The organism is Polaribacter sp. IC073 (assembly GCF_007997075.1).
Lineage (GTDB): Bacteria > Bacteroidota > Bacteroidia > Flavobacteriales > Flavobacteriaceae > Polaribacter.
The window spans coordinates 115,344-173,014 of sequence record NZ_VORS01000003.1 but is presented as its reverse complement, the minus strand read 5'-3'; the positions used below and the strand labels follow the sequence as shown (position 1 = coordinate 173,014).

At 32.1% G+C, this 57,671-nt stretch carries 60 protein-coding genes (2 of these 60 cut by a window edge); 18 read left to right on the top strand and 42 right to left on the bottom strand.

The window, feature by feature from the left end:
* On the top strand, positions 1-207 hold the 3' portion of the coding sequence (locus tag ES045_RS06045; protein ID WP_147113965.1) for a DNA-binding protein. Its footprint begins 192 nt before the window's first position; the window shows 207 of its 399 coding nt (coding positions 193-399); the start codon falls outside the window, past its left edge; the stop codon is at positions 205-207.
* A 36-nt stretch (positions 208-243) separates the two neighbouring features.
* On the opposite strand, the gene ES045_RS06040 is transcribed toward ES045_RS06045, so the two are convergent.
* The 6 genes from ES045_RS06040 to ES045_RS06015 form a co-directional block, all read right to left on the bottom strand.
* Positions 244-2,460 (bottom strand): xanthine dehydrogenase family protein molybdopterin-binding subunit, encoded by a 2,217-nt coding sequence (locus ES045_RS06040; protein WP_147113962.1) that lies wholly within the window; start codon positions 2,458-2,460, stop codon positions 244-246.
* The gene (locus ES045_RS06035) at positions 2,457-2,921 is read right to left on the bottom strand and encodes a (2Fe-2S)-binding protein (RefSeq protein ID WP_223267192.1); all 465 of its coding nucleotides are present in this window, start codon (positions 2,919-2,921) and stop codon (positions 2,457-2,459) included. Before ES045_RS06035 ends, ES045_RS06040 begins: the two co-directional genes overlap by 4 nt.
* Positions 2,922-3,106: 185 nt before the next feature.
* Entirely contained in the window at positions 3,107-4,210 is a 1,104-nt protein-coding gene (locus tag ES045_RS06030) for a lactonase family protein (RefSeq protein ID WP_147113959.1), read from the bottom strand.
* Between the two features lie 3 nt (positions 4,211-4,213).
* Entirely contained in the window at positions 4,214-5,959 is a 1,746-nt protein-coding gene (locus tag ES045_RS06025) for a M14 family metallopeptidase (RefSeq protein ID WP_147113955.1), read from the bottom strand.
* 8 nt (positions 5,960-5,967) lie between these two features.
* Positions 5,968-6,423 (bottom strand): pantetheine-phosphate adenylyltransferase, encoded by a 456-nt coding sequence (coaD, locus tag ES045_RS06020; RefSeq protein WP_147113953.1) that lies wholly within the window; start codon positions 6,421-6,423, stop codon positions 5,968-5,970.
* 119 nt (positions 6,424-6,542) lie between these two features.
* The gene (locus ES045_RS06015) at positions 6,543-7,517 is read right to left on the bottom strand and encodes a D-alanine--D-alanine ligase (protein WP_147113950.1); all 975 of its coding nucleotides are present in this window, start codon (positions 7,515-7,517) and stop codon (positions 6,543-6,545) included.
* 91 nt (positions 7,518-7,608) lie between these two features.
* Here ES045_RS06015 and ES045_RS06010 point away from each other — a divergent pair, with 91 nt between their 5' ends.
* Together ES045_RS06010 and ES045_RS06005 are read left to right on the top strand one after the other, a co-directional pair.
* Positions 7,609-8,166, top strand: a complete 558-nt coding sequence (locus tag ES045_RS06010) for a PASTA domain-containing protein (protein WP_147113945.1) — start codon at positions 7,609-7,611, stop codon at positions 8,164-8,166.
* Between the two features lie 78 nt (positions 8,167-8,244).
* Positions 8,245-9,285, top strand: coding sequence for an RluA family pseudouridine synthase (locus ES045_RS06005; RefSeq protein ID WP_147113941.1), 1,041 nt, complete (start codon positions 8,245-8,247; stop codon positions 9,283-9,285).
* A 69-nt stretch (positions 9,286-9,354) separates the two neighbouring features.
* On the opposite strand, the gene ES045_RS06000 is transcribed toward ES045_RS06005, so the two are convergent.
* The 7 genes from ES045_RS06000 to htpG all read right to left on the bottom strand — a co-directional run bounded on the left by ES045_RS06000 (position 9,355) and on the right by htpG (position 15,223).
* Positions 9,355-9,651, bottom strand: a complete 297-nt coding sequence (locus ES045_RS06000; protein WP_147113938.1) for a chaperone modulator CbpM — start codon at positions 9,649-9,651, stop codon at positions 9,355-9,357.
* The gene (locus ES045_RS05995; RefSeq protein WP_147113933.1) at positions 9,648-10,547 is read right to left on the bottom strand and encodes a DnaJ C-terminal domain-containing protein; all 900 of its coding nucleotides are present in this window, start codon (positions 10,545-10,547) and stop codon (positions 9,648-9,650) included. The genes ES045_RS06000 and ES045_RS05995 overlap by 4 nt, the downstream gene beginning before the upstream one ends.
* A gap of 161 nt (positions 10,548-10,708) precedes the next feature.
* Positions 10,709-11,179: a DUF6428 family protein gene (locus tag ES045_RS05990; protein ID WP_147113929.1), complete on the bottom strand. Its 471-nt coding sequence runs from the start codon at positions 11,177-11,179 to the stop codon at positions 10,709-10,711.
* A 12-nt stretch (positions 11,180-11,191) separates the two neighbouring features.
* Positions 11,192-11,518 carry an ArsR/SmtB family transcription factor gene (locus ES045_RS05985; RefSeq protein ID WP_147113923.1) on the bottom strand — a complete coding sequence of 109 codons (327 nt, stop codon included), beginning with the start codon at positions 11,516-11,518 and terminating at the stop codon, positions 11,192-11,194.
* A 99-nt stretch (positions 11,519-11,617) separates the two neighbouring features.
* Positions 11,618-12,133 (bottom strand): GNAT family N-acetyltransferase, encoded by a 516-nt coding sequence (locus tag ES045_RS05980; protein WP_147113916.1) that lies wholly within the window; start codon positions 12,131-12,133, stop codon positions 11,618-11,620.
* An 18-nt stretch (positions 12,134-12,151) separates the two neighbouring features.
* Complete coding sequence (locus ES045_RS05975; protein WP_147113914.1) at positions 12,152-13,042, bottom strand: neutral zinc metallopeptidase; 891 nt, start codon at positions 13,040-13,042, stop codon at positions 12,152-12,154.
* A gap of 273 nt (positions 13,043-13,315) precedes the next feature.
* Positions 13,316-15,223, bottom strand: coding sequence for a molecular chaperone HtpG (htpG, locus tag ES045_RS05970; RefSeq protein ID WP_147113911.1), 1,908 nt, complete (start codon positions 15,221-15,223; stop codon positions 13,316-13,318).
* A gap of 170 nt (positions 15,224-15,393) precedes the next feature.
* Here htpG and ES045_RS05965 point away from each other — a divergent pair, with 170 nt between their 5' ends.
* Complete coding sequence (locus tag ES045_RS05965; protein ID WP_147113908.1) at positions 15,394-16,401, top strand: 3-oxoacyl-ACP synthase III family protein; 1,008 nt, start codon at positions 15,394-15,396, stop codon at positions 16,399-16,401.
* Between the two features lie 176 nt (positions 16,402-16,577).
* Here the strand turns inward: ES045_RS05965 and ES045_RS05960 are convergent, their stop codons facing one another.
* On the bottom strand, positions 16,578-18,992 hold the full coding sequence (locus ES045_RS05960; RefSeq protein ID WP_147113905.1) for an outer membrane beta-barrel family protein: 2,415 nt from the start codon (positions 18,990-18,992) through the stop codon (positions 16,578-16,580).
* A 209-nt stretch (positions 18,993-19,201) separates the two neighbouring features.
* On the opposite strand from ES045_RS05960, the gene ES045_RS05955 reads away from it, so the two are divergent.
* A complete protein-coding gene (locus ES045_RS05955) occupies positions 19,202-19,564 on the top strand; it encodes a CoA-binding protein (protein ID WP_147113901.1) in 363 nt (120 codons plus the stop codon).
* Between the two features lie 94 nt (positions 19,565-19,658).
* Here ES045_RS05955 and ES045_RS05950 read toward each other — a convergent pair whose 3' ends face one another.
* The 5 genes from ES045_RS05950 to pyrR form a co-directional block, all read right to left on the bottom strand.
* Positions 19,659-20,573 carry a ribonuclease Z gene (locus ES045_RS05950; RefSeq protein ID WP_147113898.1) on the bottom strand — a complete coding sequence of 305 codons (915 nt, stop codon included), beginning with the start codon at positions 20,571-20,573 and terminating at the stop codon, positions 19,659-19,661.
* Entirely contained in the window at positions 20,570-20,890 is a 321-nt protein-coding gene (locus ES045_RS05945; protein WP_147113893.1) for a T9SS type A sorting domain-containing protein, read from the bottom strand. Before ES045_RS05945 ends, ES045_RS05950 begins: the two co-directional genes overlap by 4 nt.
* A gap of 12 nt (positions 20,891-20,902) precedes the next feature.
* Positions 20,903-21,235, bottom strand: a complete 333-nt coding sequence (locus ES045_RS05940; protein WP_147113890.1) for a hypothetical protein — start codon at positions 21,233-21,235, stop codon at positions 20,903-20,905.
* Between the two features lies 1 nt (position 21,236).
* Positions 21,237-22,166, bottom strand: a complete 930-nt coding sequence (locus ES045_RS05935) for an aspartate carbamoyltransferase catalytic subunit (protein WP_147113888.1) — start codon at positions 22,164-22,166, stop codon at positions 21,237-21,239.
* A gap of 69 nt (positions 22,167-22,235) precedes the next feature.
* Positions 22,236-22,775, bottom strand: coding sequence for a bifunctional pyr operon transcriptional regulator/uracil phosphoribosyltransferase PyrR (gene pyrR, locus ES045_RS05930; protein ID WP_147113886.1), 540 nt, complete (start codon positions 22,773-22,775; stop codon positions 22,236-22,238).
* A gap of 192 nt (positions 22,776-22,967) precedes the next feature.
* On the opposite strand from pyrR, the gene ES045_RS05925 reads away from it, so the two are divergent.
* Positions 22,968-24,338, top strand: a complete 1,371-nt coding sequence (locus tag ES045_RS05925) for a tetratricopeptide repeat protein (protein WP_147113883.1) — start codon at positions 22,968-22,970, stop codon at positions 24,336-24,338.
* 322 nt (positions 24,339-24,660) lie between these two features.
* On the opposite strand, the gene ES045_RS05920 is transcribed toward ES045_RS05925, so the two are convergent.
* The 4 genes from ES045_RS05920 to ES045_RS05905 form a co-directional block, all read right to left on the bottom strand.
* Positions 24,661-25,386: a head GIN domain-containing protein gene (locus tag ES045_RS05920; RefSeq protein WP_147113880.1), complete on the bottom strand. Its 726-nt coding sequence runs from the start codon at positions 25,384-25,386 to the stop codon at positions 24,661-24,663.
* 94 nt (positions 25,387-25,480) lie between these two features.
* Complete coding sequence (locus ES045_RS05915; protein ID WP_147113877.1) at positions 25,481-27,157, bottom strand: PspC domain-containing protein; 1,677 nt, start codon at positions 27,155-27,157, stop codon at positions 25,481-25,483.
* Positions 27,150-27,494 (bottom strand): PadR family transcriptional regulator, encoded by a 345-nt coding sequence (locus ES045_RS05910; RefSeq protein ID WP_147113874.1) that lies wholly within the window; start codon positions 27,492-27,494, stop codon positions 27,150-27,152. Before ES045_RS05910 ends, ES045_RS05915 begins: the two co-directional genes overlap by 8 nt.
* A 10-nt stretch (positions 27,495-27,504) precedes the next feature.
* Positions 27,505-27,930: a DUF4870 domain-containing protein gene (locus ES045_RS05905; RefSeq protein ID WP_147113871.1), complete on the bottom strand. Its 426-nt coding sequence runs from the start codon at positions 27,928-27,930 to the stop codon at positions 27,505-27,507.
* A 153-nt stretch (positions 27,931-28,083) separates the two neighbouring features.
* Between ES045_RS05905 and ES045_RS05900 the strand changes: the two genes are divergently transcribed.
* Entirely contained in the window at positions 28,084-28,536 is a 453-nt protein-coding gene (locus ES045_RS05900; protein ID WP_147113868.1) for a DUF4442 domain-containing protein, read from the top strand.
* A gap of 54 nt (positions 28,537-28,590) precedes the next feature.
* Here ES045_RS05900 and ES045_RS05895 read toward each other — a convergent pair whose 3' ends face one another.
* From ES045_RS05895 to ES045_RS05855, 9 genes are all read right to left on the bottom strand, one after another.
* Positions 28,591-29,295, bottom strand: a complete 705-nt coding sequence (locus ES045_RS05895) for a DUF4369 domain-containing protein (RefSeq protein ID WP_147113865.1) — start codon at positions 29,293-29,295, stop codon at positions 28,591-28,593.
* Between the two features lie 37 nt (positions 29,296-29,332).
* The gene (locus ES045_RS05890) at positions 29,333-30,637 is read right to left on the bottom strand and encodes a DUF819 domain-containing protein (RefSeq protein WP_147113862.1); all 1,305 of its coding nucleotides are present in this window, start codon (positions 30,635-30,637) and stop codon (positions 29,333-29,335) included.
* Between the two features lie 2 nt (positions 30,638-30,639).
* A complete protein-coding gene (locus tag ES045_RS05885; protein WP_223267191.1) occupies positions 30,640-31,347 on the bottom strand; it encodes a DUF2490 domain-containing protein in 708 nt (235 codons plus the stop codon).
* Between the two features lie 193 nt (positions 31,348-31,540).
* Positions 31,541-31,708 carry an Arc family DNA-binding protein gene (locus tag ES045_RS05880; RefSeq protein ID WP_147113859.1) on the bottom strand — a complete coding sequence of 56 codons (168 nt, stop codon included), beginning with the start codon at positions 31,706-31,708 and terminating at the stop codon, positions 31,541-31,543.
* Positions 31,709-31,710: 2 nt separating this feature from the next.
* On the bottom strand, positions 31,711-32,634 hold the full coding sequence (locus tag ES045_RS05875; protein ID WP_147113856.1) for an alpha/beta hydrolase: 924 nt from the start codon (positions 32,632-32,634) through the stop codon (positions 31,711-31,713).
* 1 nt (position 32,635) lies between these two features.
* Positions 32,636-33,118, bottom strand: a complete 483-nt coding sequence (locus ES045_RS05870; RefSeq protein WP_147113853.1) for a DUF1648 domain-containing protein — start codon at positions 33,116-33,118, stop codon at positions 32,636-32,638.
* Positions 33,115-33,615 carry a hypothetical protein gene (locus tag ES045_RS16350; protein WP_189663039.1) on the bottom strand — a complete coding sequence of 167 codons (501 nt, stop codon included), beginning with the start codon at positions 33,613-33,615 and terminating at the stop codon, positions 33,115-33,117. Before ES045_RS16350 ends, ES045_RS05870 begins: the two co-directional genes overlap by 4 nt.
* Positions 33,616-33,617: 2 nt before the next feature.
* Positions 33,618-33,776 carry a DUF4177 domain-containing protein gene (locus ES045_RS05860; RefSeq protein ID WP_147113850.1) on the bottom strand — a complete coding sequence of 53 codons (159 nt, stop codon included), beginning with the start codon at positions 33,774-33,776 and terminating at the stop codon, positions 33,618-33,620.
* 49 nt (positions 33,777-33,825) lie between these two features.
* Positions 33,826-34,686, bottom strand: a complete 861-nt coding sequence (locus ES045_RS05855; protein WP_147113847.1) for an SPFH domain-containing protein — start codon at positions 34,684-34,686, stop codon at positions 33,826-33,828.
* Positions 34,687-34,810: 124 nt separating this feature from the next.
* Between ES045_RS05855 and ES045_RS05850 the strand changes: the two genes are divergently transcribed.
* Positions 34,811-35,593, top strand: coding sequence for a S1/P1 nuclease (locus ES045_RS05850; protein WP_147113844.1), 783 nt, complete (start codon positions 34,811-34,813; stop codon positions 35,591-35,593).
* Positions 35,594-35,705: 112 nt separating this feature from the next.
* A complete protein-coding gene (locus ES045_RS05845) occupies positions 35,706-36,227 on the top strand; it encodes a TlpA disulfide reductase family protein (protein ID WP_147113840.1) in 522 nt (173 codons plus the stop codon).
* Positions 36,228-37,047: 820 nt separating this feature from the next.
* Here the strand turns inward: ES045_RS05845 and ES045_RS05840 are convergent.
* A complete protein-coding gene (locus tag ES045_RS05840) occupies positions 37,048-37,569 on the bottom strand; it encodes a superoxide dismutase family protein (RefSeq protein ID WP_147113837.1) in 522 nt (173 codons plus the stop codon).
* Positions 37,570-37,734: 165 nt separating this feature from the next.
* On the opposite strand from ES045_RS05840, the gene ES045_RS05835 reads away from it, so the two are divergent.
* From ES045_RS05835 to ES045_RS05820, 4 genes are all read left to right on the top strand, one after another.
* Positions 37,735-38,589, top strand: coding sequence for a PPK2 family polyphosphate kinase (locus ES045_RS05835; protein ID WP_147113835.1), 855 nt, complete (start codon positions 37,735-37,737; stop codon positions 38,587-38,589).
* A gap of 106 nt (positions 38,590-38,695) precedes the next feature.
* Positions 38,696-39,523: a 3'-5' exonuclease gene (locus ES045_RS05830; RefSeq protein ID WP_147113832.1), complete on the top strand. Its 828-nt coding sequence runs from the start codon at positions 38,696-38,698 to the stop codon at positions 39,521-39,523.
* 78 nt (positions 39,524-39,601) lie between these two features.
* Positions 39,602-40,087 carry an ABC transporter ATPase gene (locus ES045_RS05825; RefSeq protein ID WP_147113829.1) on the top strand — a complete coding sequence of 162 codons (486 nt, stop codon included), beginning with the start codon at positions 39,602-39,604 and terminating at the stop codon, positions 40,085-40,087.
* A 228-nt stretch (positions 40,088-40,315) separates the two neighbouring features.
* Positions 40,316-43,234 carry a glycoside hydrolase family 3 N-terminal domain-containing protein gene (locus ES045_RS05820; RefSeq protein ID WP_147113826.1) on the top strand — a complete coding sequence of 973 codons (2,919 nt, stop codon included), beginning with the start codon at positions 40,316-40,318 and terminating at the stop codon, positions 43,232-43,234.
* 101 nt (positions 43,235-43,335) lie between these two features.
* On the opposite strand, the gene ES045_RS05815 is transcribed toward ES045_RS05820, so the two are convergent.
* From ES045_RS05815 to ES045_RS05790, 6 genes are all read right to left on the bottom strand, one after another.
* Entirely contained in the window at positions 43,336-44,418 is a 1,083-nt protein-coding gene (locus ES045_RS05815; protein WP_147113823.1) for a lysophospholipid acyltransferase family protein, read from the bottom strand.
* A gap of 3 nt (positions 44,419-44,421) precedes the next feature.
* Positions 44,422-45,351, bottom strand: a complete 930-nt coding sequence (locus ES045_RS05810) for a bile acid:sodium symporter family protein (RefSeq protein ID WP_147113820.1) — start codon at positions 45,349-45,351, stop codon at positions 44,422-44,424.
* Between the two features lie 71 nt (positions 45,352-45,422).
* Positions 45,423-46,064 carry a DUF4159 domain-containing protein gene (locus ES045_RS05805; protein ID WP_147113817.1) on the bottom strand — a complete coding sequence of 214 codons (642 nt, stop codon included), beginning with the start codon at positions 46,062-46,064 and terminating at the stop codon, positions 45,423-45,425.
* 84 nt (positions 46,065-46,148) lie between these two features.
* A complete protein-coding gene (locus tag ES045_RS05800) occupies positions 46,149-46,856 on the bottom strand; it encodes a 16S rRNA (uracil(1498)-N(3))-methyltransferase (protein WP_147113814.1) in 708 nt (235 codons plus the stop codon).
* Between the two features lie 57 nt (positions 46,857-46,913).
* The gene (locus tag ES045_RS05795; protein ID WP_147113811.1) at positions 46,914-48,035 is read right to left on the bottom strand and encodes a GNAT family N-acetyltransferase; all 1,122 of its coding nucleotides are present in this window, start codon (positions 48,033-48,035) and stop codon (positions 46,914-46,916) included.
* 15 nt (positions 48,036-48,050) lie between these two features.
* Entirely contained in the window at positions 48,051-49,226 is a 1,176-nt protein-coding gene (locus ES045_RS05790; RefSeq protein ID WP_147113808.1) for a transporter, read from the bottom strand.
* A gap of 178 nt (positions 49,227-49,404) precedes the next feature.
* Between ES045_RS05790 and ES045_RS05785 the strand changes: the two genes are divergently transcribed.
* From ES045_RS05785 to ES045_RS05765, 5 genes are read left to right on the top strand one after another with little or no spacing between them, the layout of a single operon-like run.
* Entirely contained in the window at positions 49,405-49,677 is a 273-nt protein-coding gene (locus tag ES045_RS05785) for a DUF4834 family protein (RefSeq protein WP_147113805.1), read from the top strand.
* 44 nt (positions 49,678-49,721) lie between these two features.
* Positions 49,722-52,142: a YfhO family protein gene (locus tag ES045_RS05780; RefSeq protein WP_147113802.1), complete on the top strand. Its 2,421-nt coding sequence runs from the start codon at positions 49,722-49,724 to the stop codon at positions 52,140-52,142.
* Entirely contained in the window at positions 52,139-53,329 is a 1,191-nt protein-coding gene (locus ES045_RS05775; protein ID WP_147113800.1) for a glycosyltransferase family 4 protein, read from the top strand. The genes ES045_RS05780 and ES045_RS05775 overlap by 4 nt, the downstream gene beginning before the upstream one ends.
* A complete protein-coding gene (locus ES045_RS05770; protein ID WP_147113797.1) occupies positions 53,326-54,591 on the top strand; it encodes a glycosyltransferase family 4 protein in 1,266 nt (421 codons plus the stop codon). Before ES045_RS05775 ends, ES045_RS05770 begins: the two co-directional genes overlap by 4 nt.
* Position 54,592: 1 nt before the next feature.
* The gene (locus ES045_RS05765; protein WP_147113793.1) at positions 54,593-56,080 is read left to right on the top strand and encodes a lipopolysaccharide biosynthesis protein; all 1,488 of its coding nucleotides are present in this window, start codon (positions 54,593-54,595) and stop codon (positions 56,078-56,080) included.
* Here the strand turns inward: ES045_RS05765 and ES045_RS05760 are convergent.
* From ES045_RS05760 to ES045_RS05750, 3 genes are all read right to left on the bottom strand, one after another.
* The gene (locus tag ES045_RS05760) at positions 56,071-56,379 is read right to left on the bottom strand and encodes a DUF6122 family protein (RefSeq protein WP_147113790.1); all 309 of its coding nucleotides are present in this window, start codon (positions 56,377-56,379) and stop codon (positions 56,071-56,073) included. The two genes, ES045_RS05765 and ES045_RS05760, sit on opposite strands and share 10 nt — an antisense overlap.
* Before the next feature lie 72 nt (positions 56,380-56,451).
* On the bottom strand, positions 56,452-57,027 hold the full coding sequence (locus ES045_RS05755) for a Crp/Fnr family transcriptional regulator (protein ID WP_147113787.1): 576 nt from the start codon (positions 57,025-57,027) through the stop codon (positions 56,452-56,454).
* 165 nt (positions 57,028-57,192) lie between these two features.
* Positions 57,193-57,671 carry the 3' portion of a WbqC family protein gene (locus ES045_RS05750; protein ID WP_147113784.1) on the bottom strand. Its footprint extends 127 nt past the window's final position, so the window shows 479 of its 606 coding nt (coding positions 128-606); its start codon lies off the right edge, out of view; the stop codon is at positions 57,193-57,195.

The following is a 57,671-nucleotide window of genomic DNA, read 5'->3' as shown; positions in this document are numbered from 1 at the left end:
TATTTAAGTGAAGGTAAAATTGTAGATTTAGGAGATGTTGGTAAATTTAAAATGGGTTTTAGTGGTATTGCTGCTACTGCACCAGAAGCATTAAGTGTAAATGAGAATATTAAGAAATTTCATATTAATTACCAACCCTCTCTTAAAATGAAAAGAAAGTTAAAGGCGGGTATTACTACTTATAAAGAAGGGAGTAGGAGTGTTTAATTATTCTTAAATACACCTACTCCTTTATAGTATAATCTAAACCATCCCCAAATCTGCCAAAGGCAAACTTCGCACACGTTCTCCTGTCGCATTAAAAATAGCATTGCAAATGGCAGGTGCCATTACAGGAACTCCGGGTTCCCCAACACCCGTTGGCGGTTCTTTCATTGCGTCTACAATATGAATATGAATCTTTGGCGCGTCTTTCATTCTTGTCATTTGATAATCGAAGAAATTGTGTTGCTCCACAGCGCCGTTTTTGGTAGATATTTTACCATACAAAGCCAAAGACATCCCAAAAATGGCAGCACCTTCTAACTGATTTTTAATATTGTCTTTGTTTAAAGCCAAACCACAATCGATGGTCGTCCAAATATTTTCGACTTTTACTTTCTTGTCAACTACAGAAACTTCTACAATAGTGGCTACATAACTGTAAAAACTATAATGAATGGCAACACCAAAACCATGGTTTTTAGTAGGTTTCACACCCCAATTTGCCATTTTAGCCGTGGCAGTTAAAACATTTTTAAAACGCTTAGAATTAAAAGGAAATTCTGACTTCCCTGTAAGAATGCGATCTTTTCCAATCAGCTCTAAGCGAAATTGTACCGGATCTTTTTGTGCTGCAAATGCCAACTCGTCTACAAAAGAATTGATGCCAAAACCACTATGAATATGAACTACAGAACGCAACCAACCAATTCTTAAGTTTGCTTCTGCTTTTACACTTTCGAGTCTAAAATTTTCTAAATCATACGGATTGTTGATAAAACCTTGCCCAAGTTCGAAGCCAGAGGCGTAGTCAGACAATGGTTTAAATGACGACACAATAGAAGGAAAGCCAACTCTTTGCAACCAACCAGTAACTTTTCCGCTGCTGTCTAAACCCCCTTTTAAATATTGCGCACTTGTGGCATGGTAAAAACTATGTTGTACATCATCTTCACGCGTCCAAACTACTTGTACCGGTGCATTTATCTTCTTAGAAATGGCAACCGCTTCTACCACAAAATCAGATTTTGACTTTCGACCAAATCCGCCCCCTAAAAAAGGAACGTTTACAATAATATGTTCTATCGGAATTTCAAAAAAATGTGCCAATTCGCTTCTTGCTGTTTGAGGATCTTGCACAGGCGCCCAAACTTCTATTTTATCTCCTTGAAACCAAGCAGTGGCATTGGGCACTTCCATTGGTGCATGTACTAAAAAAGGAACGTGATAGGTTGCTGCTACCGTTTTTTCTGCAGCATTAAAAGCAGTCGTTACATTGCCTCGACTCCCAGGAACTAATTTACCGGTTTTGTGTACCCGTTCTGTGAGTGTTTTTTTGAATGCTTCGGTATCAAAAGAGGCATTTTCGCCTTTATCCCATTCAATAGCTAAGGCTAATTTTCCTTGAAAAGCAGCCCAGGTATTGTTGGCAATTACGGCAACGCCACCTAACATCCCAAAGAATTTTCCTGTTGGCGGAATCAGTCTTGGCATTTCATAAATGGCTTCTACACCCGCAACCTTTGCTGCCTTGTCTTTCTTAAAACTTTTTACGGTACCAAATGTTACGGGACATCTTGCAATGGCGGCAAACTTCATATTTGGTATGCGAACATCAATTCCGTAGGTTGCTGTACCGTGTGTAAAGTCGTCTAAATCGACACTCTTTAATGTTTTTCCGATGAATTTAAAATCTTCCACTTTTTTTAGTTGGATGGTTTCTTCTGCAGGAACTTCGTCCTGAGAAGCAGCTTCCACCAAATCTCCAAAGAATATTTTTTCATTTGTATTTTTATTGATGATGTGATGATTTTCTGCTTTACAAGCGGTTTCTGCAACATTCCATTTTTTTGCAGCGGCAGTAATCAGCATCCTTTTTGCAGCAGCGCCCATTCTACGCATCGGTGCTAATTTTGTTCTTACACTTCGAGAACCATCCGTATTCTGATTGCCGTATTTCTCATGACCGATTGCTTGTTTTACAGAAACATATTGCCAATCGGCTTCTAATTCGTCTGCAATAGCAGATGCCAAAGAGGTTCTAATGCCTTGTCCCATTTCCGAACGTGACGCAATTAAGGTCACGTTTCCGTTTTTTTCTAAATGGACAAATAAATTGGGCGCAAAATAATCTTGATCTATGGCAGGTTTAAATTTCTTTTCTACTGTGGTAGCGGTGCAGCCCAAAAGAATGCCACCAGAAGCCAAACCAAATAACTTTACAAAATCTCTTCTGTCTATTTTCTGAATCTTGCTCATACTGTTTCGTTTTTAAGTGCAACTGCTTTGTGAATGGCTTTTTTAATTCTTGTGTAGGTGCCGCACCTACAGATATTAGCACTCATAACATTGTCTATCTCTTTATCGGTAGGGTTTGCTGTGGCATCGAGTAGGGAAGTAGCAGCAATTAACTGTCCCGATTGGCAGTAACCACATTGCGGTACGTTTCCGTCATTCCAAGCTTGTCTAAGAAATTCTAAGTTTTCAGAACTTCCTTCAATTGTGAAAATTTCTTTTCCAACTGCAGCTGCAACTGGGATGCCGCAAGATTTTGTGAGATTGCCGTCTATGAGCACAGAGCATGCGCCACATTGGCTTACACCACAACCAAATTTGGTTCCTGTTAAGCCTACAATGTCTCTAATAGTCCACAATAAAGGCATGTCTTTTGGTACTTGAACTGCGTACGGTTTTCCGTTAATTGATAAGGTTGTTTTCACTTGTAGAAGTTTTGAAACTACAAGTTACGAATAAAATGATTTTAATAGATTTTTTTAACTTTTAATGTGCTCGATACCATTCCGATAAAAATCGAAATTTTATGAACTGTTTAGGGGTTTTATCATTTTAATAAAGAGGTGGTTTTAGTAACTTTGTACCACTTCGTAAAATGCGTGTTTAAAAACTAAAACAGAATACAAACAGGCATTGGTGCCGCAACTTCAGCTACAAAAGTTAATTTTCCTGTGGTGGCATCTCGTTTAAAAGAAATGATGTTATTGGTGTCTTGATTGGCAACTACAAGAAATGCTTCATCTGGTGACAAAGAAAAATTACGTGGATTTTTACCTAAAACCGATTGGTAACCTACCGTTGTTAAAGTTCCGTTTTCTGAATTCACCTTAAAAATAGCGATTGTATCATGTCCGCGATTAGACGTGTATAAGAATTTACCATCTTTAGAAAGATGAATGTCTGCGGCACTGCTAGTCCCTGTAAAATCATTTGGTACTGTAGCAATGGAAGTTTCTACAAAATAGGTGTCCTTTTTTTCTTTTACAAGAGAAACCGTATTGTTTAATTCATTTAAAACATAGATCCATTTAGTATTTGGGTGAAATGCGAGGTGTCTTGGGCCAGCACCTGCAGCCATTTTTAACTTTTTTTGATCTGTAAAAACAAGTTCCTTTTTGGTGGTGTCAAGGGTAGAAAACCACAATTCATTCGTTCCTAAATCGGCAGAAATAATTTCATCTTTTGCAGGGTGAAACCAAGCAGAATGCGCATGTGGCGTTTTTTGATTTGCTGTAGTTCCTTTACCAACGTGCTGTTGCACAAAAGAAAGTGGTGCAATTTCACCCTTTTCATTCGCTTTTAACAAACCGATATTTCCGCCCGTATAATTTGCAGTAAGGAGGTAATTGTCTTCATTAACGGCAATAAAACAAGGAGCTGCACCACCACTTTCTTGTCTACTTAAGAACTTTAAAGTATCTTTTTTAATTGCGTACGAACTAATAAAACCGGTTCCGTTTTCATTGGTTTCTGTAACAGCAAAAAGTGTTTTTTCATCTTTCGATTTTGCTAAAAAACTAGGATTTGTAATGGCAGCAACCAGCCCTAAATTCTGCAATGTTCCTTCTTTAGAAAGTGCATACTTATAAATACCTTTACTGTCTTTTTTAGTATAGGTGCCTACGTAGAAAAGACTGTCTTCTACTGTTTTTTGAGTTGTTGTTTGGCATCCGAAGAAAAGGCATGCGAAAAGCGTAAGCGCTAAATATTTCATAAATTAAAAGAGTTTAAAAATGGGTAAGTGTAAATGAGCAGGCTCATAATGCGGTGATTTTTTGTAAACAAAATCTAACTGAGCTCTTGGGTTCTTTGCAAAAGAGGCGTCGTTTTTAAGTTTTTCATCAAATTGCTTTTTAATTTCTGGGTTTTCTGCCAAAAAAGTTTCGGCAATATCTTCGAAAACATAGGCAGAATAGCCTTCTTTTTTTTGCAAGATGGTGTCGAAAAAATTCCAATTGAAAAAGGAATCTGTAGCTTCTGCTTCTAACGTTTCTAACAGGTAACGCACCCCATTTTGATTGGTAGGAATCAATAAATCGCCCGCGCTAAAAGTAACTTCTTTGATGGTTCTAGAAACTTCGGTATTGTAATGCAGATAATGCCCTTCATAAGCAGCGCTTCTTGTTTTGTAAGCGGCAATGTGTTGCACTTCTACAGTGATGGTGGTGTCGTTTTTAAAACGTGTAAATTCAATTTTATTATTCTTTAAGCGAGCTACAATTGTATGCCAACCTTGTGGTAAAATGTAGGCATTCGGAATGGTAATTTCTTTATCGGCTATAAAATTATTGTAGTAGTTGGTTTCCTTTTCAAAAGGTTTTGAGGTGTCATAAAACAAACGCGCTCCAGAAGTCACTTTACTTTGAATGGTGGTTGCTTCGTATCCTTTAAAATTTAAAGTTGTTGGGTTTTCTTTATCAACGGTATAAGAAATAGGATAGGTTTGCTTCGCCATAATTTCTGCCACCGCTTTTGCACGAAGCTTTTTTATGGTTTCTGAGTTTTCTTCTGTAAAATCGATGGCAGAAAGCATCAATTCATAGGTTTGTGCTACTCTAACTTTATAGGGTTTTAGCATGTGTGTCTCCACCATCATTCCTAAGGTATTAAATAGGGTTGTGTACCCTGTAGAGTATCTTGGCGAATCGAAAAACTGAGAAAATCCTGCTTCTGGTGTACTGCCCCAAACATTTACATACGGTGTAATAATAATGTCTTTTTTTAACAAAGACTTTTCAATTTGAGGACGCATTTCGGTTTCTATAAAGTTCCCTAAAGTTCCACCTAATTTATTGTGCTGTGTAAATAAATGGGTAATGGCATATTGATAATCTGCGCCATTGCTCACATGATTGTCTATAAAAATAGCTGGATTGACAGCGTGAAAAATTTCAGCAAAAGCGGCCGCATTTTTAGAGTCTTGTTTGATGAAATCTCTATTTAAATCGAAATTTCTAGCGTTTCCTCTAAATCCGTATTCCAGTGGCCCGTTTTGGTTGGTTCTTGTGTGTGAGTTTCTGTTTAAAGCGCCACCAACATTGTACACAGGAATTACTGCAATTAAAGAGTTTTTATATTTTTCTTGAAGAGAATCACTTTGTACAATGTCTCTTAAGAGTAGCATCGAAGCATCAATTCCGTCAGATTCTCCGGGATGAATTCCGTTATTTATTAAAATTCTGTTTTTTGTTGAATTGGTAATTTCATCAATATTAAAAATACCTTCTCTGTTGTACACCACTAAATGCAAAGGTTCCCCGGCATCTGTTTGTCCGAATGAAAACAAAGAAATTTGCGAATATGCTTCGGCTAATTGTTGGTAATAGGAGATAATGTCTTTGTATTCTGGTGTTTCTTTGCCTTTAGATTTTTCGAATTGTGTAGTAAAATCTATTGTGTTTTTTGATGATTTATCACAAGAAAAGACCATTAAAAGGAGGGGTAAAAGTAAAAGTTTTTTCATAAAGCAGCTTATTTTACACGTACGGGTTTAGGAACTAATTTGGTGTAATCTCCATTGTTTCGAATCACATCTCTTACAATAGAAGATGAAATATAAGACGTGCTTGCGGCTGTTAGCAGAAAGACCGTTTCTATCGGTGCTAAATCTCTATTTGTATGCGCAATGGCTTTTTCAAACTCAAAATCGGAAGGGTTTCTAAGTCCTCTTAAAATAAAATCTACATTATTTTCTTGACAGAAATGTACCGTTAAACCTTCATACGCCACTACTTTTACTTTAGGGTTGTCTTTAAAACAAGCCTTTATAAAGTTCTTTCGCTCTTCTAAAGTGAACATGTATTTTTTATCTGCATTGATACCAATTGCAATAATTAGTTCGTCGAAAAGGGTAATGCCTCTTTCTATAATATCGAAATGACCTAGTGTTATGGGATCAAATGACCCTGGGAAAATTGCTCTTTTCATATTTTTAAAATTTGATGTTTTCGTTTTTTTTTATTCACGGAAAACGAAAATTGATTAGAATTCTCTTGCGAAGTCCTCTTAAAATAATTTAGTGTATAATTCTTGTCTCAAAAAGGGCGCTATACAAGAGCAGCCTCAATTGCGCTGTCAAATAAAGCTGCTAAAGAAATGCCTGCTGCTTTTGCTTGTTGTGGCAAAATGCTGTTTTCTGTTAAACCAGGCACCGTATTTATTTCTAAAAAATAAGGTTCATCATTTACAAAAATATATTCCGATCTAGAAAAACCAGACATGTTTAAAACTTTATAGACTCTTTTTGCAATTTTTACAACCTTTTCTTGTTGCGTTTTTGAAATTCTTGCGGGTGTAATTTCTTGTGATTTTCCTTCATATTTTGCTTCATAGTCAAAGAAATCATTTTCGGAAACAATTTCTGTAAGTGGCAATACCTTTGTTTCTCCTTTGTATTGAATCACACCAACAGAAACTTCTGTGCCGTCTAAAAAAGATTCAATTAAAATTTCTGAATCTTCTTTGTATGCAACTTCAATTGCGGGTAAAATAGCTTCTTTGGTGTGTGCTTTCGAAATTCCGTAGCTAGAACCGGCATTGTTTGGTTTGATAAAACAAGGCAAGCCAACTTTAGCAACAATCTTATCAAGATCTATAGCATCTCCTTTATTTAAGTATATCGAAGTAGCCGCTTTAATGCCGTATGCTTTTACAGCACTTAAAGTATCTCTCTTATTAAACGTTAATGCCATTTGATAAAATGGGGCAGAGGTATGCTTTAAATTGATAAGATCTAGGTAGGCTAATATTTGTCCGTTTTCTCCTGGCGTGCCATGAATTGCGTTAAAAACACAGTCGAAAGTGATTTTTACCTCATTTTTAATGAAAGAGAAATCATTTTTATCAATTAAATATTCATTTTCAGCAGCATCTAAAGCAACCCACTTTTCCTTTAAAATTAAGACTCTAAAAGAGGTGTACTTTTCTTTGTTTAGATGGTTGTAGACTACATTTCCGCTTTTTATTGAAATGTTTACTTCGGATGAATAACCCCCCATTATGATGGCAATATTTTTCTTCATTTTTCTAAAAATAATAAAACAAATTTATCAAAATATAAATAGAAATAGCACCGTTTAGTTTTTATATCTTTGTGTGATTAAAAAAATGATTATGAGTGGGATTCAATTTTTAAAAAGTAAAACTTTTTTTGTTCAAATAGCAATTGCTATTGTTGGTTTATTATTGTTTGTATTTGGGTTAAAATTTTGGTTAGGAGTCACTACAAATCACAACCAAAAAATACAAGTACCAGATTTGCAAAAATTATCTTTAGATGAGGTTGATAGGAAATTAAAGGAGTTACATTTAGAATTTAAAATAATTGATAGCGCAAGTTACAATCCAGATTATCCTAAAAAATCTGTGATAGAACAAACCCCAGAAGCAGGAGATTTTGTGAAAGAAAAGCGTAAAATATACCTTACTTTAAATCCGTCTAAATACAGAGACATTACGATGCCAGATTTAAACGGACGAACAAAAAGGCAAGCATCCTCTCAATTGCGAGCAATGGGCTTAAATGTTGGGACAAACGTTACTTTTGTAAATGACATTGGTAAAGATGTTGTGAGAGGTTTGCGTTTTAAAGGAAAAATAATAAACGAAGGAGACCAATTGCCACTAAATTCTATAGTAGATTTGGTTTTAGGTGATGGAAAAGGACGTTAAAATTAGTTGATATAAAGTAAGTGCGCAATTTTAAGTTGCCGCTAGAGTGAATAATAACAGTAATTTAGAAGAACCATTTTGCAAGAAAATCAGAACCAAGATTTAGAGAAGGAAGAATTGTACGAACACCATAATTTTGTAGCAACTGAAGGACAAGAGCCTTTGCGTGTAGATAAATTTTTAATGAATTTTATTGAAAATGCTACCAGAAGTAAACTACAACAAGCTGCAAAAGCAGGAAATGTTTTGGTAAATGATGTTGCTGTAAAATCGAATTATAAAGTAAAACCACAGGATGTTGTTAGAGTTGTTTTAGCCTATCCACCCGCAGAAAATTTATTAGTTGCAGAAGACATTCCTTTAGATATTGTTTATGAAGATGAGGCTGTAATTGTAGTAAATAAGCCTGCAGGAATGGTGGTACATCCAGGGCACGGAAACTATTCTGGTACTTTGGTAAACGGTTTAATTCATCACATAGAAAATTTACCTACAAATTCTAATGAAAGACCAGGTTTGGTGCATAGAATTGATAAAGATACGAGCGGATTGTTGGTGGTTGCAAAGACAGAGTCTGCAATGGCGAATTTATCACGTCAGTTTTTCGACAGAACTACAGAGCGTTTGTATTATGCGTTGGTGTGGGGAAATGTAGAGGAAGATGAAGGCACCATCGAAGGAAATATCGGTAGAAGTTTAAAAAATCGTTTGCAAATGGCTGTTTTTCCAGATGGTGATTTTGGGAAACATGCCGTTACCCATTATAAAGTTTTAGAAAGACTTACCTATGTAACTTTAGTACAATGCAAGTTAGAAACGGGTAGAACACACCAAATTAGAGCACACTTTAAGTATATTGGACACACCCTTTTTAATGATGAGCGATATGGGGGCGATGACATTTTAAAAGGAACCACTTTTACCAAATACAAGCAGTTTGTAAACAACTGTTTTAAAGTGTTGCCAAGACAAGCATTACACGCAAAAACATTAGGATTTACACATCCTACCACCGGAGAATTTATGCGTTTTAATTCTGAAGTTCCTCAAGACATTACAGATTGTTTAGAGAAATGGAGAACGTATTCAGAAAACTCTAAAGATGTAGAAGTACAGTAACCTATTCATTTTTATGCCAACGATTGATAAAACAATGGCTGGCATAAAAAATGAAATTAGTTGCTTCTTTTAATCATTTTCATAAAGTCTTAACCTGTTTTTAAGGGAGGTTACTTCATTTTTCAATTCTTTTTCTTTGTTTAAAAGGTTTAAAACGACGTCTATACCTTCTAAATTTACATGCAATTCATTGTAAAGCCTAATGATTTTTTCGAGATTGCCAATTTGTTCTTGATTTATAAATTGTTCTTGCTCGATAATTTCAATTTGAATGAGCCCCATTTGGTTTAAAGTAGCTACAAATGATATTTCAATATTGTAATGAGTACAAAGGGTTTGTGCTGCTATTAGATGTTCTTGTCTCATTTTGTTTTGATTTTTTGAAGTTCTTTAAATAACGCTATTTCTTCCTTACTTAAATCTGTAGGCATTGCGATATGGTACGTAATTATCAAATCGCCAAATTTCTCTTCATTTTTATAAACAGGAAAACCTTTTCCTTTTAATTTTACTTTGGTTTCGTTTTTTGTTTCTGGTTTTATTTGAAGCTTCACTTTACCATTAAAGGTGTCAATAGTTGCTTCTCCTCCTAAAATAGACGTGTATAAATCTAACGTTATTTTTTGATACAAATCGTTGCCAACTCTTTTAAACTCGGTATCGTTGTCGATAACAAATTTTAGATACAAATCTCCATTCGGACCGCCATTTGCGCCCTTGTCTCCTTTGCCTTTAATTTTTATAACTTGTCCGTTTTCTACACCTGCCGGAACAGTTAACCTTATTTTTTTACCATTAACCGTTAAAACTTGCTGATGCGAGGTGTAAACGTCTTTAAGTTTTAAGTGTAATTCTGCATTAAAATCCTGACCTTTAAATCTCGGACGTTGTCTTTGCCTAGAAGAACCGCTTGCGCCTCCAAACATAGATTCAAAAAAGTCTGAATATGCATCTTCAGAAAACCCTTGCTGACCAGATTGATTTTGAGATTGGTGTTGCCTTTGTTGCTGATTTTGGGCTTGTTGGTATTCCGCACCATGTTTCCAGTTTTTACCATACGTATCGTATTTCTTGCGATTTTCTGGGTCACTTAAAACTTGATTTGCCTCATTAATATTTTTGAAATTTAATTCAGCATCCTTATTATCCGGATTTATATCGGGGTGAAACTTCCGAGCAAGCTTGCGATACGCCGTTTTAATTTCTTTGTTCGTTGCATTTTTAGAAATGCCTAAAGTTTTATAATAATCTATAAATGCCATTATCTAGGTTTATTTTTTATGGATACCTTACTTGTAAACGGTTATCACTCTAATACTAAAAAAAATACAGACAAGTGTTTTAAAGTTGAGGTGCTTAGCTAAGTTAAGATTTCTAAGTTAAAAAACAAGCCAAACCCCTTTTTACTTTGCCTCAAATGAACTTAACAACAACCAGAACCGGGTTCACAAGAAGTGCCTTTGGCTACCGCAGCAAAAGCAAGCTTTGGTTTTTCTGCTGGAATTCCGCACGCATCTAAAGCCAAACAAGCGGTAATCTTAGGAGTTAATAAAAAATGAGTGCCGTTAAAATCTAAACCGAATTTACCAATGGTTTCTTTTCCTTGATACTCTACTTCAATGTCTAAATCATCAAATTGAAACCTTTTTTCAGAAAGCGCTATGATGTTCGTTAATTTCTCTGGATGCAATCTGTGGTCATAATCATTTTCTTCCCACAGTTGAAAATTAATAACTGCTTCACTTCTCACTTTACCCCCACAATCTATAAATTCTTTGGTTACTTTACCAACTTCTGTAACGTGAAAGTGAGGTTTTACCATTTCTCCATTTGGCAATTGAAACCCTATTTTTTCTAAACTTTTTAAGTGATTTTTGATTTCTGATAATTTCATAATTTTATTTTTTTAGCAACAGTTTGCTGTTGCGTTTGTATTAAAAAATAGGGTTAAAGTGTTTTTTACCTTTCCCCAGTTTTCTTGATCGATACAGTAACAAACACTTGTGCCTTCTATAGTACCTTTTATGATACCTACTTTTTTAAGCTCTTTGAGGTGCTGAGAAATGGTTGGTTGTGCCAAACCAATCTCTTTGACTAAGTCTCCACAAACACACGTTTTTAGTTTTATTAAAAACTCTAAAATTGCAATTCTTGCAGGATGCCCTAATACCTTAGCAATGGCCGCAATTTCATTTTGCTGTTCCGTAAATATTTCTGACTTGGTCAACCCCATTTTAATTTGTTTATTGCAATATTACGATTAATGCATGGAAGCGCAATGCGCCATCTCTTTTTTAACTTAATTTTTATAGAGTGAAGAAAGTTTTTGAAGCTAGAACTCTAAATACAAAACATCGTTTATCCTTGTTTCTGTATCGGAAATAGGGAAGTCATAAGAAGCTATTTTTTTAAACCCTGCTTTTTTATAAAAAGCAAGAGCTCTGTCGTTTTTTATCCAAACGTACAACCAAATGCCTTTTTGGTTTTGTTGTTTTACCAACGCTAAATTATGCTGAAACAATTCTTTCCCTAAACCCAAGCCGTAAAATTCTTCTACTAAATACAAACGTTCCATTTTTGTAATGTTTGCACCGTTTATATTTTCGTTTTTATGATTGATAATTATTTTTGAAAAACCAGCCAAAGCACCATCAGCATATATTAAGTTGTATTGATAATCAGGATTTGTAATTTCCTTTATCAAGTTCTCTTCACTAAAACTGTTCTCTAAGTAGGCCTTCATAATTTCTTTAGGAATTACTTCTTTATGAGGCGTAAAAAAAGCTTTTTTACCAACTTCAGAGAGTGCTTTTACATCTTTGATGTTTGCTTCTATTATATAAGACATGTGGTGTTATTTTATTATTTATAAAGAACTTGCGGTAAAAGTATCTCCTTGGTTTACATCGCCAGTTTCATATCCTTTTTGAAACCAACGCATTCTTTGAGCAGAAGTACCGTGTGTAAAAGAATCTGGTACAACGCGCCCTGTAGCCTGTTTTTGCAAACGATCATCTCCAATGGCATGTGCAGCATTTAGTGCTTCTTGTAAATCACCAGGTTCTAAGATTAAAGCTGTTTTTTGAGCGTGGTGTGCCCAAACACCTGCGTAAAAATCGGCTTGCAACTCTAACATTACAGAATATTTATTGTATTCCGTTTGGCTAACTTTACCACGAAGTTGCTGTACTTGTCTGTTTATTCCTGTAATATTCTGAATATGATGCCCAACTTCATGAGCAATTACATAGGCTTGTGCAAAATCTCCAGGAGCATTTAGCTTTCTGCTCATTTCTTGGAAGAAGCTTAAATCGATGTATAACTTGTCATCACCAGGGCAATAAAAAGGTCCAGTTGCGCTAGAAGCAGCACCACAAGCAGAATTTACAGAACCCGTAAAAAGTACCAGAACTGGCGCTTTGTAATTGGGTATCAATTGATGCCAAACATCTTCTGTACTTATTAAAACACGTTTGGTTAAATCGACCAAGTCATTTTCTTCCGGAGTTCCTTTATAAGCCCCCGAAGATTGTATTTGATTGTTGGTGTTTCCTGTTAGTAAACTCAAAGGATTTGTACCTGTAAAATACAAGAGAGCCACAACAACTCCCAAAAGTAGCAATCCTTTTTTAGAGGTTACTAATTTTAAGATCAAACCGATGAACACAGGGCTTAATCTGCCACCAGAACCGCTGCTAGAAGAAGCACCTCTTCGATCATCTACATTAGAACTTTTTCTATTTCCTCTCCACTTCATAATACACTGTTTTTAAAAAAAAGATAAATTTACTATTTAATTTTTACTTGATAAAACTCCGCTTTAAAAGAAGTTTGATTATTTTTTTAATAGGTAGTTTAAATGAGTAAGAGTTCCTTTTTTAAACTAAAAAAACCTCTTTGAATAAACAAAGAGGTTTTGGTTTTAAAGGTCATTGCGAATGCAGGGAAGCAATCTCATTATTTAGAAGCAGATTACTTCGTCATTCTTCCTTGCAATGACGTTTTTTTTAATAGCTGTGGCGATTCGCCACTATTTAATCAATTCGTAAGAACGTTTGATAAACTTGGTTAAATCTTCACCATGTAAAAGGTTCTGAGATAATTTAGCCAAATCAAAAGCTTGAGAAATTAAATGTTTCTGTGCAGCTTCATCTTTACTGTTTAAAATGTCTGAAACCAACGGACTATTTGTGTTTACCACTAAATTGTACATGTCTGGAAAATTACCCATTCCCATCATGCCACCGCCACCACCAGAAGCTTGCATTTCTTTCATTCTACGCATAAATTCTGGAACCGTAATAATAAACGGAGAAGAAGCAGAATCCATCGCTTCTAATTGAACTGTGTAAGATTTAGAATTTACAGCACCTTCTATAATTGGTTTTAAAGTGGTTATTTCTTCTTCAGACAATTTAGAAATTACGTTTTCGTCTTTCTTAATTAAATGATCAACATGGTCTGAATCTACTCTTGTAAATTTCACTTTTTCACCAGCACCTTCTAACTTCTGCATTAAATGCGAAATAATAGGAGAATCTAAAACTAAAACTTCGTATCCTTTAGCCGTTACTTCTTGTATGTAACTGTGTTGTGCTTCTTTATTTGAGGCATATAAAATAACGTGATTTCCGTCTTTATCTGTCTGAGAAGCTTTTGTTTTTTCAATTAACTCATCAAAAGTAAAGTAAGTATCTGCTACTGTTGGGTACAATGCAAATTTCTGTGCCTTGTCAAAGAATTTATCTTCAGACAACATTCCGTATTCAATGATAACTTTAATATCGTTCCATTTTTTTTCAAAATCTGCTCTGTCTTTTTTGAATAGAGAAGCTAATTTATCACCCACTTTTTTGGTAATGTAACCCGATATTTTCTTTACTGCGCCATCGGCTTGTAAACCAGAACGAGAAACATTTAAAGGAATGTCTGGAGAATCAATCACACCTTTTAACATCTGTAAAAAGTCTGGTACAATTCCTTCTACATTGTCGGTTACAAAAACCTGATTTTGGTACAATTGAATCTTGTCTTTTTGCATATCCATAGACGGACTTAACTTCGGGAAGAATAAAATTCCTGTTAAGTTAAAAGGATAATCAACATTTAAATGAATGTGAAATAAAGACTCTTCAAATTGCATTGGATACAATTCTCTGTAGAAATCTTCGTAATCTTTCTCCGTTAAATCGGCAGGCATTTTTGTCCAAGCAGGTGACGTATTGTTTATAATATTGTCAACCGTAATTTGTTTGTGCGCTTCTGTAGTTTCTTTACCTTCTGCGTCTTTTGTAGTTGCTGGTGTAAACTCTGGATCGTTAATTTCTTCTGTACCGAATTTAATTGGCACTTGGTTAAAACGATTGTATTTGTTTAATAAACCACCAATTTTACTTTCTTCTAAGAAGTCTAAAGAATCTTCACCAATGTGCAAGATAATTTCCGTTCCTCTGTCTGATTTGTCGTGTTCAACTAATGTAAATTCAGGAGAACCGTCACACGTCCAATGTGCAGCAGGTGCATCTTTAAAAGACTTTGTAATTAATTCTACTTTTTCTGCAACCATAAAAGCAGAGTAAAAACCTAAACCAAAATGTCCAATAATTCCTGCTTCGTTATCTTTGTACTTATCTAAAAACTCTTCAGCACCAGAAAATGCAATTTGGTTGATGTATTTCTCAACCTCATCACTTGTCATTCCTAAACCTTGATCTTTAATAGTAATTGTCTTCGCTTCCTTGTCAATGCTTACTTCAATCTTAGCATCACCTAATTCAGTCTTTGCTTCACCAATTGCAATTAAATGTTTTAATTTTGAAGTTGCATCTGTTCCATTAGAGATTAATTCACGTAAAAAGATTTCGTGATCTGAATACAAGAATTTTTTAATCAGTGGAAAAATATTTTCTACCGATACATTAATATTTCCTTTTGCCATTTTATGTCTGTTTGTTTTATTTATTATTTGTGCTTAGTACTAGTCAAAAAAAATACCAAACAGGCTATTGTGACAAGATGACAGAAAAGGAACGTTTTAGACAGCATCTCTATGAAAATAAAATTTACTATTTTAGCTTATACAAACAATTAGCAAATAAAATGTACACTATGTATAATTCAAAAATAACCGGACTTGGCTATTATGTTCCTGAAAACGTTGTAACAAATGACGATTTAAAGGGATTTATGGAAACTTCGGACGAATGGATTCAAGAAAGAACGGGAATAGAAGAAAGACGTTGGATAGATCCAAAAACTGGAGATACAACCGCAGTTATGGGCGCAAAAGCTGCTAGAATCGCTATTGAAAGATCGGGGTTAACTAAAGATGATATCGACTTTATTGTCTTTGCTACTTTAAGTCCGGATATGTATTTCCCTGGAGGTGGCGTGCAAATACAAGACATGTTAGATATGCCAACAATTGGTGCTTTAGATGTTAGAAACCAATGTTCTGGGTTTATTTATGCGATGTCTGTTGCAGACCAATTTATAAAAACGGGTATGTATACAAATATTTTGGTTATTGGTGCAGAAAATCATTCTGGTGGATTAGATAAATCTACAAGAGGAAGAAATGTTTCTGTAATTTTTGGGGATGGGGCAGGAGCCGCAGTACTTTCTAGAAGTGAAGCCGCAGGAAAAGGAATTTTATCTTCTCATTTGCATTCGGAAGGAAAACACGCAAAAGAATTGGCTTTAGAAGGACCTTCTACACAACGCTGGGTGCCAGAAATTATCGCAGCAAATGATCCTGAAGATGTTTCTTATTATCCTTATATGAATGGCCAGTTTGTATTTAAACACGCCATCACTCGTTTTTCTGAAGCCATTGTAGAGGGGTTACACGCCAACAATTTAGAAAAAGAAGATATCGATATGTTAATTCCGCATCAAGCGAATTTACGGATAGCACAGTTTATACAAAAGAAGTTTCAGTTAGCTGATGATAAAGTGCATAACAACATTATGAAATACGGAAACACTACGGCTGCGTCTGTAATTATTGCCTTAACAGAAGCTTGGGAACTTGGTAAAATAAAAGACAACGATTTGGTTGTTTTGGCTGCTTTTGGTAGTGGCTTTACTTGGGGAAGCATTATTATTAGATGGTAAAAAAAAGATTCGCTTTTGGTTTTCTCCATTTGCTTTCAAATGACATAAAAAAAAGGTGCTGCATTTTGTAGCACCTTTTTTACTGTTAGAATATTTTTTTAATAGTTTGCTAATGCTATTGTATCTGGGGTGTTTTGTTGTTGTTAAGCCCTCAATTTAGGGAATAAAAAACATTGCTACAAAACACCACCACTACCTCTGGTTTCGTTGCTTTCTCTGTATTTTCTCTTTCTAGCTCTGTTTTTTCCACTTCCGAAATCATAAGAAAAACCAAGATAAATAGCGCTGTATTCTAACGTATATTGTCCGGTTTGTGCAAACGGATTTGTTGCAGAAAAGTCTAGCTTATAACCATCAAAAATATCGGTTCCTCTTAGGGTAATTGCACCATTATTATCTAAAACGGAAAGTTGAGCAGAAGCATTGACTAAGAAATAAGGTTGTATTTTAAACTGTACGCCTTCACTTTTTCCTCTGTAAGAACTAGACAATTGAAACCTTAACTTTTTAGAAGCTTTAAAACTATTGCTCACTCGAGCACTAAAAAGAGTGTTTTTTGTACTTTCTTGTTTGTTGTTGATCACCCCTTGGCTGTCTTGAATGTACAGATTTGCACTTGGTCTAAAGCTCCACCATTTTGTAAGTTTAAAACTCGAAGAAAATTCTACGCCATAACTGTCTGCTGTGTCGTAATTTGCATAAGAAAATAGTTGACGATCTTCATTTGTCTGATCTATATTGATAATTCTACCAATTTTATCTGAAGTGCGTCTGTAGAAAGTACCAAAAGAAAGAGTTCCTTTTTTTATGTTTTTTGTATAATTAATTTCAAATGAATTGGTAAATTGTGGTTGTAAAGTTTGGTTACCAATAGAGGTGCTTAAGGGGGAAGTCCATTCTTGTATTGGCGTAACTTGGTCAATACCTGGTCTGTCTACTCTTCTACTGTAGCCTATTTGGAATTCATTTTTATCGGAAGCATAATACGTAAAATAGGCAGATGGGTAGATTGTGAAAAATACATCTGCATAAGGGGCTATTGCCGCTTGTTCTGTATTAGAAAACAAACCATTTACTGTAAAATGTTCTAGTCTTAAACCACCTTGAAAAGCAAGTTTCTTAAACTTTTTTGTGTAATTGATATACCCAGAATAAATTTCACGATCATAATTTAAAGTTGAATTCCCTTTTGGTACAGTTGCAGAATTTGCATAGGTTTCTATTTCTTGATCTGTAATAATATTATGAAACGTATGTTGAACTCTTGCTTCTAAGCCTGCTTCTATTTTGCCGCCAGAAAGCGGTTTTGAGTAATCTAAATTTGCTAAAAAAGTATCTGAATTGTTGGTGATCTTATTTGTGTAATTATAGCGTTTAGAACCCGGAGTTACGGTTTCTTTGTTGGAGTCTTTTTGTGGATCTCTTGTTTTTGTATAGTTCACTTCGAATTCTATATTTTGTCCTTTTTGATCAAGAGCTAATTTGTAATCTAGATTATACGCCTGTTCTTTTGTCTCATAATGAGATAAGTTTGGCGCATTAAAAATTAAATGATTGTTTTCAGTAACTTTCGTGTCAATACTAAAATCAGTGTCAGCAAAACTTTGCGAAGTATAAAAAGAAAGGGTGTTCTTCTTATTGATGTAAAAATCGACTCCTGTTTTTAGGTAGTTACTGGTTGTATTGTCTGTATAATTTATTTTTTGTCGAAGATTTTTAGCACTCCTATTAAATAAAGCAACGGTTTCAAACTTACCGATATCTGCCCCATAATTAGCATAAAAGTTTACTTTCCCTGTTCTATAATTTGCGTCTAAAGAACCTGTTGGTCTTGTATTTATACTATGATCTAAACCGAAACTTATAGCGCCGTTAAAACCAATTTTAGTATTTTTTTTTAGAAGGATATTGATAATTCCGCTCATGCCTTCGGGCGTATATTTTGCAGAAGGATTTGTAATTAACTCAACACTTTTTACAGAAGAAGAAGGTATTTGTTTTAATACTTTTGAAGGCGATAAATTCGACGGTTTTCCGTCTATTAAAACACGCACATTGTTATTTCCTCTTAGATTGATGCTTCCAGATTGAAAATTTACTTGAACCGAAGGGATGTTTTCTAACAGTTGTAGAGAATTTGTACCCGCAGAAGCTAAATCTTTACCAACATGAATTACTTTTCTATCTATTTTCTGAACAACAGTAGAGGTTTCTAATTGAATATGAACTGCATCTAATTGATGAGTTTCTTCTTCTAACTGAATGGTGGTTAAATTAAAATTTGATTTGTTTTTAGATAATACAATGGTTCTTTTTATGGTTTTGTACCCCATAAATTGAACATCCATAAAAATAGTGTCTAAAGGAAGTTTATGAACTGTAAAATGACCTTTCTTATTTGTAATTGCGCCATTTATAATGGTTGCTGCTTTGTTTTTGCAAATAATATTTACATAAGACAACGTTTTTTTTGTTTGATAGTCAATAATTTGGCCTGTAATGGTTCCTGTATTTTTTACAACTTCGTTTTTGGTTTGGGTATAAAACGGAAGAGATAAAAAAAAAAGAAATAGGGGAATACACTTTTTCATAATTTAAAAATTATGTTTGTAACATTCATAGCAAATTAGTTATTACAAACTTTGTTAAAAGTAGTTAAAATATAGTTCATAAGTAGTTTTGAGCATTGAAAAAGAGATTTTTAGTGTTCAAACAAAAAATACGTTGTAAAACATAAAATGATGTATTTCAATTTTTATATTTGTATGAATTGAAAAACATGCTTAAATTAAATAAAAATATGAAAAAGAAAACCTTAGTTATTGGTGCATCATTAAAAGAAGAGCGCTATGCTAACAGCGCAATAAAAAAATTAAAAGCAAATAATATACCAGTTGTTGCAATAGGTTTAAAAAAAGGAGTTGTTGCAGGCGTTGTTATTGATACGGAGAAGGTCTCGTATGAAGATATAGATACCGTTACGTTGTATTTAAATCCTAAAAGACAAGAAGAATATTATAATTACATTCTTAGTTTGCAGCCAAAAAGAGTTGTTTTTAACCCGGGAACAGAAAATAGGGAGTTTGTGAAATTACTGCAAGAAAATAATATTGAAAGTGAAATTGCGTGTACGTTGGTGTTGTTAGCAACCAATCAATATTAAAAAAAAAACCTGAGGTTTTTAAAGGAAACTTTAGCGTGCGTATTTCGCTTTTATTGTGTGATGCCTCGCTACTAGAGCTTTTAATGCGTGTAAATTACTGTACAGTAAAAATAGTTCCTGGTTTTGCTAAAGATACATTTGCGAAAACAGTTTCTGCTTCAATTTTAAATAAAGAAAGATCTGGATACCTCCCAGAATAATGCCCAATTACCAACTGCTCAACATTGGCATCTTTTGCAATTTGTGCAGCTTCAATAGAAGTAGAATGTTTTGTTTTTTTCGCTAAATCTTGCCTATCATTTAAAAAAGTAGCTTCATGATATAGTAAATCTACGTTTTTAATAATAGGTACTATGTCTGGTTTGTAGCTTGTGTCACTGCAAAAGGCATAGCTCAAAGGTTTTGGCGGATCTATGGTTAATTCTGTGTTTAAAATCACTTCACCAGTAGCCAAAGTAACGTCTCTACCTGCTTTTATATTTAAGTAATCAGCTTTATCAATTTCTGGATATCCGCTAATATTTAACATGTTTAGTTTTCTTGGTTTCTCTTTTTCTGTAAATAGATAACCGTTTGTGTATACTCTGTGTGTTAATGGAATGGTGCTAACGGAAACCTTATCATCTTCATAAATAAGTTCACTTTCTTTAGAAGATAACTCGTGAAAAACCATGTTGAATTTCGCATGAGATTCAGAAATTTTTAACATTTGTAGCGTTGCCTTTTTAATGCCTTTCGGACCAAAAATATGCATTTCTTTTTCTCGGCTTAACATGCCATAAGTAGAGAGTAAACCAACCAAACCATAAAAATGATCTCCATGTAAATGAGAAATAAAAATATGATTTATTTTAGAAAATCCGACTTTATATTTTCGCATTTGGCGTTGCGTACCTTCACCACAATCTATTAAAAAATGATGGTTATTTATTTCTAAATATTGTGAAGTAGGAAAAGCGTTTACACGCGGTGTTGCAGAATGACAACCTAGAATAGTAAGGTGTATCATTTGATTACAAAGCGTTTAGAAATTATGTTTTTATTGTTTTGAATACTGTAGATATACATTCCGGTAGCTAAATCGTTCTTATAAAAAGGAATGCTATTTTTACCCGTTTTAGTTTTGTACGTTTTTTTAAAAACTGTTTTTCCTAAAACGTTTCTTACGGTTAAAATTATGGATGCATCTAAATTAGAATGAAATGTAATTTTAGTAGCGTTTGCAAATGGATTTGGGGATATAGATAGATTTTCTATCCTTTTTTCTTGTGAAAAACTGATAAAAGAAACCGACAAGAGTAAAATAAAAAGTAGTTTTTTAATCATCCATTTGCTTTTTTAAAATCCCAATTCTCTTTCTATTGTTTCCATTTCTATAATATCTTCTGCTTCGTGTAAAGTAGGTACAATATTTAGATTTTCTGGAAAATCATCTACATGAATAGTCGAATTAACAACTACAAATGATGTGCCACTCTGCTGTTTTTCTTCGGCTACAGTCAAAAATAACAAAAAATCTTTATGATCTATGTTAATATCTTCAGAAATTTGAAGTATTAAATTGGCTGTTTTAAAGTCGTTTATTTTTTCAAAGAGTAGATTTTGAAATTCTTTGAATGAATTTTCATCCGAAGAAATCATCGTATAATTTTCTTTTTTATTAATAATCATGCTATCTTTTTATTTGTTGTGCCAGTAAGTAAATAACGGCCATTCTTACAGCAACGCCGTTTTCTACTTGATTCAGAATTATAGAATCATTAGAATCTGCAACGTCACTAGTAATTTCTACACCTCTATTTATAGGACCCGGATGCATGATTACAATTTTCTTACCAAGATTGTCTAAAATATCTTGATTGATTCCAAAAAGCTGCGTGTATTCTCTGGTAGAAGGAAAGTATTTAAGATCCATTCTTTCATGCTGCACACGCAAAACATTCGCAACATCACACCATTCTAAAGCTTTTTTTAAGTTGGTTTCTACTTTTACCCCTAAACTTGCAATGTGTTTTGGTATTAAGGTTGTTGGGCCACAAACCTTAACTTCTGCGCCTTGTAATTGTAGGGCGAAAATGTTAGAAAGTGCAACTCTAGAATGTAGAATGTCACCAACAATTACTATTTTTTTTCCTTTTACAGTTCCTAATTTTTCTCTAATAGAATAAGAGTCTAATAAGGCTTGCGTTGGGTGTTCGTGGGTACCATCACCTGCATTTATAATTTTTGCATCTACATGTTTCGAAAGAAAAACACCTGCACCAACATTTCCATGACGCATTACAACAATATCTACTTTCATCGCTAAAATGTTGTTTACGGTGTCTATTAATGTTTCTCCTTTTTTTACAGATGATTGTCCCGCAGAAAAGTTAATTACATCTGCAGAAAGTCTTTTTTCAGCAAGTTCGAAACTTAGTTTTGTTCTGGTACTATTTTCAAAAAATAAATTAGCAATGGTAATATCTCTTAGAGAAGGTACTTTTTTAATAGGTCTGTTAATTACTTCTTTAAAATGATCTGCAGTTTTAAAAATAACATCAATATCATTAGGTTTTAAATACTTAATTCCCAATAAATGTTCTACGCTTAATTCTGACACATCAACGTTTTTAAGTTAGCTATTTGTTTGTTTTTCTTCATTTTTTCTTTTACAATGTTTTCGAAAGAATTATTTATATTCTATAAAAACAGCGTCTTTTTTGTGAGTTTCGGTCCAAGTTACTAAAACTTTTTCCTCATTAATAGCGTCTACTTGTCTGCCTCTGTAATTTGGCTGAATTGGCAAGTGTCTGCTAAAACGTCTGTCTATGAGCACTAATAATTCAATACTTTCTGGTCTTCCGTAAGATTGAATGGCAGTTAATGCAGCCCTAATACTTCTTCCAGAGAATAAAACATCATCAATAATAACTACTTTTTTGTCTTCAACGAGAAAATTCATTTGTGTGGTTTCTGCCGCCAAAGGAGTCTCTTTTCTTCTAAAATCATCTCTATAAAAAGTAATGTCTAAAAGGCCTAATTCTAAGTTTTTAATATTGTAAGCTGTTTTTAATAGATTGGCTAATCTATTGGCTAAATAAGAGCCTCTAGGTTGTAAACCAATTAAAACAGTGTTCGAAAAATCATTGTGGTTTTCAATTAACTGACACGCTAATCGATGAAGAATAATTTCAATATCTTTAGAGTTCAATAAGGTTTTTTTGCTCATAAGAATGCTACCAATTTAGGCTGATAGTTGTTGAAAATCAAAATTAACGTAAATTTATGTACGCACAAAATTATTAGCGCCTAAATTAAACAAGTGTTTTTGTTAATTAAATTGTTGAAAAGAAATAGAGCAATTCTATATGGAACAAAAGAGTTACAGTACCTTTAATGCACTAATTCAAATATCATAGTCATGCCTCTATTAAAATTTGAATCCATGCTTAAAACCAACAACATTTATTTTTTTGATTTGGTAGAGTTTGAAGAAATCATTGTACATTATTTAGATGTTGGTAAAATATCGTTAGCAAAAAAAGCAATAAAGTTGGGGTTAGAACAGCACCCAGAATCTATTGATTTAAAATTGTTGATGGTAGAGCTACATTTAACTGAAAATGAAGTGGATAAAGCAACCGTTTTATTGAAGAAAATTGAACTCTCATCACCTAATAATGACGAGGTTTTTATTCAGAAAGCAACTATAAATTCTAAAAAAGGATTCCACAAAGAAGCACTATTAAACCTAGAACAAGCACTTACTTTTACAGATGATAAGATAGATGTTTGGTCTTTAATGGGAATGGAATACCTGTATTTAGATGATTATAGAAATGCAAGAATAAGTTTTGCTAATTGTATTGAAGCAGATTACGAAGACTATTCTGCGTTGTATAATATTGTGTATTGTTTCGATATGCAAAAGGAACATCAAGAAGCAATTCATTATTTAAAATCATATATAGATATCAATCCGTATTGTGAAGTTGCGTGGCATCAAATAGGAAGGCAATATTTTGTCTTAGAAAACTATAAAGAGGCCTTAATTGCTTTTGATTATGCCGTTTTAATTGATGAATCTTTTTTGGGTGGTTATTTAGAAAAAGCAAAAACATTAGAACAGTTAGGCAAGTACCAAGATGCCATTGATAATTACTTAATTACTATAGAACTAGATGATCCTACGGCTTATGTGTACTTAAGAATTGGCGAATGTTATGAAAAGTTAGAAAAGCTAGAAGCTGCTGTTTCTTATTATAAAAAGGCGGTGCATGAAGATCCTTTGTTAGATAAAGGATGGATTTTGTTAACCAATTTATATTTCGAGCAAGAACACTACCAAAAATCGGCTTATTATTTAGCAAAAGCCTTAAAGATTGATGAAGATAATGCGTTGTATTGGAGACGTTATGCAGAAATAAATTTAAGACTCAGTTTTTTTGAAGAAGCTGTTGTTGGTTTTAACAGTTGTTTAAAATTAGGCGACAGTTCACCAGAAATTTATATAGGTTTAACAGATGTTTTATCTTTTTTAGGCGAGTTTGATGATGCTTTAAAAGTGCTATTAGAAGCCCAAAAAGTATATAAAGATATTGCTGAAATAGAATACAGGTTGGTCGGTTTATTTTTTATTCTGAATAAAGAAAAATATGCGTTCATCCATTTAATAAGAGGAATGGAAATAGATTATGAATATCATACCATTTTAAATGAATTATACCCGTCTGTTTATGATCATGTAGAAGTTCAAAAATTATTAAAAAATTATAAAAAAGCGATAGAATAAATACTTTTACGCTCTAAATATTAAAAACCTGAATGCTAAAATTCAGGTTTTTTTATTTTTAAATTTTGAATAAAAAGTAAGCGCTGTTTTTTTCAAAACAGCGTCTTACCAAGTAAACTAATAAAACCAAGTATTAGTAACTATATTAGAAGTTAGCTTTCTAATAATTTATAAAAAATTGATATATAAATGTTATGATTAAGAATGCTATTTTAAAAATAAGAGCATCTTTAAACGGTTCTAAGAAGGAGTTCATAGGTTGTTTTTAAAGTGATTTCTACGTTTGTCAGTAGAAGTAATCCGTTTTTATTGAGAGATGTTCTTAATCTTTCGAAACGCTTCCGCCAGAAGATGCTTTTTTGTGCACGGTAGTTGGGTTTCCTTTAAAATCAATAGCTCCGGCACTTGTTGCTTTTGCTTTAATTTTTTTAGATGCGTAAATATTTATGTCTGCTGCACTGGTAGCATTTGCAATAACATTTTCGCTTTTTAGATGATATGCATCAATAGAACTTCCACTTGTGGCATTAGAAACATGATTAACAGTAATTCCAGAAACAGCTATATCTGCACCACTCGTTGCATTTGTTTCTACACTTTCTGCTTCAACCTCAATTTTAATGTCTGCACCACTTGTTGCGCTAATAGAAATTTCTTTGGTTTTTATAGTTGTTTCGCCAAAGACGTCACTACCACTTGTTGCTTTTAAAAGGGTAAGGTTTTCTAGGGTTACGTATACTTTTTTTGCTTTTGCGCGACCAATATTCTTGTCGGAATAAATGTTTAAAACACCATTGCTAACTTCTGTAATAATTAGATCGTGTAAGTTTTCATCCGCTTCAATTGTAATCGTATTCTCATTTCCTTGGCTTATGTACACATCAATTCCTGCACTTACCATGATGCCAGAAAAGTTGTCTTGTGTTTTGCGTTCTTTTACAATTACATTTTTATTACCGTTTACTTTGTTTAGCAGATCTGTACCACAAGAGGTAAAGATAGTCGCTATAAAAAGAATGCCTAAAAATTGGTTGCTTGCTTTTTTCATGATGTTGGTTTTAATTCAGAAGACAAATATCTTTAAATAGATAACTTGTCTCTAAAGTTCGTTGCTGAGTTGTTGCTTTTTTAGGCTGAACTGTTTAAATTGTTTTTTCGTCTACATCTTCAACTTCAATTGCTTCAATACAATCGGTACATTTTAAAGTTTTTTCTGTCATTATAAAATGCTGATTCGCCATATCTGTATCAAAAATTTTCGCTTCATTTTTAATATCATCTAAAAAGTGTTTTACAGAAGTATCAAAATAAACAGTAGTAAATTCTGGAATAAAAATAGTGATACTGATATCTTCATCTTTAAAAATGTTCTTTAATTCTGATAAAAAGAAAGCACCTAAAATAATTTCATTGTCTTTAATGGTGTATTTATACTGAATTTTCTCTGCGTTTTTACGCGCCTTTACACTGGTTCTTCCATAAGATTCTTTCTGAACCACTATATATGCAGCACCAGTATTGCTCTTTTTTACATCTAAGCCTATATCATTCGTGTAGGCTAAACGTTTATTATTTACTTCTACTTCGTATTTTCTAGAACTTCTTCTTAAGTTATGCTGGTAATAAATGGCATCATCATTTTGCATTTTTAAAACAAGCGTATCATTTTTGGTGATGTTTAATGCGCTTTTTTCAACATATTTACCATAATTTGCATGTGTTGTTCCGAATTCTATTCCGGTAAACACGATGGATAATAAGGCAATAATCCAAATTCCTAATAAGGTTAAAGAGGTTGCTTTACTAAATTGTTTTACGTTGCTAGATAAAATTCTTAGACCTAAAACAAATAATACTAAAAACGGAATTCCTACCAATATAAAAACAGAAAGTGTAAGTAACCATCTCGGTAAAGTTGCATCGTAGAAAAACTGTGGGTAGTTCATAAAATCGCCATCAATATTTAAAAACTCTAAACTTCCAATAGAAAACCCTCCAATAATTAGAGATAAAATAACAGCTGCAGCTACAAATACTAAAATGACTCCTATAAACTTCCCTAATACTTTAAAGAAAACTAAGATAATTTTACCAATTGTATTTAAAAAATCTTGTAAACCGTTATTTTTTTTTGTCTTTGCTGAAAAAGTCCGACTCATTTTTTCTGAAAACTCATTCGCCCCATCTTTAAATTTTTCTGAAGCTTGGTTAGCAGCATTTCTAACATTTTCGGAAACATTGGTAAATTCTTCTCGAATTTTTTTTTCAATATTATCGATGTTCACCGGTTCACCTTCCATCTGTAATTTTTCTGCCGTAGTTTTAGCTTCAGGCAATAAAATCCAAAGAATGATGTATAACAGAATTCCGAATCCTGCACCAAAAAACAAGGCCAATAAACCAAGACGAATCCAAATGGTATCAATATTAAAATAATGTGCAATACCAGAAGCAACACCACCTAAAAACTTATCGTCACCGTCTCTAAATAATTTTTTTCCTGTAGAACTATTTCTTGTGGAAGAATAATTAGCCTCTGAATACGCTTCTTCTGCATCTGTATAATCTTCTGGTTGGCCCATGATTACAATAATATCTTCTATGTCGTTTTCATTTACAACTTGTCTAGCGTCGGTGATTTTTTCTGATAAAAGCTCGCTAATACGTGCTTCTATATCTGCTATAATTTCGTTTTTTCCCTGCGGATCTTCACTTAAAGATCTAGATATAGATTCTAGGTAGCGTCTTAATTTTTGATACGCAATTTCATCTATGTGGAAGAAAAATCCGCCTAAATTAATATTTATTGTCTTATTCATTTGAAGTTGGTTTTGTGCTAATTACTTGGTTAACTGCGTTTACTAAATTACTCCAGGTTTTGTCTAATTCTTTTATAAACATGCCTCCGTTCTCTGTTAAAACGTAGTATTTTCTAGGGGGGCCTGAGGTTGATTCTTCCCATCTATAGGATAATAATCCGGCGTTTTTTAAACGCGTTAATAACGGATAAATGGTTCCTTCAACCACAATCATTTCTGCACTTTTTAGTGTCGAAAGAATTTCAGAAGTATATGCATCACCATTTTTTAAGATGGATAAGATACAGTACTCTAAAACACCTTTTCTCATTTGTGCTTTTGTGTTTTCTATCTTCATGTATTGTGATTTATTTTATAAATTTTATGGTAAAAGGATATTTATAATTTTCTCCTTCTTTTGCTTTTAAGGAAGCAATTATTACCAAAGCAATTCCTACTAAATAGATAATTCCTGTGGCAGTTCCAAAACCAATAAAACCTAAAATATTATAGTTATCGAAATTAAAATTAAAATTATCGAAATTATTAAAGTTTCTAAAAAAGGTGCCGAGTGCAAACGGAATAAAAGTAAGCGTTAGAATAAAAGAGTACAAGGTGTAACTTAAATTAAAATTTACGGCTTCTTTGCCTTGTTCATCTAAAAACGGACTTCTATCTTTTAAAGTTTGCCACGCTATAAGTGGTGTGATGATATGACCAAAAGGAAATATAAAACCTGCAAAGGCAGAAATATGTAGTAGAAAAGCATTCGTGTTTTGGCTATTTTGTTTCATAATTTTTAAAGTGTATAATACTTGCTTATGCAAATATATATCTTATAAAAGGTATTATGCAATACATAGTACTATAATTAACATTTTTTTAACATTTTAAAATGATCGTTTTGTAGCTAAAAAAGTGGTAATTTGTGAGGAAATACAAGGCATATGAAGATTACACCAAGAAGAATTACGCTGTACATGTTATTTAAGTTGCCGCTAGGTTATTTAAGTGGAGTGAGAGTAACATCGATATCAGAAACGGCTGCAGAGGTTAAAATTAAGCACAAATGGATGAATCAGAATCCGTTTAAAAGTATGTTTTGGGCGGCTCAAGGAATGGCAGCAGAAATGGCTACGGCAGTTTTGGTAATGAAAGCAATTGCGGTCTCTAAAGAGAACGTATCTATGCTGGTAACGCATCAAGAAGCCACTTTTTTTAAGAAAGCTACAGGTACTATTGTATTCTCATGTGCAGGTGGAAAAGAAATTAGTGAAGCACTAAAAAAATCAAGGGAAACCAAAGAAGGGCAAGTTGTGGTTTTAAGTTCCGAAGGAAAAAATGAAGATGGAGTAGTGGTTTCTAAATTTATTTTTGAATGGAGTTTAAAAGTGAAGTAAAAAAAAATATCCACTGTTAGAACAATGGATATTTATACGATGCTAAAAAAGTATTTAGTTATTTTCTCTAGCCTTAATTTCGCTAATATATTTATCTAATCGTTTACCATAAATAGATTTTTTTACGTCTATAGATAAAGAGTTATTAATCGTGTCTAATAATTTTATGTTTGCATCGTATAATTCTGTTAAAGCAATATAAGGTGCTGCTTCAGAATTAGGGTTGTTCAGTGCGAAATTAGTAGTATATAAATATTTTCTTCGAATCATTCTGTTGAAATCGGTCTTTACTTGCTCAATTAAATCTTCATCTTTAGATTTAACTGCATCAAATTCTTTTTTGATAAACTCTAAACGTTGATTCTTAAATTGGTTATTAATTTTCATGAAATTATTTAAAACCAATTGATTTTCGGATCCTGTAATTTCTGGATTAAAGCCGAAAATATCAATATTATCATTAATAGTAATGGTTCCTTTATTTCCAAAAAATAAGATACTTTTATCAGCTGTATTTCCATTAAAAGTTAAATAATACATTACAGGAGATTCTACATTGTCTGTTAATCTATAATTTCCATCACCAAAAACAGTTACAGAATCTACAGAAACAATTGCAGTATCATTCATTTTTTGAAGGTATAAAGTTCCTTTTTTTAATCCCTTAATGTTTCCTTCAACAATCATATTGCCATCCTTTTTAGAGGAACACGCAATCATTAAAATTGATACTACTAAAACTGCTATAATTTTCTTCATTTATTCTAAATTTGGTCTGCAAATATGCTTTATTTTTTTAAACTGTTGATGCTAATTCCATTAAAATTGTACACAAAATTGCTCCAACAGTACCAATTGCGTAGCCAAAAACAGCTAATAAAACACCTGCACTTGCTAAAGAAGGATGAAATGCTTGCGCAACAATTGGTGCAGATGCTGCACCACCAACGTTTGCTTGACTACCAACTGCTAAAAAGAAATAAGGTGCTCTAATAATTTTAGCAACAATAATTAATAAAATGGCGTGTATGGTCATCCAAACAAAGCCAATTGCTATTAAACCTGGGTTTTCAAAAGCCTGATTCAAGTCCATTTTCATACCAATAGTAGCGACTAGAATGTAAATAAAAACACTTCCTAATTTACTAGCGCCTGCACCTTCGTAATTTTTTGCTTTTGTGTACGATAAAATAATTGCTACAATGGTAGAGATACTAATCAACCAGAAAAAGCCAGAACCTAAGAAAGAAAACACATTTCGCCAAGTTTGTGAGTTTATAGCAGCTACAAATTCAGAGAAAAAATCACTTAAATACTTTGCTGCAAAATGCCCAAAACCAACAGTTCCGAAAGCAATGGCAAGCATAATCATGTAATCGGATAGGGTTGGGTTTCTTTTTACTTTTTTAGTAAAAGTAATTACTTTTTCTTTTAACTCTTCAATGGCAGAAGTATCTGCTTTTAACCATTTGTTTATTTTGTCTTTCCTACCAATTCCTATTAATAAAATTGCCATCCAAACATTGGCAACAACAATATCTACAATGACCATTCCGCCATATTTAGCTGGGTTGTATTTGTAGATTTCTAACATGGCAGTTTGGTTTGCACCGCCACCAATCCAACTTCCTGCTAAGGTAGAGAGCCCTCTCCATACTGCATCAAAATCTGCCCCACCAACGGTTTCCGGAGAAAAAATAGAGATCAATAAAATTGCCAAAGGACCTCCAATGATAACTCCCACAGTTCCTGTAAAAAACATAATTAAGGCTTTAGAACCCAAATTAAAAATTGCTTTTAAATCGATGCTTAAGGTCATTAAAACCAAGGATGCTGGTAATAAAAAGCGACTTGCAACATAATACAGTTGAGACGAGTTACTTACCACGTCTCCTGTAGCATTTGTTGTTTTCCATTCTGGTGAAATAATACCAACGGTTGTAAAAATAGCAGGAATAAAATACGCCATAAATAAACCCGGAACTATTTTATAAAACTTAGGCCAGAAACCTGTTTTTAGATTTTCTGTGTAAAAAACGAATCCTAAAGAAATCATTAAAATACCAAAAACAATGGCGTCATTTGTAAATGTTGGTTGCATATTTAAGATGTTTTTTTAGTAAAATCTGTATTAATAATAACGCCTAGTTGAAGTCTTTTTAAAACTTCATTAGGTAATTTAACTTGAAAGTAGCCCATTTTTAGTTTGATATTATTGTTTAATTTGTAAAGAAAACCTGCACCAGTCCAATTTTGTGCAAACCTCTTAGATTGGTTAAGGTGTAAAAATAACTCATTAAATGCATAAATACTCCAGTTATTTGAAAGTGGGTAATTTATATGTAAGTTGTAACGCATCCAATTTACAAACTGATCTGTAGTTGCATTTTTACGAATAAAACGTTGTTCAAATCTAAAACGTTGTTTGAGCGTAAATTTTCTCCAATTCGATTTTAGATTAAAGTCTTCATAAAAACGATGTTCATACAAATCGATAGAAGAAGTGTCATACGCTACATCTGATGTAGCATTACTGAAGCCTAATGTTAGATTTGTTTTTTGGTTGAATTTATAATTAACTCCTAACCTATAAATTTCTTGTTGAAACTCACTAGCCATTTCATAGTATCTAAAATGAGCCATGGTCTTAAGGGCATATTTTTCGGATAATTTATGAGAACCATTATACATGTACCAAGTTCCTAATTGGTTTGCTGCAGTTTTTTGTGCTTCTGTTTTATGAATGATAAAGCTTAGACATCCTAATAGGATTATTTTACGCATATTTAACTTGTAACATACTTTTTTCATTCGAATAGGTTTGTTGATTTTTTTTTAATAATGGCGGACAAGATACAAAATTGAAAACGCTCAATAAAATTGAGCGTTTTTTTAACAGTATTCTATTTTGTCATTGCGAGGTACGAAGCAATCTGCTTATTAATTGAAAGATTGCTTTAGCTATCACCTCGCTAAAGGCTCAAGCCTCGTAAAGATACCTTTATTATTCTTCTTCTTTCTTTTTAGGGGCTCGTTTTGCCTCTTTTAAAGCCTGCATTAACATCCATTCTATTTGTCCGTTTGTAGAACGAAACTCATCTGCAGCCCATTTCTCGATGGCTTTTATCATTTCTTCATTAACTCGCAACGCGAAAGCTTTCTTCTTTGCCATTTTTACTTTTTTACAAATTGAACAATTGTTTCAATTAGTTTTTCTGAAATTGGATATGCCGAAGCATGATAAGATTTTAGATTGTCTTCTTCTTTTATAATGTCTTTTAAAACATGATTCATGTTTTCTATAATAACCAATTTAGAAGTTGGTTTTGCTGTATGCAATGCTTCTGCATCTTCAATATTTACTTGCAAATCTTTATCACCATTCAGAATTAAAACAGGAATGGTTAATTTTTTTATTTCTTCTAATGGATTTAGTTGCATCCAAGAATATAAAAAAGACTGATTTTGTTTCGCAAACACACTCATTAAAAACGGATGTATAACTTTAATTTTTCCTTTCACTCTTAATGTATCAAATTGTTGTTGTGCGGCTTCACCTAAAGTAGGGTTGTTTTTACTAATTTGTTTTACAATTGTTTGATCAATGGTTTCTCCTGCGCCAGCAAGAGAAATGTATTTAGCTACATTTTTTGATGCCAACATGGCAATTAAAGAACCTTGACTGTGTCCAACTAATATGATTTTAGAAAAACGTTTATCCTTCTTAAAATAAGTTATAACTTCTTTAGCGTCAAAAGCAAAATCTCTTAGACGTGTATTTTTTAAAAACTCTTGGTTGTTTTTATTCGCCGTTCTTTTATCATAACTAAAAAAACCAATATTTTCTTTATTTACAGCATCTCTAAATTGTTTAATATAGTTTGCTTTTACGTTTTGTGCTGGCTGATTTCCGTTTCTATCTACAGGGCCAGAACCATGAACCCAGATAATTAAGGGTGTGTTTTCTTTCGAAAAAGTTAAGGTTCCGGGCAGTTCAATTGCTTTGTTGTGTATTGTAATTTCTTCGGATTGCACTTGCGCCATTGCCACTGAAACTCCGAATAAATAAATAACGAAATAGCTTATAATTCTAATCATACTATTTTATTGATTTAAATTTATAAAAGGATACTAATGCTAGGTATATTAAAATAATTCCTATAACTATTGGCATTATCCAATGTAACTCTAATCCTTTTATTTTAGAAGATTTAATTATAGTGTGTATTATTAGTAGACATAATGTGGCCAATAGAAGTGCTGTGAAAATCATTGTTTTTATATTTGATTTTTTTTCTAAAGCATTTAATTTTCGTTTTGGAAAACTAACGACTTTTTGATATTTTGCTCCTAATATAAACCCAGCTGAAAGTATTGTGGAAACAAATGGAGCGAACCAAATATTTTCTTTAGAGTTATACCCATTAGGTTTTCCTAAAATGTCAAAATGAACAGCAATTATAGATGGTAAAGAATTGTAAGAAATAATTATATATACCCAAGAAAAAATTAATAAAACAATAGTTAAAGCTATCAAAATATAATCTAGGTTTGAAAAATGGGTGTTTTTATAAGCAATCATACTATTTTATTTTTATACGTCTTTAAAACATGTGCTGCTTCCTGTTTTTTCTGTGTTCCAATTAATAATTTTTCTCCATTTTTAAGGATTAATTGAATGCCAATATCACCAGAAACATTTACTGCTTTTTCTTTTCCTTTGTTAAAAAAAAAGCCACCTCTTAAACCCCAGCCACCAAACTCGCTAATGGGAAGGTAGGTTCTTACACCTGCTTTCGAAATTTCATTCCAAGAAATGGTTTTTAAGGAAAAATGAAAAGGAAAAAACTGATAGTGAATGCCTTTTTCATCAATTCTAGTGATTAGTTTAAAGGAGAAAACAATAGCAACAGAAACCAAAATCCCTATTAAAGTCAATACAAATTTAGTAGTAGAAAGATTCGAATCTACTTCTAAATACTTTTTAATTACAACAGTAATAGGTACAATGATACTAACCGCCAATATAATTATTAACCAAGTTTGCGTAAAACGTTGTTCTTCTTTAAACACTTTCATTTTTATCTATTTTTATTTCTTTCTAAAATAATAGAATTCCAGCCTTGAGGTATTTCTTTTAAAACCCATCCTTCTCTGGCATGTTGATTCAATACATCTTCAAATTTTTGAATTCTATTTCTAAAACCTAATTTTAGTTCAACTAGTTTATACTCTTTCATTATTTGTTTTTTTAGCTTCTAAATTTAGAAATTTCTACGAACCCCTAATTTAATGACTTAAAGTACCTGCATTTACAACAGGAGAAGCTTCTTTGTCTCCGCATAAAATAACTAGTAAATTACTTACCATTGCAGCTTTGCGCTCGTCGTCTAATTCCACAATTTTTCTTTTATTTAATTCATATAAAGCCATTTCTACCATTTCAACAGCACCTTGTACAATTTTATGTCTTGCTGCAACAATTGCAGTTGCTTGCTGTCTTTTTAACATGGCAGAAGCAATTTCTTGCGCATAGGCTAAATACCCAATTCTTGCCTCTAAAACTTCGATTCCTGCAATAGACAAACGCTCGTCAATTTCTTTTTCTAAAGCTTCAGAAACTTCATTTACACTAGAACGCAATATAATGTCTTCATCAGAACCTTCATCAGCAAAATTATCATAAGGGTACATGCTTGCCAATTTTCTTACCGCAGCATCCGTTTGTACGCGTACAAAGTTCTCATAATTATCTACGTCAAAAGCAGCTTTGTAAGTATCTGTAACACGCCAAACTAAAATAGTAGAAATCATTATTGGGTTTCCTAATTTGTCATTTACTTTTAGGCGTTCGCTATCAAAATTACTGGCTCTTAAAGAAATGGCTTTCTTTCTGAAAAAAGGATTTGCCCAATACAAACCGTTTTCTTTAATGGTTCCTACGTATTTCCCAAATAATAAAACTACTTTAGAAGTGTTGGGGTTTACCAATATGAAACCGAAAAAGCCAATAAAAGCGATCACTGTTGCTAAGATGTAAACAGGGTTTTTTTGCTGAATTGCAATGGCAATACTTCCAAAAAATAAGATAAGAACAATTATTAACATTAAATAACCGTTGGCTGGCTTGATGATTTTTTCTGATTTCATTGTGTTTGTTTAAGTTTGATATTAAAATGATATCACAAATATATCGAATTATTTTATTGGTTTCCAAATAATTTTAAATTATATTTTTTATAACTTCGCAAAAAAAATATATAAAATTCTAAAGATGAAACTTAAATTACTTTTATTGATATCTTTCTTTTTTGTTGCAAAACCAGCTACAGAAGAGATTATTTTTTGGGGACAGAATGGACACAGAGTAACAGGTAAAATTGCCGAAAACCATTTGAAGAAAAAGGCAAAAAGAAAAATAGATAAAATTTTAAATGGGCAAAGTTTAGCATTTGTATCTACTTATGCTGATGAAATAAAATCTGACAAAGCTTTTAGGAAATATTCTTCTTGGCATTATGTAAATATGGATTTGGATGAATCTTATGCAGATACAGCCAAAAACCCAAAGGGAGATATTGTTACCGGAATTAATAAATGTATCGAAGTTTTAAAGGATAAAAATAGTTCTGATGAAGATAAAACGTTTCATTTAAAAATGTTAATTCATTTTGTGGGAGATTTACATCAACCGATGCACATTGGGCAAAGAGAAGATAAAGGTGGGAATACAATACAAGTGCAATGGTTTGGTCAAGGAGCAAATTTACATTCGGTTTGGGATACAAAAATGATTGAGAACTGGAATATGAGTTATTTAGAATTGGCAGATAATGCGAGAGATTTATCTAAAAAACAAATAGCAGCTATTGAAGCAGGAACCTTAGTAGAATGGGTAGATGAAATTCATGAAGTAACAAAAAAAGTATACAATTCTGTGGAAGTTGGAGAGAAGTTAAGCTACAGATATTCGTACGATCATTTTGGTACCGTTAGAGATCAGTTGCAAAGAGGAGGAATTCGTTTGGCAAAAATATTGAATGATATTTTCTGTTAAACCTAGAAATAAATAATGTTTAAAAAGCCTCGTTAATTGTTATTAATGAGGCTTTTTGTTAAGAATCAGTTAATTCTTTACTTCGTTATCAATTAATATGTAATTTTATAGAATGAAATTAAAATCAATTTTTCTGTGCTTTATTTTTTTAGGAATTGTTTCTTGTAAAAAAGAAGTTGCTAAAAAAGAGAAAGAAGCACTAAGCACTTCAGCAATTACTGTTAAAACGTATACATATAAAGAGTTAAAACCTTTGCTAGAAAAAAATGATGGCAAAACGTATGTTGTTAATTTTTGGGCAACTTGGTGTGCGCCTTGTGTTAAAGAACTGCCAGATTTTGAAAAACTGAATAAAGAATATGCTTCTAAAAATGTAGCGGTATTGTTAGTGAGTTTAGATTTTCCGAAACAGATAACGCGTAAGTTAATTCCTTTTTTAGCAAAGAGAAATATACAATCTAAAGTTGTTTTATTAGACGATGTTAATGAAGATATTTGGATCAAAGCAATCGATTCTACTTGGTCTGGAGCAATACCAGCAACCTTAATTTACAATAAAAATAAACGAAAGTTTTATGAGCAATCTTTTACTTTTGAAACGTTAGAATTAGAGTTGCAAGCTTTTTTAGAGTAGTAGATTCTTTGATACAATTAAAGTGAAAATATTCTTAGTTTTAAATAGTTTAAAATTCTACACAAATTTATTTTGCTCAGGGTTTTTATTTTTTATAGCAGTTGCTATGTGTTTACAGTTGTGGTTTAGAAAATAAATCACAGATAAAAGTACGTTAGAAATTTCTTAAGTAAGCAAGGAAAAGTAAATTTTTAATTGGATGATGTGTTTTCTTCTTTTTAACATCCAGGACAACTTATAGCCATGGGTTCAATTATTTTAAGAGATTCAGTTTTTTTTGATTTTTTAGGTAATTTCCATCCATTTTTTTTTAGTCCAATATTTTTTTCTGCGCTCAATATTTTCAATTCTTTTTTTTGCTTGGTGTTTCCATAAGGAATTGGGATAATCTTTTATTAAAAATTCATACTCTGATATAATTTGATTTGGTGAATTTTTTAATTCAGATAAAACTATTTTCTCGTAAACCTTAAAAGGTTTTATAAATTCAGTACAGCGTTTAAACTGTTCACTAATAATTTATTTTGATTTTCAAGACTAGTTATTCGGTTTTCTAACTCCCTCAATTTGTCAGTCTTATTACAAGATGTAATGAGTGAAAAAAACAAGAATAGTATAAGACTACTTTTCATTTTCAGTTCGTTTAAATTGCGCAGATACATAACGTTAATACGAATAGGTTTTATTTTTAATAACTTAATATCAGCACTTAGCGAAGTTATCTTTTTTTTAAGAATAAAATCGAGTCTGAAACTATTTGTTTTTAAAACAAAAAAAACCAAGCTTTCGCTCGGTTTTTCTATACGCTATTTAATGTTTTTTATTTTCTAATAATTGCCCCGCAACCAATTCTTGGTCCTGCTGCGCCAGAAGGTTGAGAACTAAAATCATCTGGACCTTCGTGAATAATTATGGCATGTCCAACAATATTTTTATTCACATCTTTACCACCAACAGCCCATAAATTAGTTTCTCTTTCGATGGTTCCTGTTCCGTCTTTGCCCACCACTAAGTTTCCAATATCACCAACGTGAAAAGGTTCTTGCATCCATTTTCCGTGATTTTTGTCTGTAGGATTCCAATGTCCTCCGGCAGATTTTCCATCAGGTGCAGAACAATCTGCAATTTCGTGAATATGAATGGCGTGGTTTCCTTCAGAAAGACCAGAAAGTTCCGCTTTCATAGTTACAACCCCGTCTTTTTCTATAAAAGTGACAGTTCCAGAAACGTCACTACCACTTCTTGCTTCTATTGTTGCAATTGCTTTCTTTTTATCAGTAGCACAAGAAGCTAATAGTAGTGTTGAGAATAAAAGAATTCCGAATTTTTTTAAGGTTTTCATCATTTAATATTTAAAGTTAATAATTCAAAGGTAAGAACTATAAAATTCCTTCTTTGCTAACTTGTATTTATCTTTTATTATTTTTAAATGTTTTGTTAAACAATAGCTAAAAGTAGCGTTGAAAAAGTTTATTTTTTTTATCTTTAAATATTAATAGAACCGCGTATGAATTTAGAGAAATATAAAGTTTCAACAAGTATTAAATTGAAAAATTTTGATACAAAAGAGGTTTTAGAAGAGGCTAAAAAGAAGCTAAAAAAACTTCGAAAAAAGTTAAGTGAAACGCAAGACACTATGTACGCAGAAGGCAAGTATAGTGTGTTAATTTGCTTGCAAGGAATGGATACTTCTGGGAAAGATAGCTTAATTAGAGAAGTTTTTAAAGATGTAAATGCACGTGGCGTAGAAGTACATAGTTTTAAAGTGCCAACAGAATTAGAGTTGAAGCATGATTTTTTGTGGAGACATTATATTGCATTGCCAGCAAAAGGAAAAATAGGCGTTTTTAACAGAACGCATTATGAAAATGTGTTGGTAACAAGAGTGCATCCTGAATATGTTTTTGGTGAAAACATTCCGAATATTAAAGAAATAGAAGATTTAGACGATGCTTTTTATCATGATCGCATGGAAAGAATAAATGATTTTGAAAGTCATTTAGCAAAAAACGGAACTATTGTGCTAAAATTTTTCTTAAATCTGTCTAAAGACGAACAAAAAAATAGGCTGTTAAGAAGGTTGAACATTCCAGAGAAAAATTGGAAATTTTCTGTAGGCGATTTAAAAGAACGCAAGTTGTGGGACAAGTATCAGTTTTGTTATGAAGATTTATTAAATAGTACTTCAAAAGAAAATGCACCTTGGTTTATAATTCCTGCGGATGATAAAGATTCTGCTAGATATATTTTGGCAGAAATTTTGCAAAAAGAATTAGATAAATACGATTTTAAAGCACCAGAATTACCAGAAAAAGTTGCGGTAAGAATAGATGAGTTTAAAGAACAATTAAACAACGAATAGTTCTTGACTGCGCTCGAACGAACAATTATATGACTACTTTAGCGGAGCATACAAAATGTCTCTTCGAGCGCAATCGAGAGGTTACAAATTTCACGAACAATAAAGAATGAACTTAAATTTAACAAAACCTATTGTATTTTTCGATTTAGAAACTACAGGCGTAAATATTGCAACAGACAGAATTGTAGAAATTGCTGTTTTAAAAGTGTTTCCTAACGGAAATAAAGAAAGTAAAACGTGGTTGGTAAACCCGGAAATTGAAATACCTCAAGGGTCTATCGATGTTCACGGAATTACCAATGAGAAAGTAGCTTCAGAACCAACTTTTAAAGAGCTAGCACAACAAGTTAGTGAAATGATTGCAGGTTGTGATTTGGCTGGTTTTAATTCTAATAGATTCGATATCCCTCTTTTAGCAGAAGAGTTAATGCGCGCAGGTATCGATTTTAATATGAAAGATAGAAAAGCGATTGACGTGCAAGTAATTTTTCATAAAAAAGAACAAAGAACGTTAGGAGCTGGGTATCAGTTTTACTGCGGAAAAGAATTAGAAGGCGCGCATGGTGCAGAAGCAGACACCAATGCAACGTATGAAATCTTGTTGGCACAACTAGATAAATATAAAGATATAGAGAATTCTGTAGACGCTTTAAGTGAATTTTCTACACACGGAGAAAGAGCCGATTTTGCTGGTTTTATTCTGATGAATGATGAGAAACAAGAAGTTTTCTCTTTCGGAAAATACAAAGGAAGAACCGTAGTAGAGGTATTTAAAGAAAACCCAGGATATCATAACTGGATGCAGAATGCAGATTTTCCGTTGTACACCAAAAAGGTATTGAAAGAGATTAAAGATAGAATGACGGTGCCTAAAAAGAAAATGTCTGACAAAGATAAATTACAGGCTTTGCAGCAGAAATTTAATTTGCGATAGATTTTTTATCATTTCGAAACCAGTCTTTTTAGACGTTTTAGAAATCTAAAAAATGAATCAATTAAAAAAAGTGAAATCATGTTTACAGAATATAAAAATTTACCGAGTAATTCTCGTGTTTGGATTTACCAAGCAGATAGAGAATTTACAAATAAGGATATGGAATTTATTGCTTTAAAGGCAGAAGACTTTATCAACCAATGGACACGTCATGGAGACGATTTAAAAGGTTCGTTTACCATTAAGTACAATCAGTTTTTAGTGTTGGGAGTAGATGAGAGTTTTAACAATGTTTCTGGTTGCTCTATTGATAGTTCTGTTCGTTTTATACAAGCTTTAGAAAAAGAACTTTCTTTAGACTTAATGAATAAAATGAATGTTACTTTTAAAAATGATGAGACGATTAACCTAGTAAAATTACCTGATTTTCAAAGATTTGCGAAAGAGCAGAAAGTAACATTAGAAACTATTGTTTTTAATAACATGGTAGCTACCAAAGAAGAGTTTGAAAAGAATTGGGAAGTTCCGGCCAAAGAAAGCTGGCACAAACGCTTTTTGGTATAACTATTGATTTTAAGATATTGTATTAAGACTGCAGAAAGTTGCGTTAAGGATTGAAACGGCATCCTTTTTAAATTCTTTTTAATTGGCGCTATTATGAGGAAGAATGACGAAGTAATCCGTTTTAGTAAGCAATTACTCTAATTTAGAGACTTGTAGTTTCTGAAGCAGCATTTAAAAAGATATAGTGGAAAGCCTGTTAAAACGCTCAAAAAAAATTGAAAAATTAGCATGAAGAAAAAGATATTATCACTGTTATTAATTGCTATTGTCTACAATTTAGGCGCGCAAAGATTAGATCCGTTAAGAACGAAAGACTTTGTTGCGCAAGAAATTTGGGTAGATAGTATTTTAAGCGCGATGTCTGTAGATGAAAAAATAGGACAGTTGTTTATGATACAAGCCTATTCTAATCTAGATGAAAAACACGAGGATTTTGTTGCTGAAATGATTACAAAATACCATGTTGGTAATTTAATTTTTATGCAAGGAACGCCCAGAAAACAGGCGGAATTAACAAATAGATATCAAGATTCTGCAAAAGTGCCTTTGTTAATTGGTTTTGATGGTGAATGGGGTTTAGACATGCGTTTAAAAGACACGTATCGTTTTCCTTGGAACATGACTTTGGGTGCAATTAGCAATGATTCTTTAGTAACGCAATTTGGAAAACATCTTGGGCAGCATGCTAAAAGAATAGGAATTCACGTCAATTTTGCGCCAGTATTAGATATTAATGTCAATCCAGAGAATCCGATTATTGGAAATCGTTCTTTTGGTGAAGGTAAAGAAAATGTTACCGAAAAAGCAATTGCGTTTATCAAAGGAATGCAAAGTGAAGGTATTTTAGCAAACGGGAAACATTTTCCTGGGCACGGAGATACGGCAGCCGATTCTCATCATACTTTACCGCTGTTAGATTTTGATATAGCGCGCTTAGATTCTATAGAATTGTATCCGTACAAAAAAACCTTTGATGTTGGTTTGGCAAGTGTTATGACGGCACATTTAAACATACCTAGCTTAGAACCAGATCCTAATTTACCAACGTCGCTTTCTAAGAATGTAGTAACTCATTTATTACAAGAGAAGTTAGGTTTTGAGGGCTTAATTATTACAGACGGCTTAAATATGAAAGGTGCAAGTAATTATGCTACTTCTGCACAGATAAATTTAGCGGCCATACAAGCAGGGAATGATTTGTTGTTGATTCCGCAAGATGTGCCAGCTTCAATCGCTATAATTAAACAGGCATTAAATACAAAAACATTAACAGAAGAACGTTTAGATTTTTCTGTAAAAAAGATTTTAAAATCTAAATATTGGGCAGGTTTACAAAATTACAAACCAATTGTTTTAGAGCATATTGAAGCAGATCTAAATAGGATAACAGATGATTTGTTACACAGAGAATTGGTAAAAAACTCTTTAACTTTAGTAAAAAATATTAATAGCAATTTACCGATTAGAGATTTAGAAAAGAGAAAGATTGCTTATGTAAAGTTAGGCGATGCAGAAAATGATTCTTATCTAAATATGCTTAAGAATTATACGAAGGTAGAGGTTGTTTCAGCGAATAACTTAGACGGACTTATGGCAAAATTAAAACCTTATAATTATGTAATTATTGGTTTTCATAAATCGAATCTAAACCCTTGGAAAAGTTATAAGTTTTCAAATAAAGAGTTGGTTTGGTTGCAAGAAATTGCACGAGAAAAGGCAGTAGTTTTAGATGTTTTTACGAGTCCGTATAGTTTGTTACAAATAAAAAGTTTTGCAAATATAGAAGGTTTAATTGTTTCGTATCAGAACAGTAAACTAGCACAAGAAACTTCTGCACAATTGTTATTTGGTGCTTTTACAGCAAAAGGAAAATTGCCAGTTTCTATTGGTACAGAATTTAAAGAAGGTGCAGGTCTTATGAGTTCTAATTTAAGCAGGTTCGAATACACAATACCAGAAGCTGCAGGTATGTCTTCTAAAAAGTTAGCTTTAATAGATGAAATGGCAGGTACTATTATCGGTGAAAAAATGGCACCTGGTTTTCAGGTTTTTGTAGCTAGAAATGGGAAAGTAATTTTAGAGAAAAGTTACGGGCATCATACACATGATAAGAAACTAAAAGTACAAAATTCTGATATTTACGATTTGGCTTCTCTTACTAAAATATTAGCTTCTTTGCCTTTAATGATGAAGGCAGAAGAGGAACATAAAATTCCCTTATCTGCAAGTCTAAGAGATATTTTACCAAGTTTTTCTAATTCCAATAAAGAAACAGTAACCGTTAAAGAGGTGCTTTCTCATTTTGGTAAATTAAAAGCGTGGATTCCTTTTTATGTAGGGACACAAGACAGTGTTACAGGTGAGAATTTATCAAAGTTTTACAGAAAAAAGAAGTCGAATGAATTCAATATTAAGGTTGCCGAGAATCTTTTTATCAATACGAATTACAAAGACAGTATCTATAAATACATAAAAGATGCAGATCAAAGAAAAAGCGATGGGTATAAATACAGCGATTTAGGATATTATATTTTTAAAGAAGCATTAGAACTAAAATACCAAAAACCATTAGAAACATTGGTAGATGAACAGTTTTATAAATCTTTAGGAGCAAACAGAACAACGTATTTACCACTAAAAAAGTTTGCTAGAAATGAAATTGTACCCACAGAATTAGATACGTATTACAGAAACCAATTATTACAAGGTTATGTGCACGATATGGGGGCAGCAATGTTAGGAGGCGTTGGTGGGCATGCAGGTTTATTTGCCAATGCAAATGATGTTGGTAAAATTATGCAAATGTATTTACAAAAAGGTTTTTATGGTGGAAAACGATATTTAAAATCGGAAACCATCGATAAATTTAACCATCGATATTTTTCTGATGAAAAAGTAAGAAGAGGTTTGGGGTTTGATAAGCCACAATTAAATCCGCGTGTAAAATCTACCTGTGGTTGTGTTTCAGACGATAGTTTTGGGCATTCTGGTTTTACAGGAACCTATACTTGGGCAGATCCAAAAAGCGGCCTGGTGTATGTTTTCTTGTCTAACAGAGTGTACCCAAACATGAATAATCGAGGTTTGATTGACAGTAATATGAGAACTAGAATTCAGCAAGTAATTCAAGATGCTATTATAGATTAGAAGCTGTTTTCTGCTTGAAGTTTGTCTTGAGTGAAGTAGAAAGTAACTCGATTTTTTTTTGAGAAAATAGAAAAGAGCTCAAACAAATGCAGCGATGGATACTAAATTTGTTTGCCTGCTTCTGTAAAATCTCTGTACTTTCTAACATTTGTAGGTGCTAGTTTTGCGTAGATTAAAATTAACAAAGCAGAAACAGATAGGTAAAACAAACCCACTAGATTCCCATAATAAACACTTATAATATACGCCTGTAAACAGTAGAAAAAACTGCACATAAAAAGGTTTAAACTAAATCGAAATGTGTCTATAAATTCAATTTCATCAATTTTTTTAGAAGCTTTTTTCCAGAGTAAAAACGGAAAGAGGCTATTTAAAATAATCAAATATAAAAGCGGTTTTAGATCGTTTTTCTTGGGAGGTTTTTTCGAAGGAAATGAATTGCTTTTAATCATTTCATTTACGCTGTCTACTTTTGTAAAATCTACCTGAGCATCATTTAGTTTTTGTAAAATTGTTTCGTACTTCTCATCATCAGGAATATGAACTGAGATTATTTTTAATTGCTCTGTTACTTTATTTTTTAAGATATTAATTGATTTGGCTAACGAGTTTTCTTCAAAAAGAGTTCTTGTGGTAATTGGTTTGCCATAATTTATGGTAACTTTTGCAGGAAAGTGAGAAGGGTGTTGGTAAGTTATTCCTACAGGAATTACGGTAATTTCTAAATCTTTGTGTTTTTCTAAAGCTCCAAATAAAATTCTTGTAAAACCTTTGCTTAAAGGTCTAATTGTTCTTTTTTTATCGTGACTTCCTTCTGGGAAAATCATTAAGGTTTCGCCTTTTTTGAGAATATGATGGCATTTTTTAAAAATTTCTTGATTGTTTGCAAGCTGTTGAATTCCGTCTCTAATTCTATAAATAGGCATTAAATACAGCGACTCTAAGATTTTTTTAACAATCGGATTTTTAAAAGACGCAGCGCGTACTAAAAAATGATTCTGTCTCTTATTCGTTGTGGTAACATACAACGGGTCTACCAATCCGTTTGGGTGATTTACAGCAAATAGAACAGCTCCTTTCTTGGGTATATTTTCTTTACCTAAAACGGTTATTTTTTTACTATAAAAAAACAAACCAAATTTCATGTAACTCCAAACGAGGGTAAACCAAATCTTCTGAATCATAAATTATACTAATTTTATTGTCTTTTTTTTGCGTGGTTTTCTTCCCCAATAAGTTGCTAGAAGAATTCCAGAAAAGACATCCCAAATTCCCCAGAAAGCTGCTAGTAAAGCCATCCCGCCTAAACCATCAAAGAAACCAAAGATTAATAGTAAACCCAGGCCTCCATTTTGTATACCCGTTTCCATTGCAATGGTTTTGGTGTCTTGTTTATTTAATCCAAAACTTTTAGCAGTATAAAAACCGAGAATAAACGCAAAAATATTATGAAAAACCACCAATAATATAACGTGGTGAATATGATTTGAAAATACGTCTAAATTTTGTGAGAAAGCAACAAATATAAGTGCGATAAAAACCAACATAGATAAAGGTTTTAATACTTTTTCTATTTTTCCTGCCATTTTAGAGTGGTAGTGCTTTATGAGCATTCCAAAAAATAATGGAATTCCTAATATTAAAGAAACTAACTTCAATAAATCTACCCAATTTAATTCTACTGTTTCTAAAATAGCATTTGTAGGTTCATAAAGACTTCCCCAAAACTGCAAGTTAAAAGGCGTCATGAAAATACATATTAAGGTCGCAAAAGCAGTTAAGCTAACCGATAATGCAGCATTTCCGCCAGCCATTTTACTAAAAAAATTAGAAACATTTCCGCCAGGGCAAGCGGCTATTAGCATCATTCCTAAAGCAAAACTTGGGTGCGGTTCTATAATTAATATGGCGATAAAAGTAAGTGCAGGTAACAATATAAACTGAGATAAAATACCCACAAAAAGTATTTTAGGTTTTTCTAAAAGGCGTTTAAAATCATTTATAGAAATACCCAAAGCGACACCAAACATAATAATGGCAATTGCAATATTTAAAACCCACAATCCGCTAGCATCGAAGTTTATTTTTATGGAATCTATGTCAATTTGGTTTTGCATTCTTCTTTATTTTGAAATGTCTGGTCGAGCGCAGATGAGATGCTAATTTAGGTTCAACAAGACATTGCTATTTAGTTCTTAAAAGCGTATTCAATAATGTTACACCCCATTTTTAAAGCTTTTTCTCTTACACTTTTAGGGTTGTTGTGTATAATTTCATCTTCCCATCCATCGCTTAAATCGGTTTCATAATCGTAAAAAACAACCAATCTGCCTTCATAGAAAATGCCAAAACCTTGTGCGGTTTTTTTATCGTGTTCATGAATTTTTGGCATTCCGTTGGGGAACTTAAAGGTCTGATTATAAATAGGGTGATCGTTCGGAATTTCTTTAAATTCTAATTTTGGAAAAACTTTTTGTATTTCTTTTCGAATGAATTTATCTAATCCATAATTATCTGAGATGTGTAAAAATCCGCCAGAAATTAAGTAATTTTTAAGGTTTTCTATCTCATCATCAGAAAATAAAATGTTCCCATGACCTGTCATAAAAACCATTGGGAAGTTAAAAATATCTTCATTGCCAACTGCTACTGTCTGCGGATTCTTAGAAATACTTGTTTTAATATTAGTGTTAGCAAAAGCTATCAAATTAGGAATTGCCGTAGGATTTGAATACCAATCCCCACCGCCATTGTATTTTAAGATAGCAACATCTTGTGCGTTAACAATAATAAATATAAAATTAAAGATTAGAAATATATTTTTTTTCATAAAATAAAAAATGTTCGATACCATTTGTATGAAAAATAGAAATTAAACGAACGGATATTTAGTTATTGAAAGCAAGATACTAAATTACTGATTGATAAACGAAACAATATTTACAGCAACTAAAGCAGCCGTTTCTGTGCGCAACCTACTTTCACCTAAAGAAATAGGGATGCATTTTTTAGCTAAGGCTTTTTTTATTTCCTCAATAGAAAAATCACCTTCAGGACCAATTAAAATGGTTGTTTTTTCTGAAGGTTTTACAACGGTTTGTAACACGTTTTTGTCTTGTTCCTCGCAATGTGCAATACAAATTTCTCCTTCAAAATCTTGATTGATAAAGGCATTAAATTTTACAGGAGCATTCAGTTTTGGCAACGTAAATTTTAAAGATTGCTTCATTGCAGACTGCATAATTTTCTCAAACCGTTCTAATTTTACAATTCTACGTTCTGAATTAGAACAAATAATTGGTGTAATTTCATCGATACCAATTTCTGTTGCTTTTTCTAAAAACCATTCGATTCTGTCGTTATTCTTTGTAGGTGCAATTGCAATGTGTAAATAATAATTCCAAGGTTTTGGTTTTTCTTCAGCTTTAATAATTAATGCAGAACATCTTTTATCGTTTGCGAAATTAATTTCAGCATCAAATAAATACCCTTTTCCATTGGTGATTTTTAGAATATCGCCTTCTTTTTTTCTTAAAACACGCACAATGTGTTTGCTCTCAATTTTATCGAAAGTTATTTGTTGTGTTTCAGTAGAAATTTCTGAATTATAAAATAGTTGCATTTTTTAGATTTTATCAGCGTTTTAAACTTGAGTAGTTTTTGTTTACTTCAAACTTAATTACAAGATACTTTTTTTATACGTCCTTCTTCTTTTATGCGTTACAGGATTAAAATTTTCCCATAATTTTTTAATCGCTTCATTGTCTTCTAACTCTGGTGTTCTAATGCAATTTTCGATTCCTAAAGGCGTAAACGTTTTGGTGTATTGATCGAAAATGATTGCATGCACACCTTTATTTTGATAGTCTGGATGCACACCAATCAAGTAGAAAGTAACATCTTTAGAATGCTTTCTTGCTTTTAATAAATGAAACAAGCCAAACGGAAATAACTTCCCTTTCGCTTTTTGTAAAGCTTCAGAAAAAGAAGGCATTACAATGGCAAAAGCAACTACTTTATTGTATTCATCAACTACAAATTTTATATATTCAGGATTGATGAAACTTATATATTTCTTCTTAAAAAAGGCAATTTGAGCATCAGAAATAGGAACAAAAGTAGAAAGTTTAGAATAGGATTTATCAAAAACCTCAAACATTTCATCTACATAAGGCATAATATCTTTTGTCTTTGTAAAATCTAATGCTTTTAGCTTAAAACGTCTTTTTATAATGCTACTAACTCTATCAAAATAAATAGCATCTACATTCTTAAACTTGAATTTATTTTCTAAATATTCTTTCTCCTTTACAAAACCTAATTCCTCTAAATGATCTTTGTAATAAGGATGATTGTACCAAGTAATCATGGTTCCTATATGGTCGAACCCTTCAATTAAAACACCCGTTTTATCTAAATTATTAAAACCAACAGGACCTTCTAAATATTCTAAATTGTTCTCTAGGGCGATTTCTTTTACTTTGTCTAATAATATTTTAGAAACGGCAATGTCATCAATAAAATCGAACCAACCAAAACGCATTTTTTTAATTTGTTGTTTTTCAACTTCAAACCAATTAATAATTGCTACAATTCTACCAACAATTTCTCCGTCTCTAATAGCAACAAAAAACTGTGCGTCTGCGTTCTCAAAAACAGGGTTTTTCTTTGGATCAAAATTATCAACTTCATCTTTAATAATAGGAGGCACCCAATACTTATGGTCTTTGTACAATGAAAAAGGAAATGTAACAAATTGCTTCATTTCCTTTTTATTCGTTATTTTTTTTAGTGTAATCATCTTAAAAAATCAATTCTAATTATTACCAGTTTTTTTCTTTTTCTTACCCTCTTCCTTCATTTCTTCTTCCATCTCTTTTATTTCTCTTTCAAGCTTTTCAATATCGGTTTCCTTTTTCTTTTCTTTTGATTTTTTCTTACCAAACAAGCCAGATACACCGCTACCTTTCTTTTTAGATCTTGTTTTTCTACTTCTCTTTGGTCTAGATCTGCTGTTTTTATCTTTCTTTTTGAAAATATTAAAAATTCTACCAAAGAAACCTGGTTTCCTTTTATTGTATTTTGAAATTGGAGTATCTTTTAATTTGAGTCCATTATCATCTAGCTCTGTATAAGTATCTTCATGCTTATTAATTCTATAAGAAACTCCTAAGCCTGCATAAAAACCTTGTGCTTTCCCCTCAAAAAGTAATCTTCCAGAAGTATTAAGTTGAAAATTTTTGCTGTATAAATACGCAAGCCCTAAACCTAGATTTATATTATTTTGATATTCTTGAAACACCATTTGGTTCTCAAAAAAAGCAGACCATCGGTCGCTAAAATTTTGTGTTGCAGTAATAATGTAAGAGTATTCAGCAAAGTCAGAACCAATATTATCATAATACAGATTGGTAATTACATTAAAATCTCTGGTAAGATTGTGTTGTAATAAAATTCCTGCCTTTGGTGTAACACTTCCTGTCTTATGTATTTCATTTACAAAATCGGTGTTCATGCCTAAATAAACAGCAACAGAAGGAATCAATCGTTTCTTGTCAAACGCATAACGTCTTTTCCAACTTCTAACTTCTTTGGTTTTGTCTTCATATTCTTGTTGATATACTAAGTATTTAGCACCAATTGTCATTCTACTAAATCCGGTTACACTATATTGAGAAGTAAAAACATTTTTAAATGCAACTTTATCTTCTTGATAGGTTACTTGAGCATTCAATTCTAATTTCTCTAAGAACAGACTTGTTCTAAACATAAAGTCTAAACCGAAAGATTCTGGTCTAGAAAACGTAGGTTCTATACTCGTTTTTCTTAGAAATACATTACTTTCAAATTGATAAACGCCCGAACCAACACTATACGGACTTTCAGAAAAACCAGGTTTATTAGAGTTAATTACGTCTGTATATTGTGCGAAAATTGCACTATAACCAACCAAAAAGAATACAATAAAAAGGTCTAATCTACTCACATTCATAGGTAAAGAGAGGGTTTACATTTTAAGTCTAACGTGCTTCACAAACATAGGATAAAAAAGCTATTTTATAAAGCCAAACGCTTCTTTTTTACCTTTAAGAAAGTTTTATAGATTCATAACGCTTCAATTGTACTCAAATTGTTATTTTTGGTATATTATTTAATAATTTTATTTACAAATGGGTTTACTTAAAACAATCTTTTTTCTCGTTTTATCTTATTATGCTTTTAAGTTTTTAGCACGTCTTTTTGCACCTTTTCTAATGAGAAAAGCTGCAGAAACAATTAAGAAAAAAGCAGCACAACAATATGGCGGACAGCAAAAAGAACAGCAACAGCAACAAAAATCTTCTGCAAAAGTGGGAGAAACAATTATAGATAAAAAACCAGACAACCAACAAGAGAGTAGAAAATCTGTTGGTGAATATGTAGATTTTGAAGAAATAGATTAATGGTCGCTAATTGAATACATCAACAAACAAAAAACAATACCAAATTGAAACTTACTAAAATATTTCCTTATCTAGTTGCTATTCTTATTTTTGTATTGGCTGCTATTATTTATTTCCATCCTGTTTTAAAAGGAGAAAAATTAAATCAATCAGACATTACCCAGTTTAGAGGAATGGTGAAAGATATTAATGATTTTAGAGCAGACCATAATGCAGAACCTTATTGGACAGGCGCATCTTTTAGCGGAATGCCGGCATACCAAGTTAGTGCGTACTACCCAAATGATCTTGTTAGAGGTTTAGACCAATTACTTCGTTTTTTACCAAGACCAGCAGATTATACATTCTTATACTTTTTAAGCTTTTTTGTATTGATGATGGCTCTAAAAGTTAATTGGAGATTGGCAATTTTAGGTTCTTTGGCCTTTGGTTTCTCTACTTATTTAATTATTATTTTTGGTGCAGGACATAATGCAAAAGCACACGCAATAGCATACATGCCTTTGGTTTTAGCAGGAGTTCTTTGGATTTTTCAACGAAAATATGTACTCGGTTTTATTGTTACAGGTTTGGCAATGGCTTTAGAAATTTATACGAATCACATTCAAATGACCTATTACTTAGGTTTTTGTTTGTTAATTTTAGGAATTGTAGAATTTATAAATGCGCTGAAAGAAAATAAAATTCAGGTTTTTATAAAACAAGCAGCAGTAATTATTGCCGCAGTTCTTTTGGGTATCGGAGCAAATGCACCACGTTTAATGGCGATGAAAGAGTATGCAGATCATAGTACAAGAGGGAAATCTGAGTTGACCATAAATTTAGATGGTTCTACTAAAGAAATTACAAAAGGATTAGATAAAGCATACATTACACAATACAGTTACGCAAAATTAGAAACTTTTAATTTGTTTATTCCCCGTTTTATGGGCGGAGGAACGGTAGAAGAATTAGGCGAAGACTCTAATTTTTATAAATTTATAGAAGAAAAAGCTGGTAAAAAAGCAGCAGCAGATTATTCTGAACAAGTGTTAACGTATTGGGGAGATCAACCAATTGTAGAAGCACCAGCATACATTGGCGCCGTAATTTTCTTGCTATTTTTCTTAGGAATGTTTTTAGTAAAAGGAAGATTAAAACAATGGTTAGTTGCCGCAACTATTTTCTCTATCGTCTTAAGTTGGGGAAGAAATTTTGAGGTAGTTACTAACTTTTTTATTGATTATATTCCTTTATATAATAAATTTAGAGCAGTTTCATCCATACAAGTTATTGCAGAATTATGTGTCCCGGTTTTAGGCGTTTTAGGTTTAAAAGCGTTCTTCTCATCTAAAATTGAAGCAAAAGAAAAGCAAGAAGCTTTAAAGAAAGCGGTAATTGCCTTTGGCGGATTCATTATTGTTGGTTTCGCATTAGCACACATGTTTGGTACGTTTGAAGGTTTAAGAGACGCACAACAATACAGTGAGATTCCTGGCTTTTTAGATGCAGTGATAGCAGATAGAAAAGCAATGTTATTTTCAGACACCATTCGTTCTTTAATTTTAGTATTGTTATCTGGTGGTGTTTTATGGTTCTTTTTAAAAGGTAAATTAAAATCAACTATCACAATTGTTGCATTAACTGTTTTTATACTTTTCGATTTAGTATCTGTGAATAAAAATTACGTAAATGCAGACGATTTTAAATCTGCTAGAAAAATTGAAAAACCATTTACAGCTTCTGAAGCAGATAAAATGATTTTAGAAGATAAAACACATTATAGAGTGGCCAATTTTTCGGTAGATCCTATGAATGATGGAAGTACTTCTTATTTTCACAATTCAATTGGTGGTTATCACGCAGCTAAATTAGGGCGTTATCAAGAATTATTCGATTTTCAAATAGCGAAGAATAACATGCAAGTTCTAAACATGTTAAATACAAAGTACTTTATTGTGCCAGATGACAAAGGAAAACCGCAAGCACAGCAAAATGATGAAGCAAACGGCAATGTTTGGTTTGTAAACAAATTGATTCCTGTGAAAAACGCAAATGAAGAAATACTTGCGTTAGATTCTTTAAAGACAAAAAGGGCTGCGGTTATTTTAGAAAGCAACTTCAATGTTTCTAATTTTTCAATTGAGAAAGACACCATGGCAAGCATTCAATTGACAGATTATGATGTTACATCGATAACTTATGCGTCTACATCTGAAAAAGCGCAGTTTGCTGTTTTTTCTGAAATTTACTACAAAGAAGGTTGGAATGCATATGTAGATGGTAAATTAACGCCGCATTTTAGAGTAAATTATGTTTTACGTGGAATGGAAATTCCCGCAGGAGAGCATAAAATTGAATTCAAGTTTGAGCCAGAAGTAATTCAAAAAGGAAAAGTAGTTTCTTTAATTTCTTACGGACTGTTATTGTTTGTTTCTGTGGGTTGGTTTTTTTATGATGAGAAAAAGAAGAAGCGAAAATCATGAAAATAGGAATGATTTTAGATGCTCCGTTTCCACCAGATCCTAGAGTAGAAAATGAAGCCGTTTCTTTAGTGCATAACGGACATGAAGTTTTTCTTTTTTGTCTGAAATATGGAGATGAAAAAGTATCTGAAAGCATAAACGGAATTCAAATTAAAAGATATGCTTCTAATAAATTAGAATACAAACTTTCTGCGTTAGCATATACAATTCCTTTGTATTCTTTTTTAATGCAACAAAAAATTTCTAAATTTATTAAAGAAACCAAGATAGAAGCTTTACATATTCATGACATTCGAATTGCGGAAGCAGTCTACAATGCCAATAAAAAAAGAAACCTTCCTGTAGTTTTAGACTTGCATGATAACATGCCAGAAGTAATGAAACTTTATCCTCATTTGCAGAAATTCCCTGGAAAATATATTATTTCGCCACAAAAGTGGAAGCAAAAAGAAGAAGAATTCATAAGAAAAGCAGATAAAGTAATAGCCGTTTCTCCAGAGTTTTTAGAAACTTTGGCAACCAGATTACCTTCAGAAAAAGAAAAATTAGTTTTAGTACCAAACACCATTAGAAAATCATTTTTTGAAGACTATACCGTTGATGAAACGATTCTAGAAAAATATAAAAACAACTTCGTAATTCTTTATTTAGGAGATACACATTTGAGAAGAGGCATACAAACCGCAATTGCTGCATTAACCAAATTAAAAGACAAGATTCCTGAAGTTAAGTTAGTAATTGTTGGTAAGAATACCACAGATACAATACTTAAACAACAAGTAAAAGAGTTGCAATTAGATGCATTTGTAGATTTTGAAGGTTGGCAAAATGTTGCTCTTTTTCAGTCTTATATTTTAGCAAGTGAAATTTGTATTTCTCCGTTACATCGAAATTTACAGCACGATGTTGCCTATGCAAATAAGATTTTTCAATACATGAGTTTCGCAAAACCATTATTGGTAAGTGATGCAATTGCACAAAAAAGACTTGTTGAAAAAGTGGATGCTGGTTTGGTGCATAAAGAAAAAGATGTGAAAGATTTTTCTAATAAAGTTTTAGCTTTATATAAAAGTAAACCACTAAGAATTGAATTAGGAAATAACGGAAAAGAATTTGTACAGCATGAGTTTTGTTGGGAAGAAACCTCTAAAAAACTGATAAAATTATATAACAATCTATATATTTGAAAGTCTTAATAATTACATACTATTGGCCACCAGCAGGAGGGTCTGGCGTACAGCGTTGGTTAAAGTTTGTAAAGTATTTACAAGGTTTTGACATAGAACCTGTTGTGTATACGGTTGATGGTGGTAGTTACCCGAAAGAAGATATTTCGCTTTTAAAGGAAGTTCCTAAAAACATAGAAATTTTAAAACAACCCATCTGGGAACCTACAGCTGTTTTATTTTGGAAGAAAAATAAGGAACAGAAAAAAGGAGTTTCTAATGTTGGTAAAAACGGACTGCTATCTTTTGTTCGTGGAAATTTCTTTATTCCAGATCCGAAAATATTTTGGGTACAACCATCAGTAAAATTTCTTCAAAAATATTTAGATAAAAATGAAATTGATGTAATAATTTCTACAGGTCCGCCACATAGTATGCATTTAATTGCGCAAAAATTACAAAAAAAAAATAATATAAAATGGTTGGCAGATTTTAGAGATCCTTGGTCTAATTTATATTATAATAAAGATTTTAAGCAACTTTCGTTTGCTAAAAATAAGAATCGAAAATTAGAAGCAGCTGTTTTAGAAAATGCAGATTGCGTACTTACGGTTAGTAATTCTCTAAAGGAAGAATTTTTACAAAAAGCAAAGAGAGTAGAAGTAATTACAAATGGTTTTGATGATGAAGTTTTAGCTTCTAAAAGTATAATTTTAGACTCAAAATTCTCTATATCTTATATTGGTTTGTTGCCAAAACAGAGCAATCCGAAGCTCTTCTTTAAAGTATTAAAAGAGCTTTGTACAGAGAATTTAGACTTCAAAAAGGATTTGCAACTCAATTTTATTGGTGATATTTCAGATGAAGTAAAAGAAGCAATAACATCAAATTATTTAGGAGAAAATAGCCGTTTTTTAGGCTATGTTTCACATGATAAGGCAATAGAATATCAGAAAAAAGCGCAAGTATTATTATTGTTAATTCCTAATGTAGAAAATAACAAAGGTATTTTAACTGGAAAATTATTTGAATACTTAACGGCAAAAAGACCCATTTTAGCAATCGGACCAGAAATAGGAGATTTGGCTACAATTTTAGAAGAAACAAATGCTGGTGTTGTTGTGAATTTTGATAATGAAGAGAGGTTAAAATTAGAAATATCCCTAATCTATCAAAAATATAAGACAAATAAATTGACTGTAAGTTCTATTAATATTCAAAAATACCATAGAAAAGAGCTTACAAAAAACTTAGCTTTTATATTAAAAAGTTTAAATTCGTAGCATGGGAATTGTATTAAAGCAATCGTTAAAAAACACTTTTTTTATATATTTAGGTTTTGCTTTTGGCGGAATAAATACCTTGTTTTTATACACTCGTTTTTTAGAGGATGAATATTATGGTTTGGTTACCTTTTTATTATCTACCTCTAATTTGTTAATGCCGTTAATTGCGTTAGGAATTCATCATACAATTGTAAAGTTTTTCTCTGGTTATTTTACCAAATTAGAGAAAGATCGTTTTTTATCTTCAGTACTATTTTTACCCTTATTCATCGCAATTCCTATTGCGTATTTTGGCAATATGTTCTACGAAGAAATAGGAGATTATTTGTCAGAAGAAAATCCTATTATTAAAAATTATACAGTTGTTATCTACTTAATTGCGGTTGCTTGTGCTTATTTTGAGATTTTTTATTCGTGGGCAAAAGTTCATTTTCAAACTGTTTTTGGCAATATCTTAAAAGAATTATGGAACAGAGTAGTGGTAATGATTTTACTATTTGCTGTTTATTTTGAGTTTATTACAAAATCTGAATTTATTTATTATTTAACAGGAGCCTATTTTTTACGAATGCTTATCATGATGTTTTATGCACTAAAACTATACGTTCCTAAATTTACATTTTCTAAACCAGAAAACTATAAAGAAGTTTTACGTTTTTCTGGATACATTATTTTAGCAGGAAGTGCAGGCGCTATAATTTTAGATATTGATAAATTTATGATTCCCGGTAAAGAAACGTTGGCAATTGCTGCTTATTATTCTGTAGCTGTTTTTATTGGGTCTTTTATTGAAGCACCTAGTAGAGCAATGTTAAACATTTTGCAGCCATTAACATCCAAAACTTTAAATGAAGAAAACCATAAAGAAGTAGCTTCTTTATATAAAAAGAGTTCTATAAATTTATTATTAATTAGTGGTCTTTTCTTTGTGTTGATCAATACAAATGTGCATCAATTATTTAATTTATTACCTAAAGAATATGCTGGTGGAGCGCTTGTTGTTTTAATGATTTCTTTCTTAAAAATGTACAATGGTTTTTTAGGAAATAATGGGGCAATTATCAATAATTCTAAGTTTTATAGGATAACTTTACCTATTGGTGTTTTAATGGCAGTTTCTGTTTATCTTTTAAACAAACTTTTTTATTATGAGTTAGATATGGGTACAGATGGTTTAGCATTAGCTACATTAATAGTCATTTTCTGCGCTAATACCTTTAAATTATACTTTGTTAAAAAGAAGTTTTCTATTACTCCGTTTACAAATAAAACAGTTAAAATGATTGCTATTATTGCTGTTTTATACATGGCTTTTAATTTTTGGGATTTTCCGATTGATAATATATATATCTGGGACTTTCCGGTACACCCAATTCTAAATATTGCGTTAAAAAGTATTTTAATTGTGGTTGCATATATCTTTCTAATATTTAAGTTGAATATCTCTACAGAGTTAGACAACCTTCTTAAAAAGTACTATAAATAGCAATCGATACAATCTGTAAGCATGTGAAAAAGCAAAGCAATACAGAGTACTCTTGTTTTTTTGAAAAATAAACCGATACCATAAATTCCCATTGCGATATAAGAATGTAGCGGATGAAAATTAATACTACACCTATTAGTTGCAAAAATTGGGTTTGCCAATAAATGGTCTAAATCTACCAACATCGAAAGCAGAAATATTGCATATACTGTTTTCCATTTTTCTCTAAAAAAAAGGACTGAAATTAACAGAGGAATAACAAAATGTAGGCCGTAATGAATGAAGAATTTAAAACTCATAAGCATAAAAATAATGAAGTGTCCTTAGATTTCAAATATATAAGATTCCTTTAATAAAAAAAATAATACGTTCTATTTAGAATATATTTCTTTCCTTATTCTACTTAATTGAACTGGTGATATATTTAAATAAGATGCAATATGATATTGGGGAATGAGGTTTTCTATTTCAGGAATTTGTTTTTTTAATTTTAAATAGCGGGCTGTACCGTTTAGTAGAGATAAATCGTAAATTTTAGCTTCAAAGGTTAGAGTTACTTTAGTTAATATGGTATTATAAAACATTGAAAAGCCATGATTTTGTTTCGTAAGATCAATAAAGCTTTCGAAATTAACAACATAAATTTCGCAATCTGTTAAACAGTCGTAATATAGTTTTGTAGGTTCGCCGGTTAGCAACGCACCAACGTCTCCGGTAGTTTCCATCTTTGTAAAAAGATTTCTTATATGTGTTTTTCCAGTTTCATCTATATAGTAAGATCGAACAACACCAGATTTTAAGATGTAAAAACTAGTTGCGGTTTCACCAACTTTACTTAAAAACTCTTTTTTTTGAAAATGTTTTAAGGTTGTTGCTTTAATAAATTTTTTTGAAGATTCATCATCAATATAATTTTGATTATCAATGAATTTTTTAAAAATTTCCATGTTTTTTAGATAGAGAAAGTTATAAGTATAAAAATATTAAAAATAATTTAATATTTTTATAAAAGCTTAAAAACTATTGTTAATAGCTTTAAATAAAGCTGATATAAATGAATTTTTTGAGATGATTTTAATGTTTTTTGCTGCTTACAAAGTGTTTTGAGTTGATTACTTATTTTCTAAATAAGTAATCGCATTTGGGCCTTCCATAAAAAGTAGGTCTAAAATTGATAAATTAGGAATAAAACCATGCTTGTCATCAAACATTTGAATGTACTTATCAACCAATATCTCTGGTTGATTTTTTACTTCTGCTAAATCTCTATAATCTTTGTTATCTGTTTCTGTAGTGTAAATAGTTGTTTTTTTAAAAGCAGTATTTATTTGTAAAGCTTCAGAAATAAATAAGAAAGTATCAATATTTATATCTTGTAAAAACGTGTATTCCTTTTCGAAAATAGGAGCCATGTCATCTACATAGAATTCAAAAAAAGGTGAATTTCTATAAGCCGTTTTTAAAGACTTAAAATGTTGATCTTGCCAAGGTGTTGCATTTTCTACAAGCGTATCTTTTGTCTTCTTTCTGCCAGAAGTAACAGGGTGTTTCACGGGAATATTTAACAACTGCTTTCCGTTTGTATTAGAAA

Bases quoted from the DNA above. Each gene is read 5' to 3' on its own strand.
- ES045_RS05880 (WP_147113859.1), bottom strand. From the start codon at position 31,708: ATGGCAAAGAAGAAAGCTTTCGCGTTGCGAGTTAATGAAGAAATGATA.
- ES045_RS06025 (WP_147113955.1), bottom strand. From the start codon at position 5,959: ATGAAAAAACTTTTACTTTTACCCCTCCTTTTAATGGTCTTTTCTTGT.
- ES045_RS06030 (WP_147113959.1), bottom strand. From the start codon at position 4,210: ATGAAATATTTAGCGCTTACGCTTTTCGCATGCCTTTTCTTCGGATGC.
- ES045_RS05805 (WP_147113817.1), bottom strand. From the start codon at position 46,064: ATGAAAAAAAATATATTTCTAATCTTTAATTTTATATTTATTATTGTT.
- ES045_RS05965 (WP_147113908.1), top strand. From the start codon at position 15,394: ATGTATAATTCAAAAATAACCGGACTTGGCTATTATGTTCCTGAAAAC.
- ES045_RS05940 (WP_147113890.1), bottom strand. From the start codon at position 21,235: ATGATTATTAATAAAAAAGAAAATTATACGATGATTTCTTCGGATGAA.
- ES045_RS05795 (WP_147113811.1), bottom strand. From the start codon at position 48,035: ATGATTACACTAAAAAAAATAACGAATAAAAAGGAAATGAAGCAATTT.
- ES045_RS05855 (WP_147113847.1), bottom strand. From the start codon at position 34,686: ATGAAATCAGAAAAAATCATCAAGCCAGCCAACGGTTATTTAATGTTA.
- ES045_RS05955 (WP_147113901.1), top strand. From the start codon at position 19,202: ATGAAAAAGAAAACCTTAGTTATTGGTGCATCATTAAAAGAAGAGCGC.
- ES045_RS05925 (WP_147113883.1), top strand. From the start codon at position 22,968: ATGCCTCTATTAAAATTTGAATCCATGCTTAAAACCAACAACATTTAT.
- ES045_RS05850 (WP_147113844.1), top strand. From the start codon at position 34,811: ATGAAACTTAAATTACTTTTATTGATATCTTTCTTTTTTGTTGCAAAA.
- ES045_RS05895 (WP_147113865.1), bottom strand. From the start codon at position 29,295: ATGAAGAAAATTATAGCAGTTTTAGTAGTATCAATTTTAATGATTGCG.
- ES045_RS05830 (WP_147113832.1), top strand. From the start codon at position 38,696: ATGAACTTAAATTTAACAAAACCTATTGTATTTTTCGATTTAGAAACT.
- ES045_RS05995 (WP_147113933.1), bottom strand. From the start codon at position 10,547: ATGGCATTTATAGATTATTATAAAACTTTAGGCATTTCTAAAAATGCA.
- ES045_RS05960 (WP_147113905.1), bottom strand. From the start codon at position 18,992: ATGAAAAAGTGTATTCCCCTATTTCTTTTTTTTTTATCTCTTCCGTTT.
- ES045_RS05900 (WP_147113868.1), top strand. From the start codon at position 28,084: ATGAAGATTACACCAAGAAGAATTACGCTGTACATGTTATTTAAGTTG.
- ES045_RS05785 (WP_147113805.1), top strand. From the start codon at position 49,405: ATGGGTTTACTTAAAACAATCTTTTTTCTCGTTTTATCTTATTATGCT.
- ES045_RS05835 (WP_147113835.1), top strand. From the start codon at position 37,735: ATGAATTTAGAGAAATATAAAGTTTCAACAAGTATTAAATTGAAAAAT.
- htpG (WP_147113911.1), bottom strand. From the start codon at position 15,223: ATGGCAAAAGGAAATATTAATGTATCGGTAGAAAATATTTTTCCACTG.
- ES045_RS05980 (WP_147113916.1), bottom strand. From the start codon at position 12,133: ATGTCTTATATAATAGAAGCAAACATCAAAGATGTAAAAGCACTCTCT.
- ES045_RS05775 (WP_147113800.1), top strand. From the start codon at position 52,139: ATGAAAATAGGAATGATTTTAGATGCTCCGTTTCCACCAGATCCTAGA.
- ES045_RS05760 (WP_147113790.1), bottom strand. From the start codon at position 56,379: ATGAGTTTTAAATTCTTCATTCATTACGGCCTACATTTTGTTATTCCT.
- ES045_RS05790 (WP_147113808.1), bottom strand. From the start codon at position 49,226: ATGAATGTGAGTAGATTAGACCTTTTTATTGTATTCTTTTTGGTTGGT.
- ES045_RS06015 (WP_147113950.1), bottom strand. From the start codon at position 7,517: ATGAAGAAAAATATTGCCATCATAATGGGGGGTTATTCATCCGAAGTA.
- ES045_RS06010 (WP_147113945.1), top strand. From the start codon at position 7,609: ATGAGTGGGATTCAATTTTTAAAAAGTAAAACTTTTTTTGTTCAAATA.
- ES045_RS05990 (WP_147113929.1), bottom strand. From the start codon at position 11,179: ATGAAATTATCAGAAATCAAAAATCACTTAAAAAGTTTAGAAAAAATA.
- ES045_RS05875 (WP_147113856.1), bottom strand. From the start codon at position 32,634: ATGATTAGAATTATAAGCTATTTCGTTATTTATTTATTCGGAGTTTCA.
- ES045_RS05755 (WP_147113787.1), bottom strand. From the start codon at position 57,027: ATGGAAATTTTTAAAAAATTCATTGATAATCAAAATTATATTGATGAT.
- ES045_RS05945 (WP_147113893.1), bottom strand. From the start codon at position 20,890: ATGATTAAAAAACTACTTTTTATTTTACTCTTGTCGGTTTCTTTTATC.
- ES045_RS05905 (WP_147113871.1), bottom strand. From the start codon at position 27,930: ATGAAACAAAATAGCCAAAACACGAATGCTTTTCTACTACATATTTCT.
- ES045_RS05915 (WP_147113877.1), bottom strand. From the start codon at position 27,157: ATGAATAAGACAATAAATATTAATTTAGGCGGATTTTTCTTCCACATA.
- ES045_RS06000 (WP_147113938.1), bottom strand. From the start codon at position 9,651: ATGAGACAAGAACATCTAATAGCAGCACAAACCCTTTGTACTCATTAC.
- ES045_RS05810 (WP_147113820.1), bottom strand. From the start codon at position 45,351: ATGCAAAACCAAATTGACATAGATTCCATAAAAATAAACTTCGATGCT.
- ES045_RS05800 (WP_147113814.1), bottom strand. From the start codon at position 46,856: ATGCAACTATTTTATAATTCAGAAATTTCTACTGAAACACAACAAATA.
- ES045_RS05885 (WP_223267191.1), bottom strand. From the start codon at position 31,347: ATGAAAAAAGTATGTTACAAGTTAAATATGCGTAAAATAATCCTATTA.
- ES045_RS06040 (WP_147113962.1), bottom strand. From the start codon at position 2,460: ATGAGCAAGATTCAGAAAATAGACAGAAGAGATTTTGTAAAGTTATTT.
- ES045_RS05985 (WP_147113923.1), bottom strand. From the start codon at position 11,518: ATGGGGTTGACCAAGTCAGAAATATTTACGGAACAGCAAAATGAAATT.
- ES045_RS05870 (WP_147113853.1), bottom strand. From the start codon at position 33,118: ATGATTGCTTATAAAAACACCCATTTTTCAAACCTAGATTATATTTTG.
- ES045_RS05910 (WP_147113874.1), bottom strand. From the start codon at position 27,494: ATGAAGATAGAAAACACAAAAGCACAAATGAGAAAAGGTGTTTTAGAG.
- coaD (WP_147113953.1), bottom strand. From the start codon at position 6,423: ATGAAAAGAGCAATTTTCCCAGGGTCATTTGATCCCATAACACTAGGT.
- ES045_RS16350 (WP_189663039.1), bottom strand. From the start codon at position 33,615: ATGAAAGTGTTTAAAGAAGAACAACGTTTTACGCAAACTTGGTTAATA.
- pyrR (WP_147113886.1), bottom strand. From the start codon at position 22,775: ATGAGCAAAAAAACCTTATTGAACTCTAAAGATATTGAAATTATTCTT.
- ES045_RS05765 (WP_147113793.1), top strand. From the start codon at position 54,593: ATGGGAATTGTATTAAAGCAATCGTTAAAAAACACTTTTTTTATATAT.
- ES045_RS05860 (WP_147113850.1), bottom strand. From the start codon at position 33,776: ATGAAAGAGTATAAACTAGTTGAACTAAAATTAGGTTTTAGAAATAGA.
- ES045_RS05950 (WP_147113898.1), bottom strand. From the start codon at position 20,573: ATGATACACCTTACTATTCTAGGTTGTCATTCTGCAACACCGCGTGTA.
- ES045_RS05820 (WP_147113826.1), top strand. From the start codon at position 40,316: ATGAAGAAAAAGATATTATCACTGTTATTAATTGCTATTGTCTACAAT.
- ES045_RS05840 (WP_147113837.1), bottom strand. From the start codon at position 37,569: ATGAAAACCTTAAAAAAATTCGGAATTCTTTTATTCTCAACACTACTA.
- ES045_RS05825 (WP_147113829.1), top strand. From the start codon at position 39,602: ATGTTTACAGAATATAAAAATTTACCGAGTAATTCTCGTGTTTGGATT.
- ES045_RS05920 (WP_147113880.1), bottom strand. From the start codon at position 25,386: ATGAAAAAAGCAAGCAACCAATTTTTAGGCATTCTTTTTATAGCGACT.
- ES045_RS05975 (WP_147113914.1), bottom strand. From the start codon at position 13,042: ATGAAGTGGAGAGGAAATAGAAAAAGTTCTAATGTAGATGATCGAAGA.
- ES045_RS05815 (WP_147113823.1), bottom strand. From the start codon at position 44,418: ATGATTCAGAAGATTTGGTTTACCCTCGTTTGGAGTTACATGAAATTT.
- ES045_RS05845 (WP_147113840.1), top strand. From the start codon at position 35,706: ATGAAATTAAAATCAATTTTTCTGTGCTTTATTTTTTTAGGAATTGTT.
- ES045_RS05890 (WP_147113862.1), bottom strand. From the start codon at position 30,637: ATGCAACCAACATTTACAAATGACGCCATTGTTTTTGGTATTTTAATG.